Raw genomic sequence first — 57,671 nt, forward strand, 5'->3', positions numbered from 1 at the left:
ATTTCACGCCGGCTTCATACTGTTTACCGCGCGACGGATCGAACGGCTTGCCGGTGCTATTGGAACCCGATACCGGTTCGAACGATTCGCTGTAGCTGAAGTACGGGGAGATACCGTTATCGAACAGATAGTTGATCCCGCCGCGCCAGCTGAACTGCTGGTCGTGATTTTCCGCCATGCTGCTGGTGGAACGGGTGAAGGTAGACGTGGTGGCGTAATCGTAGCGACCGCCTAAGGTCATCACCCATTTGTCCCACTCCATCTGATCCTGCGCGTACAGGCCCGTCTGCTCCATACGGTTAAGGACCGCGTACGGGAAGTTGACGTTCACGTTCGGATTACCATACTGCGGATTGGTCATGCTAATGGCATCGGCCGTACCGTAGTCCGCATCAACGTCGTTACGCATCCGCGAGTAGTCCACGCCGGTCAGCAGCGTGTGGTTCACCGCGCCGGTAGCAAAATCAGACTGCAGTTGCGTATCAACGGTAAAGGTATTCAGGTGCTCATCGGAACGCACGTAGGCACGATTGATTTTCCCCGGCTCCTGGTAACCATTGCCGTAGACCGAACGATACAGCGTGTGCACATCGGCATAGCGCAGGTTCTGACGCACGGTAAAGGTGTCATCGAACTGATGGGAGAAGCTATAGCCAACCATCTGCTGGCGACGCGACATCTTGTTATCGGACTCGCCTTCGTTGAAGTCAGTTGGCAGCTTGTGGGCCTTACCGTTGGCATCGTAATACGGCACCACGGTGCCTTCGCGCGGCAGCCAGCCGTAGTAACCCGCATCCGGGTCATTCTGGAAGTTGCTCAGGAAGGTGAAATCGGTTTTATCATCCGGACGCCAACTGAAGGACGGAGCGACGGCGTAACGGGTCGATTTCGCCATCTGCTGCTGCGCATCCTGGCTGCGGCCTAAACCGGTCAGACGGTATGACCACACGCCGTCATCATCAATGGCGTCGCTGAAGTCAAAACCGGTTTGCCACAGGTTATCGGTGCCCATTTTAAACTGTACTTCTTTCAGCGGCTCGGTGGTCGGACGCTTGCTGACCATGCTGACGATACCGCCCGGGTTGCTGTTGCCGTACAGCACCGAGGTTGGCCCGCGCATCACTTCCACGCGTTCCAGGAAATACGGGTCCATCGAGACTTCAGAGTAGTTGTTACCCTGCAGCTTCATGCCATCCAGATACTGGTTGGTGTTCACCGTGCTGGAGGTGGTGAATCCACGAATGGTGACCACATCATAGGTGGTCGAGCTACCGCGAGTGGAGAAAACGCTCGGCGTGTAAGAGAGCGCTTCTTTGACCGTTGTCGGCTGCTTCATGTCCATCTCTTCGCGGGTCACCACGGAGATAGACTGCGGCGTTTTTTCAATGGGAGTATCGGTTTTGGTGGCCGTGGCGGAACGCTTCGCGGCGATAGTCGGTGCCGGTCCCCAGGCGCTCTCCTGGCTGGCTGGCGCCGCGGTAACGACGAGGGTTTCTTCTTTCGGTTGTTCCGCAGCCTGTGCATAAACAGACATGCCGCTAACCGCCGTGGCTACTACGACTGCGATTTTACGCAGCGAGTGATTTGGCTGAGCAGTTTTAAGACGCGCCATTGGTATATCTCTGATGAAAGTGAATGATAACGTAAACGAGAATTATTATTATGACGGGTGACATAATAGGCGAAACGCGGAATCCAAGGCAAGCGCTATGCCGAACAGGAAGCGCCAAGGGATTAATAAATAACCAGACGGTTATTAAGGAGTTATCACCGTGTTACGCAGATCCCCTAAATAAAAAAGCCCCCTAATACCTTCGTATTAAGGGGCTGTTCAGACGTTCAGCTTAAACGGTTTTAGTTGCCGCCAAACATATCTTTAATCCAGCCGGCTACGCCATCGCTCTTTTCCTGCTTCGCAGGCTGCTGCTGTTGCTGCTGCGGTTGGTTAGCAGGCTGCTGCTGCCCGGACTGATTGAACGGGTTATTGGCTTCCTGCTGCTGTTGCTGCTGTTGCTGCAGGGCTTCGCCCTGGCGGCACAGCGCATCCGGCGAGGTAGTCCACACCGGCAGCGTACGCATACCGCCGCTGCACTGGAAGTAACCGTTGCTGTCCACGCCCATGTCCACGACATCTTCCGGCGGCGTCAGCGCCAGCGGCGTCGGGGTCTGGTTAGCCAGGTAGCGCTGATAAATTGACATCGCGCCGCTGGCCCCGTACAGCTTGGTCGGCTGGTTGTTATCACGGCCAACCCAGGTAATCGTCACCTGGCTGCCATCGATACCGGCAAACCAGGTATCCACATTGTTGTTGGTGGTCCCGGTTTTACCCGCCAGATGCAGGCCAGGATATTTGGCGCCAAGCTGACGGCCGGTACCGCGCTGCACCACCTGCTGCATGGTCCACAGGGTCATATAGGCCGCCTGCGCCGGAACGGCGCGTTCCGCCTGCGGGTAGCTCTGGTACAGCACCGTACCATCTTCAGCAATAACGGAACGCAGCGCCGACAGCGTTGCGCGGTTACCGCCGCTGGCGATGGTCTGGAATGCCTGCGCGACTTCAATTGGCGTCAGGTTAAGGGCGCCAAGGATCATCGCAGGAACCGCATTCAACTGGTCTTTCGGCACGCCCAGCTTCTGCCAGGTATCGGTGATCGCCGGCAGACCCAGCGACATCCCGAGGTTAACCGTCGGCACGTTCATCGAACGGGTCAGGGCATCCACCAGCATCACCTGACCGCTAAAGCGACGATCGTCGTTCTGCGGCGACCAGGTCTGGCCGTTCGACAAGCGAATCGTCACCGGCGCATCGGCAATCCACGTATTCAACCGATACTGATTCGGCTGGCTCAGCGCGGTCAGATAAGTGGCCGGTTTTGCCAACGAACCAATCGAACGACGCGCCTGCATCGCGCGGTTGTAGCCGGCAAACTGCGGCTCCGCGCCGCCGACCATCGCCCGGACTTCGCCGGTGAAGCGATCGACCACCACCATGGCGGTTTCCAGATCCGGCAGCTTACGCTGTTTCTTCAGTGCCGGGATACCTTCGATGGCCGCTTTTTCCGCCGCATCCTGAGCCACCGGGTCAAAGGTGGTGAAGATCTTCACGCCAGAGAGATCTTTTACTTTATCGCCCAGTTTCGCCTGCAGCTCCTGGCGCACCATCTGCATGAACGCCGGCTGCGGAGAAATCACCCCGCCGCGCGGCTGCACGCCCAGCGGACGGGCGCTCAGCATATCGTACAGCTCCTGGTCGATAATGTTCTGCTGCTGCAGCAGACGCAGCACCAGGTTACGCCGCTCCAGCGCCAGTTTCGGGTTACGCCACGGGTTATAGATTGACGCCCCTTTGACCATCCCGACCAGCAGCGCCTGCTGATCGAGGCTCAGCTCTTCTACCGGGCGGCCAAAGTAGTACAGGCTCGCCAGCGGGAAGCCGCGGATTTCGTTGTCGCCGCTCTGGCCGAGATACACTTCGTTCATGTACAGCTCAAGGATACGATCCTTGCTGTAACGGGCGTCAACGATCAGCGCCATATAGGCTTCGTTGGCCTTACGCCAGTAGGAACGCTCGCTGGACAGGAACAGGTTCTTCACCAGCTGCTGGGTCAGGGTACTTGCCCCCTGCACCGTACGCCCCGCCGTCAGGTTCGCCAGCACCGCACGGCCCATTGAGTACAGGCTGATACCGTCATGCTCATAGAAGTGGCGGTCTTCGGTCGCCAGCAGCGTATCCACCAGCAGATCCGGGAAACCGCTACGCTTAACGAACAGGCGCTGCTCGCCGTTCGCCGACTGCAGCATGGTGATCAGGCGCGGATCGAGACGGAAGAAACCGAACTGACGGTTGTTATCCATATTCTCGATGGTATCCAGATGATCGCCATCGAAGGTCAGACGCGCGCGCACCTGCCCCTCTTTACTATCCGGGAAATCGAACGGACGACGGATCATCTCGATGCTATTAGCCTGTACGGTGTATTCGCCAGGACGCGTCATTGCGCTGACCTGACGGTACTGGGTCGCATTAAGCAGGCGCACCATCTCGTTTTTGCTGATCTGCATATCCGGCTCAAGGTTGACCATCCGGCCATACACTGCCGCCGGCAGTTCCCAGACTTTACCGTCAATGCGGCTGCGAATTTTCTGGTCGAGGTAGACGCCATAGGCGGCGATAATTACCGCAAAGACAATCCCCAGCTTAACCAGCAGCCACAGCCAGCTGCGCTTACGACGAGGCTTATTGCCTTTGCCCTTTCCTTTCTTCGGCATCGGTCGTTCATCCTCATAATCGTCATCGTAATCATCGTCGTAGTCCTCTTCCCGGACCCGGCGACGGGTGACTTTTTGTTTTGCCGGGCGTGAAGGTCTCCCTTTACGTCCGATAGGCTCGCGGTCATCTCCCGCCATGCTTTTTCTCCGCAACTTTCAGGCGTAAAGGCCTGATTCTCAATACTTCCTCTTGAAGGAGGAAGAAGATATCTCTCAATTTAACACCCGCCGCGCTGCCGCGGCCGACGTCTTTCATATCATCTTCGAAGAATAATTCATTAAACAAATCATATAATTATCTGTTTAAGCTGAAGAATATCTCCGGACATAGCACGAATTGTCCAGGCCACAGAGAATAGCACTAATCCGCGACATTCTTAACCAGCATTTTACAACCGCAAAACGCGATAAACGGTAAAATATGATGTTTTTTAATAACATAAATATTGCGCCGTGTGACTCAGGCCGCCGATTTTCAGAACTGCCTCGGCCGGCGCTGCATCTCAGGAATATTTTTTCGTCCGCCGGGTCGGCGCGGTATTCGCCGGGTCATCCGGCCAGACATGTTTCGGGTAGCGCCCCTTCATCTCTTTTTGCACCTCGCGGTACGCCCCTTGCCAGAAGGCGCTCAAATCGCGGGTAATTTGTAACGGCCGCTGCGCCGGCGAAAGTAATTCCAGCACCAGGGGAACCCGCCCTTCGGCAATGCGCGGCGTCGTCGCCTCGCCAAACATCTCCTGCATCCGTACCGCCAGCGCCGGCGGGTTATCTTCATGATAGCGAATAGCGATACGGCTGCCGGTCGGCACCGTGTAATGGGTCGGCAGCTCGCTATCCAGCTTCTGGCGTAACGTCCACGGCAGCCAGTTTTGCAACGCCTGTCGCAGGTCTACCGCCTTGAGCGCCCGAAGCGAATGCACCCCGGTCATCTGCGGCAACAGCCACGCCTCCAGCGAAGCTAACAGCGATGCGTCATCAACGGCGGGCCAGTCCGCTTCCGGCAGCCACTGCGCGGCGCAGTGCAGCCGCAGGCGCAGTTGTTCAGCCTCCGGCGTCCAGTTCAATACCCCGAGCCCCTTATCGCGGATACCGTTGAGCATCGCCTGGTGCAGCTCCGCCTCCGACGGTTTCGCCAACGGCTGAGTTTTTATCACCAGCTGGCCAATGCAGCTACGCCGCCAGGCTTTTAGCGTCCCCTGCGCTTCATCCCACTCCACGGTATCGGAGCGTTGTATCAGCTCAGGACGCTGCGCCACCAGTTGGTCAATATCCAGCGGCAGCGCCAGCAAAATTCGCGCATCGGGCGCCGAACTGCCCTGCAGCAGCAGCGGCGCAATTAGCCATTCGTGACGGCCGAGCGCGTCTTCGGCATCCAGCATCGCCCCCATGCCGTTAGCCAACTGATAGCGCCCTTCCTGGCCGCGTCGACGGGCGATCCGGTCGGCAAACGCTGGGGCCAGCAACGCCGCCATCCGCTCAGCATCAGGCTGACCGCCGCGGCTGGCCAGCCGCTTCAATAACTGCTGCGCCCGCTGCTGCCAGTTGCCCTGCTGGCGCGCAAACGCGGCGCCTAAGTCACTATTGCCGCCGCGCGGCGGCTCCTCAAGAATAGCCGCCAGTTTCGCCGCCGTCGCCGCGTCATCCGCGGAATCGGCCGCCGTCAGCATGGCCGCCAGACGCGGGTCGTTACCCAGCGCCGCCATTTGGCGCCCGTGAGCCGAAAGGCGTTCACCCTCCAGCGCCGATAGCGCCGTCAACAGACGCCGCGCCGCCGCCAGATTGATCGCCGGCGGTAGGTCCAGCCAGCGAAGCTCGGCCGGATCGCGGCAGCCCCACTGCAGCAACTCCAGCAGCAGAGCCGATAGATCGCTTTGCAGAATTTCCGGATCGCTCTGCGCCGCCGCGCGCTCCGCCTGCTCTTTCGCCAGCAGATGCAGGCAGATCCCCGGCTCCAGACGCCCGGCACGACCGGCGCGCTGGGTCATTGACGCCTGGCTTATCCGCTGGGTGATTAGCCGGGTCAGGCCGGTGCGCGGATCGAAGCGCGCGACCCGCTCCTGAGCGCTGTCGACCACCAGGCGAATGCCTTCGATCGTCAAACTGGCTTCAGCGATATTGGTCGCCAGCACCACTTTGCGCATCCCGGCGGGCGCCGGGAGAATCGCTTTGCGCTGTTCGCTCAGCGGCAGCGCGCCGTACAGCGGGCATAACAGCACATCGCTGGCTACGCGCTCGCTCAATTGTTCCTGTACGCGCTGAATTTCGCCAACGCCCGGCAGGAATAACAGCATCGATCCCTGCTCCTCACGCAGCAGATCCGCGGCGGCGATCGCTACCGCTTCGGCAAAACGCTGATGGGTCGCCAGCGGCGTAAAGCGACGTTCAACCGGGAATGCACGCCCTTCGGAAACTACCACCGGCGCTTCCGGCAACAGGCGCTGCAGACGCTCGTTATCCAACGTCGCCGACATGATCAATAACTTGAGATCGTCACGCAGCCCCTGCTGAACGTCCAGCAACAACGCCAGCGCCAGGTCGGCCTGCAGGCTACGTTCATGAAATTCATCGAGGATCACCAGTCCCACGTCGGAAAGTTCCGGATCGTGCTGCAAAGTACGGGTTAAGATCCCTTCGGTGACCACTTCCAGACGGGTATTTGGCCCAACGCAGCTTTCGGCGCGCATCCGGTAGCCTACCGTTTCTCCCGGTTTTTCTCCCAGCAGCTCCGCCAGACGCTGAGCGACGTTACGCGCCGCCAGCCGCCGCGGCTCCAGCAGAATAATCCGGCCATCAATGTTGCCATCGGCGAGGATCTGTAGCGGCAGCCAGGTTGATTTACCCGCGCCGGTAGGCGCGTTAAGCAGCACCTGCGGCGCCTGCTGCAGGGCGGAAAGAAGTTCGGGAAGAATTGCGGCAACCGGCAATGAGGACACGAAAGGCTCCGGAGGTTAACATTCGAGGGCAAGCATTGTAGCATCCCCGTAATTCATTACCGAGTCTCTATCATGTCCGAGCCGAAACGGCTGTTTTTCGCTCTTGAACTGCCGAAAGCGATACAGAAACAGATTATTCACTGGCGCACCGCCCATTTTGCCGACGATGCCGGAAGGCCGGTCGCCGCCGATAACCTACATCTGACGCTGGCGTTTCTCGGCGACGTCAGCGCTGAAAAACAGCGCGCGCTGTCGGCAATGGCCGGACGCATTCAACAACCGCCATTTACCCTGACGCTCGACGACGCCGGCCAGTGGCTGCGTTCGCGCGTAGTGTGGCTCGGTACCCGCCAGCCGCCGCGCGGCATGCTGCAGCTGGCAAATATGCTGCGCGCTCAGGCAGCGCGCAGCGGCTGCTATCAAAGCCCGCAGCCGTTTCATCCGCATATCACCCTCCTGCGCGACGCCCGCCACGCGGTGCCAATCCCGCCGCCGGGTTTTTGCTGGCAGGTGCCGATCAACGAATTTGTGCTTTATGAGTCCAGCTTTCTCCGCGGACGCACCCGCTACAACGTGCTGGAACGTTATCCATTTACCAGGGAACTCTGATGCTGTTCACTCCGCCTTTGCAGTCCGCCACTTTAATTAAACGTTACAAACGGTTTCTGGCCGATGTGGTCACGCCGGAGGGCCAGGAGCTGACGCTGCACTGCCCGAATACTGGCGCCATGACCGGCTGCGCCGCGCCGGGCGATACCGTCTGGTATTCCACTTCCGATAATCCTAAACGTAAATATGCGCATACCTGGGAATTAACTGAAACCCAACAGGGCGCGGTCATCTGCGTCAACACGCTGCGGGCCAATACCCTCGCGAAAGAGGCGGTACTCGCCGGAAATATCCCTGAGCTTGCCGGGTATAACATTCTGAAAAGCGAAGTAAAATATGGCGAAGAAAATAGCCGAATCGACCTTATGTTACAGGCAGAAGGCCGCCGTAACTGCTATATTGAAGTGAAATCGGTTACGTTGGCGGAAAAAGAGTACGGTTATTTTCCCGATGCCGTTACCGCACGCGGTCAGAAGCACCTGCGGGAACTCATGAGCGTCGCGGCCGCGGGCCATCGGGCCGTGATTTTATTCGCCGTGCTGCATTCGGCGATAGACCGTTTCTCACCCGCGCATCATATTGATGCCAAATACGCACAGCTGTTGATAGAGGCGCAGGAAAAGGGGGTAGAAATTCTCGCCTGGAAAGCGGAACTTTCTACCAAAATGATGACTCTGAATAAGCCGATTGCCGTGGCGTTAACCCCCGGTAATTAAAAGGCTAAATTGTGTCCGGTTCGCGAGCGCAAATACGCTTTTCTTCACAGCGTTGTCAAGTGTAACGTTTAGATAATTGCTATCCGGAAAAGCATCTGCTATTTATAGCGGCCTGATTTTTCCCCCACATGGGGATCGATAGTGCGTGTTAAGGAGAAGCAACATGCAAGAAGGGCAAAACCGTAAAACATCGTCCCTGAGTATTCTCGCCATCGCTGGGGTGGAGCCGTACCAAGAGAAGCCGGGCGAAGAGTATATGAACGAAGCCCAGCTGGCGCACTTCAAGCGCATTCTTGAAGCATGGCGTAATCAACTCAGGGATGAAGTGGATCGCACCGTAACGCATATGCAGGATGAAGCAGCTAACTTCCCGGACCCGGTCGACCGTGCCGCGCAGGAAGAAGAGTTCAGCCTGGAGCTGCGTAACCGCGACCGCGAACGTAAACTCATCAAGAAGATTGAGAAAACACTGAAAAAAGTCGAAGACGAAGACTTCGGCTTCTGCGAATCCTGTGGCGTGGAGATTGGCATTCGCCGTCTGGAAGCGCGTCCAACAGCTGACCTGTGCATCGACTGCAAGACGCTGGCGGAAATTCGCGAAAAACAGATGGCGGGTTAATTCCCTGCTACCTCACTCTCTGGCGGGAGTTTCTCCCGCCTGATTCCCCTTGTGTTTAACATGACCGACTCAGACTATATCGGGCGCTTTGCTCCCTCACCTTCCGGCGAACTCCACTTCGGCTCATTAATCGCCGCCCTCGGCAGCTATCTACAGGCGCGGGCGAAAGGCGGTATCTGGCGCGTACGCATTGAAGATATCGACCCGCCGCGGGAAGTTCCCGGCGCCGCCGACACTATTTTGCGACAGCTCGATCGCTACGGTCTGCACTGGGACGGCGAGGTACTGTGGCAATCCCAGCGGCACGAAGCCTATCGCGAGCGCCTCGCCTGGCTGCGCGATCGGGATCTCTGCTACTACTGCACCTGCACCCGCGCGCGAATTCATAGCGTCGGCGGGATCTACGACGGCCACTGTCGCGATTTGCGCCTTGGCGGCGAAAACGCCGCGCTGCGCCTGCGTCAGACCCGTCCGGTACTGGAATTTTATGACCAGTTGCGCGGAACCATCGTCGCCGACGAACCGCTGGCGCGGGAAGATTTCATCATCCATCGTCGCGACGGGCTGTTCGCCTATAACCTGGCGGTAGTGGTTGACGACCATTTTCAGGGGGTCAGCGAAATCGTCCGCGGCGCCGATCTCATCGAGCCAACGGTACGACAAATTTCATTGTATCAGCACTTTGGCTGGCCTGTGCCAGACTACGTGCACCTGCCGCTGGCGCTGAACGCCGAAGGTAATAAGCTCTCAAAACAAAACCACGCCCCGTCCCTGCCGGAGGGCGATCCGCGCCCGGAAATTGTGCGGGCATTAACATTTTTGAATCAGGATGTCATCGAGGATTGGCAAGCGCTGAGTATTGAAGATTTACTCAAACAAGCGGTAGCCAACTGGCAACCTGCAAAAATCCAGCATTCTCAAATGGCTCCCGCTGAGCTATGATTAGCCGCTATTTTTGCTCGTCGCCCTTCAGGTTGCCCCTGAATTTGCCGTTTAAATGCAACCTGAAGCCCATAGAGTAATGTTTTATCCGAAGTTCGTCTGACACTACGAGGTGCACCATTTTTACCCGAGTCGCTAATTTTTGCCGCAAGGTGCTAAGCCGTGAAGAGCGCGAGGCAGAGGCTGCCGCCGTCGAACAAACGCATATGACGGTGATCCCGCGTGAACAGCATGCAATTTCCCGCAAAGATATCAGTGAAAACGCGCTCAAGGTGCTCTATCGACTGAACAAGGCGGGCTACGAAGCTTACCTGGTCGGCGGCGGCGTTCGCGACCTGCTGCTGGGCAAGAAACCAAAAGATTTTGACGTCACCACCAGCGCGACCCCGGACCAGGTACGTAAACTGTTCCGCAACTGCCGCCTGGTTGGCCGTCGTTTCCGCCTGGCGCACGTGATGTTCGGGCCGGAAATCATTGAGGTCGCCACCTTCCGCGGCCATCACGAAGGCCACACTAACGACCGTGTCACCTCCCAGCGCGGCCAGAACGGCATGCTGCTGCGCGATAACATCTTCGGTTCTATCGAAGAGGATGCCCAGCGCCGCGACTTCACCATCAACAGCCTTTATTACAGCGTGGCGGACTTCACCGTACGCGACTACGTTGGTGGAATGCGCGATCTGCAGGAAGGGGTGATTCGCCTGATTGGCGACCCGGAAACCCGTTACCGTGAAGATCCGGTGCGCATGCTGCGCGCGGTACGTTTCGCCGCCAAACTCCATATGCGCATCAGCGCCGAAAGCGCCGAGCCAATTCCGCGTCTGGCCACCCTTCTTCACGACGTCCCCCCGGCGCGTCTGTTTGAAGAAGTGCTGAAACTACTGCAGGCGGGTTATGGTTATGAAACCTACCAGCTGCTGCGCGAATACAGCCTGTTCCAGCCGCTGTTCCCGACGATCACCCGCTACTTTACCGAGCGCGGCGATAGCCCGATGGAACGCATCATCATTCAGGTGCTGAAGAATACCGATAACCGCCTGCATAACGACATGCGCGTTAACCCGGCATTCCTGTTCGCGGTCATGTTCTGGTATCCGCTGCTGGAAATGGCGCAGAAAATCGCGCAGGAGAGCGGGCTGGCCTATTACGACGCCTTCGCGCTGGCAATGAATGACGTGCTGGATGAAGCCTGCCGAACGCTGGCGATTCCTAAACGCATCACCACCCTGGTGCGCGATATCTGGCAGCTGCAGCTTCGTATGTCCCGCCGTCAGGGCAAACGCGCGTGGAAACTCATGGAGCATCCGAAGTTCCGCGCCGCCTATGATCTGCTTGAACTGCGCGCAGGCGCCGAGAACAACCACGAACTGCAGCGCCTGACCAAATGGTGGGGCGAGTTCCAGGTAGCCGCGCCGCCGGAACAGAAAGATATGCTCAACGACCTCGGCGACGATCCGGCTCCGCGCCGCCGCCATCGCCGCCCGCGGAAACGCGCGCCGCGTCAGGGTAACGCATGACCTTGGTCTATATCGCCATTGGCAGTAATCTCGCCTCGCCGCTCGAGCAGGTGAATGCCGCTATCCGCGCGCTGGCCGACATTCCGGACAGCCGCGTGGCGAGCGTGTCTTCGCTGTACCGTACGCCGCCGCTGGGGCCGCAGGATCAGCCCGACTATCTCAATGCCGCCGTCGCGCTTGAAACCGCGCTCGCGCCGGAAGCGCTGCTCGATCACACTCAGCGCATCGAACTGCAGCAGGGACGGGAGCGGAAAGCCGAACGCTGGGGACCGCGAACGCTGGACCTCGACATTATGCTATTCGGCGATGCGGTCATTAACAGCGAGCGTCTGACGGTGCCGCACTACGATATGAAAAATCGCGGTTTTATGCTCTGGCCGCTGTTTGAAATCGCCCCACAGCTCCACTTCCCCGATGGCCTCGCCCTTCGCGCCGCGCTGGAAAATCTGGGCGCCGAAAAACCCGCTCTCTGGTAACCCCTACTCCCTTTTTTAGCATTTCCGGCGATAGTGGTAATCGGTTGCCCAAAATCATTGCCCCCCTGAATGCTGCTGTTAGAATGCCGGTTAATATGACTTTCATCATCAGGAAACGTTATGAAACCGACCACCATTGCCCTGCTGCAGAAATGCAAACAGGAGAAAAAGCGCTTCGCCACTATCACCGCCTACGACTACAGCTTCGCTAAGCTTTTTGCCGATGAAGGCATTAACGTCCTGCTGGTGGGCGATTCGCTAGGGATGACGGTACAGGGCCACGACTCCACGCTGCCGGTGACCGTTGACGATATCGCTTACCACACCCGCGCGGTGCGCCGCGGCGCGCCGAACAGCCTGCTGCTCGCCGACCTGCCGTTCATGGCCTACGCCACGCCGGAACAAACCTTTGAAAATGCCGCCGTCGTGATGCGCGCCGGCGCCAATATGGTCAAGCTCGAAGGCGGCGCCTGGCTGGCTGATACCGTCAGGATGCTGGCGGAGCGCGCGGTACCGGTTTGCGGTCACCTCGGTCTGACGCCGCAATCGGTGAACGTGTTCGGCGGCTATAAAGTACAAGGTCGCGGCGATGCAGCGCAGGCGCTGTTTGATGACGCATTAGCCCTGGAAGCCGCCGGCGCCCAGCTGCTGGTGCTGGAGTGCGTGCCGGTAGAGCTGGCAAAACGCATTACCGAAGCGCTGACGATCCCGGTTATCGGCATCGGCGCAGGCAACGTAACCGACGGGCAAATCCTGGTGATGCATGACGCTTTCGGGATCACCGGCGGCCACATTCCTAAATTCGCGAAAAATTTCCTCGCAGAAGCGGGCGACATCCGCGCCGCGGTACGGCAGTATATTGCCGAAGTCGAATCCGGGACCTATCCGGGCGAAGAACATAGTTTCCATTAAGGAGTCTTGTTGTGCTGATAATTGAAACCCTGCCGCTGCTGCGCCAGCATATCCGTCGTTTACGCCAGGAAGGCAAGCGCATTGCGCTGGTTCCCACCATGGGCAACCTGCACGATGGTCATATGAAGCTGGTTGATGAAGCCAAAGCCTGCGCGGATGTCGTGGTGGTCAGTATCTTCGTGAATCCCATGCAATTTGACCGCCCGGACGATCTGGCGCGCTATCCGCGTACCCTGCAGGAAGATTGCGAAAAGCTGAACAAGCGCAAGGTCGATTTTGTCTTTGCTCCGGCGCCGGCGGAAATTTATCCGCAGGGTACCGAAGGGCAAACCTTCGTTGATGTCCCGGGCCTGTCGACCATGCTGGAAGGCGCCAGCCGCCCTGGCCACTTCCGCGGCGTCTCGACCATTGTCAGCAAGCTGTTCAACCTGGTGCAGCCGGATGTCGCCTGCTTCGGCGAGAAAGATTTCCAGCAGTTGGCGCTGATCCGCAAAATGGTCGCCGATATGGGTTATGACATCGAGATCGTCGGCGTGCCGATTATCCGCGCGAAAGACGGCCTGGCGCTGAGCTCGCGTAATGGTTATCTGACCGCCGAGCAGCGTAAAATCGCCCCAGGTCTGTATAAAGTGCTGAGCTCGGTGGCGGAAAAACTTGCCGCGGGCGAACGTCATCTTGAGGAAATCATCGCCATCGCCGAGCAGGAGCTCAACGAATCAGGTTTTCGCGCCGACGATATCCAGATCCGCGATGCCGACACCCTGCTGGAGCTCACGGATGCCAGCAAACGCGCGGTGATCCTGATGGCGGCATGGCTGGGCCAGGCGCGTCTGATTGATAACAAAATCGTCGAGCTGGGCCAGTAGTCCGGAACGAAAAATCGGGTTATTTTCTCAAAGCGGATGCCGTGTCCGCTTTGCTACTTAAAGGTTGGAAGGTAGAAGTTATGATGCGTAATATGCTGCAGGGCAAGCTCCACCGCGTTAAAGTCACGCAGGCTGACCTGCATTACGAAGGTTCCTGCGCCATTGACCAGGATTTCCTCGAAGCGGCCGGTATTCTGGAAAATGAAGCCATTCATCTGTGGAACGTGACCAACGGAAACCGTTTCTCGACTTATGCGATCGCCGCCGAGCGCGGTTCGAAGATTATCTCCGTCAACGGCGCTGCGGCACACTGCGCAAGCGTCGGCGATATCCTCATTATCGCCAGCTTCGTGACCATGTCTGACGAAGAAGCCCGCACCTGGCAGCCGAAAGTGGCCTATTTCGAAGGCGATAACGAAATGAAGCGCCAGGCGAAAGCCATCCCGGTGCAGGTCGCCTGATTCTTACGGCGCTGCGCTCAGCCGCAGCGCCGGTTTATCCCTGCGGCTGGTTGCTGATAAGCCGCGACATCGTCTCCAGCGAATCGGTGCGTAAGATATACAACCGCTTCAGCAAGAACGGATTATCCCCCGGTTTCACCTTCCCTCTCACCGTCGTTACCGCCAGATGAAAACCGGCATCGTTCGCCGCTTTGACCGCCGTGGCGTTATAGCCGCCGAATGGATACGAAAGATACAGCACATGTGGATTAAACTGGCTCAGCGCCCGCCGTGAACGCTCGAAATCAAAGAGAATATTGTGGTAATTACGGCTAAGTAATATCGGGTGACGGGCGGCATCGACCCGGTGCAGAAAATGGGTATGCGACTGCACATCAAACACGTCCTGAATCTGTCTGAGCTCAGAGATACTCATAAACTGCAGCGATTTCGGATCCCACTTTTGCGGATGACGTTTGATCCGCGATGAGATAATAAATGCCGTAGCGTGGAATCCGTACTGCTTGAGGATCGGATAAGCGTAGCGATTCACCGACTTGAGGCCGTCATCAAAGGTAATCACCACCGAGCGCGCAGGCAGATTAACCTTGTTACGTAAATACCCTTCCAGTTGATACATCGTCAGCGTGGTATAGCCCTGGTCACGCAGCCAGGTCATCTGGTTACTGAAAGCGCGCACCGAGGTGGTGGTCGAGGTATGGCGGAAACGGCTATTTTCTTCATCACGCAGAATATGGTGATAAGTCAGTACCGGAATGCCGTTATCTTCCTGCGCGTCCAGGCTGCTTACCCACGCCAGCCGGTTGCCGATACGAATTTGATACCAGGTCTGATTAAGGCGGTCTTTCAGCTTGCTGATAATGGGATAGCGCAGGTTATTGGCTAATGTGCCAAACGGCGGGCTGCCCGCTGACGGCGCATCGTAAACCGGCGTATCTTTCCAGGTCAGCAGGTTCTGGTTGCTCAATGGCTGGTGTAAATCGCCCAGGTTATCCTCAACCCGCTTTGCGCCCTGCACCGGCCCCAGGTGCCCTTTATCAATAAAGCCGGTACCGAAACCAAAATTGAATTCGTAATAGTCTGCGGTAGTCGGTACCACGGCAAGGATTTGCCCGGCGCGAACGTTGCCGACGCTCACTACATGGTTGCCGACCTGCGCCCAGATATCGGCATCTTCCGTGATTTGCATATAGCGTGCGGGGACGCCCTGTTGGCTGAGCAGGCTGGCGGAAACGCTGACTGACGTCAGCAAAAGGAATAGTGTTATGACTCGGGCAAACATGCGCATCGAACCGGTAAACCTGAATGCCGCCATTGTAACAAAAGCGGCATCAATGCTAATGCCTAATTTCCGAACGTGTCATGCAGGAGACGAAAAGGCGGATTTTTTTGCTGCTGATGCCACAGGCTGCTCACCGTGGGGCCTCCAGCGCTAACAATAGCATTACGGAAGGCGTCGCTGCTGAGGGTATAGCGCTGTAAATACATTTCTTCCAGCAATGGATAGCGAATGCCGGAAATGACTTCACAGTGAGTATGCTTGTGGCTCATCAGCGCGGCGGCGCGATACGGCGCGGCACCGGTTTTATCGGTGAGAAAAATCACCCCATCGCCGCAGTCTGTGGCATGCAGCGCGTCGCACATCATGCGGCTCAGCATATTGACGCTCAGATTACGCCAGTAATTCACCGCCCGGCATTGCGCCAGCGGGCCAAACTTTTTCTCCAGACGATCCAGCATCTCCTGCGCCAGCTCATCATGGCAGGTAATTACCCAACCTAACATCGCCTACCTCCTTAGCAGGCAAACAATTTAGCAGGGCAAGCGTTGAGGTAGGGTGATGGGTATCAAAAATTACCGCATAGCGCCCCGGCAAAGTGAAATTAGCGGGGGCGCTTGTAGAGAGGTTAGCTACGCAGGCCGCGCCCGCGCTGGATCAGGTACCAGCACAGAATATAGAAGACCACGATGAACACCACCAGTACGCCAAAGGTGGTCGCCAGCGGGACGTCATGAATGCCGAGAAAACCAAAACGGAAGCCGCTAATCATGTAGACGATGGGGTTGAGATGCGACAGCGCTTGCCAGAACGGCGGCAGCAGCGTCAACGAATAGAACACCCCGCCAAGGTAAGTCAACGGCGTCAGCACGAAAGTCGGGATCAGGCTGATATCGTCGAAGGTTTTCGCAAACACCGCATTGAGCAGGCCCGCCAGCGAGAACAGAATTGCCGTCAAAATCAGCGTCAGGGCGACAAACAGCCAGGAATGAACCTGGAACGGGACGAAGAACAGCGAGATAGCCGTCACCAGAATGCCGACACACAGCCCGCGCGCCACCCCGCCGCCGACGTAACCGGCGATCACCACGTGGGTTGGCACCGGCGCCACCAGCAGTTCCTCAATATTGCGCTGGAACTTGGCGCTAAAGAACGACGAGGCGACGTTGGCGTAGGCGTTGGTGATCACCGCCATCATAATCAGCCCCGGCACGATAAACTGCATATAGGTAAAACCGTGCATCTCGCCGATCCGCGAGCCGATCAGGTTGCCAAAGATGACGAAATAGAGGGTCATGGTGATCACCGGCGGCACCAGCGTCTGAACCCAGATACGCATAAACCGGTGGATCTCTTTGGTCCAGATGCTTTTCAGCGCGACCCAGTAAAGCTGCATCATGCTGATTCTCCTTTTTTGTCGTGCACCAGCGTGACAAACAACTCTTCCAGACGGTTGGCCTTGTTACGCATACTTAATACCTGCACGCCCTGGGCGCTTAGCTGGGCGAAAACGCTGTTAATCCCCTGCTCGCGCAACACTTCAACTTCCAGCGTCGAGGTATCAACCAGCCGGTACTGATACCCGTCGAGGGTTGGCAGCGGGCTTTTCGGCGCCAGATCGAGGATAAAGGTTTCCGATTTCAGCTTAGCCAGCAGCGCCTTCATTGAGGTGTTTTCCACCAGCTCGCCGCTCTGGATAATGCCGATATTACGACACAGCATTTCCGCCTCTTCCAGATAGTGGGTCGTGAGGATAATGGTGGTGCCTTTATCGTTAAGATCTTTGAGGAAACCCCACATCGAGCGACGTAGTTCGATATCAACGCCAGCGGTGGGCTCATCAAGAATGAGCAGCTTCGGCTCATGCATCAGCGCGCGGGCAATCATCAGGCGGCGCTTCATCCCGCCGGAGAGCATACGCGCGCGTTCATTGCGCTTTTCCCACAGATCGAGCTGTTTCAGATACTTTTCGCTACGCAAAATTGCTTCTTTACGCTCAACGCCATAGTAACCCGCCTGGTTAACCACGATCTGCTGTACGGTTTCGAATGGGTTGAAGTTGAACTCCTGCGGCACCAGCCCTAACTGGCGCTTGGCGTTCACCACATCTTTTTCCAGGTCGTAGCCAAATACGTTAACCTGGCCGGAGGTTTTATTAACCAGCGAACTAATGATGCCGATAGTCGTGGATTTCCCCGCGCCGTTAGGGCCCAGCAGCGCATAAAAGTCGCCGGCTTCAACCTGCAGGTCGATGCCTTTCAGCGCCTGAACCCCGCCGGGATAGGTTTTCTTGAGCTGTTTTAATTCCAGAGCAATGGTCATTAAATATCTCTTCTCGTGTTATCACACGTGATGTAATGTTTTCAAAAAGGTGAGCTTACCCTATATTAGCGCAACGCACTTACTTGGTTACAGGCCGTAAACGTCCATGAATGATATAGATACACTCATCAGCAATAATGCACTATGGTCAAAAATGCTGGTGGAAGAGGACCCCGGCTTCTTTGCGAAATTGTCGCAGGCGCAGAAACCGCGCTTTCTGTGGATTGGCTGCTCCGATAGCCGCGTCCCCGCGGAGCGCTTAACCGGCCTGGAACCCGGTGAGTTATTCGTACACCGTAACGTCGCCAATCTGGTGATCCATACCGACCTGAACTGCCTGTCGGTGGTGCAATACGCCGTTGACGTGCTGGAAGTCGAACACATTATTATCTGCGGCCACTACGGCTGTGGCGGCGTACAGGCGGCGGTCGAGAACCCGGAGCTGGGGCTCATTGATAACTGGCTGCTGCACATTCGCGATATCTGGTTTAAACACAGCTCGCTGCTCGGTGAGATGCCGGAAGATCGGCGTCTGGATACGCTTTGCGAACTGAACGTGATGGAGCAGGTATACAACCTGGGACACTCGACGATCATGCAGTCGGCGTGGAAACGTGGCCAAAAGGTGACGATCCACGGCTGGGCTTATGGTATTCACGACGGACTGCTGCGCGATCTTGATGTCACCGCCGTCAGCCGGGAAACCCTCGAGCAGCGCTATCGCCACGGGATTTCCAATCTCAAGAGCAAGCACGCCAACCATAAATAGCCGCCGCGCTCACCGCCCCGGATAAGGCGTTCACCCTATCCGGGACCGCAACAATAATTACTCGTCCAGCAGGATCACTTTACCGACGTACGGCAGGTGGCGATAGCGCTGAGCATAGTCGATGCCGTAGCCCACCACGAACTCATCCGGAATGGCAAAACCGACAAACTCAACCGGGACGTTCACTTCACGACGGCTTGGTTTATCCAGCAGCGTACAGATAGCCAGCGATTTCGGCTCGCGCAGGCTGAGGATTTCGCGCACTTTAGACAGGGTGTTGCCGGAATCGATGATGTCTTCGACGATCAGTACGTCCTTACCGCGAATGTCTTCATCCAGGTCTTTAAGGATTTTGACATCACGGGTGGTGGACATGCCGCTGCCATAGCTGGAGGCGGTCATAAAGTCGACTTCATGCGGCACCTGAACCTCACGGCACAGGTCAGCCATAAACATAAATGAACCGCGCAACAGACCCACCAGCACCATTTCGCTGCCGCTGTCTTTGTAGCGTTCATTAATTTGACGACCCAGTTCGGCGATACGCGCTTTGATCTCGGCTTCCGGGATCATCACTTCTACAGTATGTTTCATTAAACTAACCATTTGATTCTTAGGATAAATCTTCAAAGCCGCTGCTTTCACACCGACGTTGACCGGCAAGCGATACAGTATACCAGCAAAACGAAATCTTCGGTGCAGTGAATAATAAAGCCATATTTGTGATTCCGATCACAGTTGTTAAATCCTATAATTAATTGCAGTTAAAAAATTAACAACTGAAGAGTGTCTTTCTATGGCAGAAACAAAATCTCAACAATCACGGTTACTTGTCACGCTGACGGCGCTGTTTGCCGCCTTCTGTGGCCTGTATCTGTTAATCGGTGGGGTATGGCTGGCCGCTATCGGCGGTTCCTGGTACTACCCTATCGCAGGCCTGGTGATGCTGGCCGTCACCGTCATGCTGTTCCGCGGCAAGCGCGCAGCGCTGTGGCTGTATGCCGCCCTGTTGCTGGCAACCATGATTTGGGGGGTATGGGAAGTCGGCTTCGACTTCTGGGCGCTGACGCCGCGCAGCGACATCCTGGTCTTCTTCGGCATTTGGCTGATTCTGCCATTTGTCTGGCGTCGCCTGCCGGTACCCTCCGCTGGCGCCGTGGGCGGTCTGGTTATCGCCCTGTTGATTAGCGGCGGGATCCTGACCTGGGCCGGTTTCAACGATCCGCAGGAAGTGAACGGTACGTTGAGCGCTGACGCGACGCCGGCCGCGCCGATTTCTACCGTCGCCGATAGCGACTGGCCGGCCTATGGCCGTAACCAGGAAGGCCAGCGTTATTCGCCGCTGAAACAGATTAACGCCGACAACGTGAAGAACCTGAAGGAAGCCTGGGTATTCCGCACCGGCGACCTGAAGCAGCCGAACGATCCGGGTGAAATCACTAATGAAGTGACGCCGATTAAAGTTGGCGACACGCTGTATCTGTGTACCGCGCACCAGCGTCTGTTCGCGCTCGACGCGGCCACCGGTAAAGAGAAGTGGCATTTTGACCCGCAGCTGAACGCCGATCCGTCGTTCCAGCACGTGACCTGCCGTGGCGTCTCCTATCATGAAGCAAAAGCGGATAACGCCCCTGCCGACGTCGTCGCCGACTGCCCGCGCCGTATTATTCTGCCGGTCAACGATGGCCGTCTGTTCGCGGTGAACGCCGACAACGGTAAGCTGTGCGAAACCTTTGCTAATAAAGGCATTCTCAACCTGCAGACCAACATGCCGGTGACCACGCCGGGCATGTATGAACCGACGTCGCCGCCGATTATCACCGACAAGACTATCGTCATTGCCGGCGCGGTAACCGATAACTTCTCAACCCGCGAGCCATCAGGCGTGATCCGCGGCTTTGATGTGAATACCGGTAAACTGCTGTGGGCCTTCGACCCGGGCGCGAAAGACCCTAATGCGATCCCGAGCGATGAGCATCACTTCACACTCAATTCACCTAACTCCTGGGCGCCTGCCGCCTATGACGCGAAGCTAGATTTAGTCTATCTGCCGATGGGCGTTACCACGCCGGATATCTGGGGCGGCAACCGCACGCCGGAACAGGAACGTTACGCCAGCTCTATCGTGGCGCTAAACGCAACCACCGGTAAACTGGCGTGGAGCTACCAAACCGTACACCACGATCTGTGGGATATGGATATGCCGTCGCAGCCGACATTGGCCGACATTGATGTGAACGGTAAAACCGTACCGGTGATTTACGCTCCGGCCAAAACCGGCAACATCTTCGTGCTGGATCGTCGTAATGGCGAACTGGTGGTCCCGGCGCCGGAAAAACCGGTTCCGCAGGGTGCGGCGAAGGGCGACTATGTTGCCAAAACCCAGCCGTTCTCCGAGCTGAGCTTCCGTCCGAAGAAAGACCTGACCGGCGCGGATATGTGGGGCGCCACCATGTTTGACCAGCTGGTGTGCCGCGTTATCTTCCATCAGATGCGCTATGAAGGTATCTTCACGCCGCCGTCCGAACAGGGCACGCTGGTATTCCCGGGTAACCTGGGGATGTTTGAGTGGGGCGGCATCTCCGTCGATCCTAACCGTCAGGTGGCTATCGCCAACCCGATGGCGCTACCGTTCGTCTCTAAACTGATCCCACGCGGCCCGGGCAACCCGATGGAACCGCCAAAAGACGCGAAAGGCTCCGGTACCGAGTCTGGCGTTCAGCCGCAGTATGGCGTGCCGTTCGGCGTTACGCTGAACCCGTTCCTGTCGCCGTTTGGCCTGCCGTGTAAACAACCGGCATGGGGTTATATCTCGGCGCTGGATCTGAAGACCAACGAAGTGGTGTGGAAAAAACGCATCGGTACGCCGCAGGATAGTCTGCCGTTCCCGCTGCCTGTCCCGCTGCCGTTCAATATGGGTATGCCGATGCTGGGCGGTCCGATCTCAACCGCCGGTAACGTGCTGTTTATCGCCGCCACCGCCGATAACTATCTGCGCGCTTACAACATGAGCAATGGCGAAAAACTGTGGCAGGCGCGTCTGCCGGCAGGTGGCCAGGCGACGCCGATGACCTATGAAGTGAATGGCAAGCAGTACGTTGTCATCTCTGCCGGCGGTCATGGCTCGTTCGGTACGAAAATGGGCGACTACATCGTTGCCTACGCGTTACCGGATGACGCGAAGTAAAACGCAAAACGGCAACGAAAGTTGCCGTTTTTTTTGCCCCTCTCCCCATGGGAGTGGGCGGCAGGCTGTACAGTCCTACACGGTGAACCCCAACATCATCCCGGTATCTTCATGCTCCAGCAGATGACAGTGTGCCATATAGGCGAACTCCTTTGGCGCCTGATGATCGAACTTCACCAGCACTTCGCTCACCCCGCCCTCCACTCTTACCGTATCCTTCCAGCCGCGCCGATGCGCCGCCGGCGCCTGGCCATTTTCACTCAGAATACGGAATTGCGTGCCATGAATATGGAAAGGATGCAGCATCATGTCGCCCTTACCGGAGATCAGCCAGCGCTCGTACTGCCCCCTGGCCGCGGCAAACATCGGCACATTCATATCAAAGGCCTTGCCGTTGATGCGGTTGGCGTTATGGAAATCAAAACCCTTGTCTGATGAAGCGCCATGCCCCATGCCGCCGCCATGGTTCATATTCTTCATTTCACCATGATTCATATTTCCCATATTGTTCATGTCGCCATGCTCCATCATTCCATGATTCATACCGGACATCGCCTGGTCGCCATATTTCTTCATTAGCGCCTGCATACCCATCATGTCGAGCATAGGATCCATCGACAGCTGCAGCGTGCGCTGCGTCAGCCCCTCCAGTGACGGCAGCGCGGGTATCGCGGCCAAAGTATCGGGTAACTTACCGGAGGCCGGGATCAATAGCGGCTGTATACGGAGCACCGGCTGCGGCTTATCAAATGGCGCAATCGCCATCCCCATTTGGCTCACCGGCATCGTCAGGAGATCAAATGCCTTCCCGTCGCGGGTATCAATTAAAACCTCAAAGCGCTCGCCCATCAGCACCGGCAGTTCGCTCACTTTGACCGGTTCCGCCAACAGGCCGCCGTCGCTTGCTATTACGTACATTGGGCGGCGATCGCTGGTAGCGAAATTCAACGAGCGGGCATTACAGCCATTAAGTAGACGCAGGCGTAACCAACCGCGCGGCGGAGCGTGTTCGGGATACAGCGCGCCGTTCGTCAACAGGGTATCGCCAAACCAGCCAACGGCGGCGCTCATGATATCGAGCTGATAATCTATTTCGCCATTGGCATTGAATCTTTTGTCCTGCACGATCACCGGAACATCATCGATTCCCCACTGCTTCGGAAGCAGTAATTGCCCGCTTTCGACATCTTCAATCAGCACCAAACCCGCCAGCCCCATGGCAACCTGACGGCCGGTTTTACCATGCTGATGAGGATGGAACCAGCAGGTCGCCGCTCGCTGCGTCGGCGTAAAACTCACCGTCCTTGAGGCTCCTGCGGCGATGACGCCCTGCGGACCGCCATCGACTTCGCCTGGCACTTCCAGCCCGTGCCAGTGGACCGTGGTCTCCTCCGCCAGGCGGTTGTGAATATCTACCGTCACCGCTTCACCTTGCTTCAGCTTCAACGCGGGCCCGAGGAGGTTGCCGTTATAGCCCCAGGTCGTCGCAAGATGCGGGCCAAACTGCGTCTTTCCGGCTTGAATCGTCAGCTTAATGCGATTGCGCGCGTCAGCGGTCAATAAATCCGGAACCGGCAAAGCCGGACGGCCGGCAGCGAATACCGCACGGCTCCAGAGCGGTAAGGCGCTGACCGCGCCAAGCGCGGCGCCTAATTTGATAAACTCACGACGTTGCATTTTCACATCCTTTTATTCTGCTGGTGAATATTTAAGCTTAAACCCTCCCGCAACGGGAAGGTCAAGCAGAAGCTTGTGAATAAAGCTCTGCGTGGTGTAAAGAAGTATGCTAACTTTGATTGTCCGTGTTTCAATGGTAGAAAAAATGAAGACGTTTTTCAGAACAATGCTGTTTGGCAGCCTGCTCGCCCTCTCCGCCAATAGCTATGCATTAAGCGAGTCCGAAGCGGAAGATATGGCTGATTTAACGGCGGTATTTGTATTCCTGAAAAATGATTGCGGCTATCAAAATTTGCCAAATACGCAAATTCGCCGCGCGCTGGTCTTTTTTGCCCAGCAAAACCAATGGGACCTCAGCAACTACGATAGCTTTAATATGAAAGCATTAGGTGAGGACAGCTATCGCGATCTCAGCGGCATCAAAATCCCAACCGCCAAAAAGTGCAAAGCTCTGGCGCGTGACTCCCTTAGCCTGCTGGCCTATGTGAAGTAAACGTATCTGCAGCCGCCGCGATGCGGTTGCAGAATGCTATATTATTCTTTTCCCCTGTGATTCATTTACTATGAATTCATTGCGCGATACTTTTATTTCACATGCAGCTAATATGCTTTATATTCATTAATTAGACGACGGCTTAATTTATCAAAAAAAATCACATTCAGGAGAGAATAATTCAACTCATCGTTTATTGCAAAGACCTGCTGGCTAATTAAAATCGCCTGCAACCTCTCTTATTGCAATGGAATGACATTTTGAATATCTCACCTGTTTTTCGCTTACTTCCGTTCGCTGTTATCATGTTAGCTGGCTGCCAGGCGCATCGTCAGGCTAACGCTCCCATAACGCCACCAATCGCCATTGCCACCGACGCGCAACAGAATGAAAAGCTGCGACTAGCCGCTGAGCAGGAGCGACTTAATGCCTGTCGCCAGGCGTTGGATTCGTTAAAAGAAGTCAATCCGAAAGAAGCCTCAAGACTGGGTAGTGAATTCACCGCTCTGATAGGCGCGGCGTCGCAATATAACTCAGTGCGTACGAAAGTCGCCGATCCCACCCGTCAGGGCATAGATTCTATGTATCAATTTAAATCTATTAAGCTTTGCGCCGATATTGAAAAGTCGCTGATCGATAGCCTGGTCATGCGCGGCGATAATGCGGTGAAGTGACAGGCGCCATGATAAATCGCCTTAATATATTGACGCTGGCCTTCATTTTGCTGGCGTCCCTTTTTATTGCTTATGCGCAAGCGGATGACGATGCGCCTGCATTTCTCAACTATGTCCAGCAGCAGGAGAAAAAAGAGAAGAAAGAGATACCTCCGGCGCCGGAGGTCAGTAAACCAACCAGAGCCCGCGAGAACAACACTGCAGCGCTGCACAAAAAGCTGGCCGCGCAAAAAAGTCTCATCGCCGACAAAGATAAGATCATCCGCCAACTGCAGGAACAGCTGAAATCGCCACCTCCCGCCGCGATGCCAGCGCCGGTAGATAATGCAGCATTAAATAAAACCATCGCACAACTCCAGAGCCGGATCGCTGCTTTGGACACGGAAAACAAGCGGCTTGTGCAGCAAGTCGGTACCGTTCAGCAGGAAAAAGCCGACGGCGCGGATAATCTCAAACGCTCTGTCGCCGCTTTGCAGGAGCAAACGGTAAAGCTCAACGCGCTGGAGAGAGACAAGCAGGCCCTGAGCGATAAGCTGGCTGCGGCAATGGCGGAGCAGCAGAAACTGAGCACCGAACTCGCCGGCGTAAAAACCACCGCCGCCACGACAGCCAAATCACCCACGCTAAACCTCAGCAGCGCTCCACAGCAGCAGGCATATTCGGTTGGCGTGTCGATAGGGCAAGATGCGGTTAAAACGCTGTCCAGTCAGGCAGCGAAAGGGTTAAACCTGCAACAGGAAACCGTTCTTAAGGGGATTAACGATGTTTTTGCCGGTAAGCCGGCGCTGGATGACAAAGCACGCAATAAGGCGCTTTTCGACGTCTCACAGCGGTTATACAAAAACATTGATAAGCTTGAGCAGCAAACTCTCCGTGAAGGTAAAAAGTATCAGCAGCAATTTGCCGCGCAGAAAGGCGCAGTGCTTAAAGAAGGTATTTACAGCCGTATAGACTACCCCGGTAAAGGTAAGGTCGCTGATAACGATATCGTCACCGTCGTTATCAAAGAAAGCTTGATCGACGGTACCGTGATAAACGATATGGAAGCCGAAGATAAGGTCTGGACCCAGGCGCTAAGTCAATATCCCGAAACCTTCCGTGAACCGCTTAAACGTCTTAGTAACCATGGCGCCATCACTATTGTTGTTCCGCCGGAGCGGGCCTACGGCAGCAAAGGAATCCCCGGAAAAATTCCGCCTGGCGCGACGATGGTGTATAGCGTGCGAATTGTTGACGCCAGACCCAACAGCGACCAACAATCCAGAGCATCTGCGCCGAAAACCTCACGCTAAGCGAGAGTTCATCTAAACAATAGAAGGTTTACTATTCGCCATATCAATCTCTATCTATAGTTGGCTATGATGTGGTGCCCGCGTTGCGGGCGCGACAGAAGTTAACAAAGGAGGAGTAAGCCATGGCCGAGAGTAATCACTGGCATGAGACGCTGCACGACCATTTTGGTCAATATTTTACCGTTGATAACGTGCTGTACCATGAGAAGACCGATCATCAGGATTTAATCATCTTCGAAAATGCGGCATTTGGCCGCGTGATGGCGCTTGATGGCGTGGTGCAAACCACCGAGCGCGATGAGTTTATTTATCATGAAATGATGACCCACGTTCCGCTGCTGGCGCATGGTCACGCAAAGCACGTGCTGATCATCGGCGGCGGCGATGGCGCGATGCTGCGTGAAGTCTCCCGCCACCAACATATCGAAACCATTACCATGGTGGAAATCGACGCCGGGGTGGTCTCGTTCTGCCGTCAGTATCTACCAAACCATAATGCCGGCGCCTATGACGACCCGCGCTTTACGCTGGTGATTGATGACGGCGTGAACTTCGTCAACCAAACGTCACAAACCTTTGATGTCATTATCTCCGACTGTACCGACCCGATCGGCCCCGGTGAGAGCCTCTTTACTTCGGCATTTTATGCCGGTTGTAAACGTTGCCTGAATCCCGGCGGAATTTTCGTTGCCCAGAACGGCGTAAGCTTCCTGCAGCAGGATGAAGCGGTCGGCAGCCATCGCAAGCTCAGCCACTATTTCACCGATGTCAGCTTCTACCAGGCGGCGATCCCGACCTACTATGGCGGCATCATGACCTTTGCCTGGGCGACCGATAATGAAGCACTGCGTCATTTGTCGACGGAAATTATTCAGGCCCGCTTCCATAGCGCCGGGCTGAAATGCCGTTATTACAATCCGGCAATTCATACCGCGGCTTTCGCGCTACCGCAGTACCTGCTGGATGCGCTGACCGCCAGCTAACCTGAAACGAGGAGGTGAACCAAATTGAAAAAGCTTAAGCTGCACGGCTTCAACAACCTGACTAAAAGCCTGAGTTTTTGTATTTACGATATCTGCTACGCTAAAACCGCCGAAGAGCGCGATGGCTATATCGCCTATATTGATGAACTCTATAATGCCAATCGCCTGACGGAAATCCTCTCCGAGACCTGTTCAATCATTGGCGCTAATATACTCAACATCGCACGCCAGGATTATGAACCGCAGGGCGCAAGCGTCACCATTTTGGTTAGCGAAGAGCCTATCGACCCGCAGCTTATCGATCAGAGCGAGCATCCGGGTCCGCTGCCTGAGACCGTGGTCGCACATCTCGATAAAAGCCACATCTGCGTACATACCTATCCGGAAAGCCATCCGGAAGGCGGCCTGTGCACCTTCCGCGCCGATATTGAAGTCTCCACCTGTGGGGTGATTTCACCGCTGAAAGCGCTGAACTACCTGATTCACCAACTGGAATCCGATATCGTAACCATTGATTATCGCGTGCGTGGGTTCACTCGTGATATCAACGGCATGAAGCATTTTATCGATCATGAAATCAACTCAATTCAGAACTTCATGTCAGAAGATATGAAGTCGCTCTATGACATGGTGGACGTGAACGTCTATCAGGAAAATATGTTCCATACCAAAATGATGCTGAAAGAGTTCGATCTGAAGCACTACATGTTCCATACCAAACCGGAAGAGTTAAGCGAACAAGAGCGCAAGGTGATTACCGACCTGTTGTGGAAAGAGATGCGGGAAATTTATTACGCCCGCAATATACCTGCGGTGTAACATCTGAAATACCCGGCGGCGCTTTTGCCTGCCGGGCCTACGGTTCCGCGCCGCCCGGCACAAAACGAATCATTAACGCTGCTGCATAAATTCACGGTATGCGGCAACCACCTGCAGGAAATCCTCCACGCCGCAAAGAGAGAGGCTCTCTTCGTCGTAGTAGTTCATCCCCTCTTCCATTTCATCGCCGGAAAATTCCAGTTGGTTGGCGCGGATCATCACTTCTTCGCCATCCAGCCACAACGTATATTCATGGCCGGCCCGCTGCCAGGAACGTTCACTGCCTTTCACGGTGCGCGCTGCCTGTTCCACTTCATCCAGAAGAGCCAGGTTATCTTTCACCTCTTCGTTGAACCAGTGACCAATCGCCTCGTGGTCCATCGACATTCGCACCTTTACCACACCGGTAATATCGCGCAGAAATTCGTAATCCATAATCTTTTCCTCTGCAAGGGCAATGCGTCACCGCTGCACTGTACCCATAACCTAATTATCGCAGCAGACAGGAAGAAAAAAAGCGCAACGGGTGGGAGGTTTAAAAATAAAAATGCCCGCTGATGCAATGTTCAGCGGGCATTGGAGAGTTTGTAGCCAAACGGTCAGCCAGGCTGACCGAACGGATTACACAGCGGTCTGGAAAATCACGCCGTCAGCTTTTTCAGTGTACTGATCCAGCTGGTTGAAGTTGAGGTAGCGATAGGTATCTTCCGCGGTCTTATCAACCTGCGCCACGAAGGTCTGGTACTCTTCCGGCGTCGGCAGTTTGCCCAGCAGAGAAGCAACCGCAGCCAGCTCAGCAGAGGCCAGATAAACGTTGGCGCCGGTACCTAAACGGTTCGGGAAGTTACGGGTAGAGGTCGACACGACCGTCGCGCCGTCAGCCACGCGCGCCTGGTTGCCCATACACAGGGAACAGCCAGGGATTTCGATACGCGCGCCGCTCTTACCAAACACGCTGTAGTAGCCTTCTTCAGTCAACTGCGCGGCATCCATACGGGTTGGCGGCGCCACCCACAGGCGAGTCGGCAGTTGGCCTTTGTGGCTGTCCAGCAGTTTACCGGCAGCACGGAAGTGGCCAATGTTGGTCATGCAGGAACCGATAAACACTTCGTCGATCTTCTCACCCTGCACGTCCGACAGCAGACGCGCATCGTCCGGATCGTTCGGCGCGCACAGAATAGGCTCTTTGATATCCGCCAGATCGATGTCGATCACTGCCGCGTATTCCGCATCAGCGTCGGCTTCCAGCAGCTGCGGATCCGCCAGCCATTTTTCCATGCCCTGGATACGGCGCTCCAGCGTACGGCGATCGCCGTAACCTTCCGCGATCATCCACTTCAGCAGGACGATGTTGGAGTTCAGATACTCAACGATCGGCTCTTTGTTCAGCTTGATGGTACAACCAGCAGCAGAACGCTCAGCGGAAGCATCGGTCAGTTCAAATGCCTGCTCGACTTTCAGATCCGGCAGACCTTCGATTTCAAGGATGCGGCCAGAGAAGATGTTTTTCTTACCTTTCTTCTCAACGGTCAGCAGGCCCTGCTTAATGGCATACAGCGGGATGGCGTGAACCAGGTCGCGCAGGGTAATACCCGGCTGCATTTTACCTTTGAAGCGCACCAGTACTGATTCCGGCATATCCAGCGGCATCACGCCGGTCGCGGCGGCGAAGGCCACCAGACCAGAACCCGCCGGGAAGGAGATACCGATTGGGAAACGGGTATGGGAGTCGCCGCCGGTACCTACGGTATCAGGCAGCAGCATACGGTTCAGCCAGGAGTGGATAACGCCATCGCCCGGACGCAGTGAAACACCGCCGCGGTTCATGATGAAGTCCGGCAGAGTGTGGTGCGTGGTGACGTCAACCGGCTTCGGATAAGCCGCAGTGTGGCAGAAGGACTGCATCACCAGGTCCGCGGAGAAGCCCAGGCACGCCAGGTCTTTCAGCTCATCGCGGGTCATTGGACCGGTGGTGTCCTGAGAACCGACGGAGGTCATTTTCGGCTCGCAATAAGCGCCCGGACGGATACCGGCAACGCCGCAGGCGCGGCCAACCATTTTCTGCGCCAGAGAGAAGCCGCGGTTGCTTTCCGCCACATCTTTCGCATGACGGAAAACGTCGCTGTGCGGCAGCCCCAGCGCTTCGCGCGCTTTGGTCGTCAGGCCGCGACCGATGATCAGCGGAATACGGCCGCCGGCGCGCACTTCGTCGATCAGTACATCGGTTTTCAGTTCAAAGCTTGCCAACAGCTCGTTGGTTTCGTGGTTACGCACTTCACCTTTGAACGGGTAAACGTCAATGACGTCGCCCATGTTGAGGTTGCTCACGTCCACTTCAATAGGCAGCGCGCCCGCATCTTCCATGGTATTGAAGAAGATAGGCGCAATTTTGCCGCCCAGGCACAGGCCGCCGCCGCGCTTGTTCGGTACGTTCGGGATATCGTCGCCCATGAACCACAGCACCGAGTTGGTGGCGGATTTACGCGAAGAACCGGTACCAACAACGTCGCCAACGTAGGCCAGCGGGAAGCCTTTCTGCTGCAGCGCTTCAATTTGTTTAATCGGGCCGACCGCGCCCGGCTGATCCGGCTCAATTCCTTCGCGAGCGTTTTTCAGCATCGCCAGAGCGTGCAGTGGGATATCCGGACGGGACCAGGCATCAGGTGCCGGAGACAAGTCATCGGTATTGGTTTCGCCGGTAACTTTGAAGACGGTAACGGTGATTTTTTCCGCCAGTTGCGGACGGTTCAGGAACCACTCGGCATCAGCCCAGGATTGCATAACCTGTTTAGCGTACTCATTACCCGCTTTGGCTTTCTCTTCTACGTCATAGAAGTTATCGAACATCAGCAGGGTATGGGACAGCGCTTTCGCGGCAATCGGCGCCAGTTTGGCATCGTCCAGCGCTTCAATCAGGGGGTGAATATTGTAACCGCCCTGCATGGTGCCCAGCAGTTCAACGGCTTTTTCAGGGGTAACCAGTGGGGAGGTCGCTTCGCCTTTGGCGATAGCGGCAAGGAATCCGGCTTTAACATAGGCGGCTTCATCGACGCCCGGCGGTACACGGTTGGTAAGCAGATCTAACAGGAATTCATCTTCACCCGCTGGCGGGTTTTTCAGCAGTTCTACCAGCGCGGCCATTTGGGTTGCGTCTAAGGGTTTGGCAACAATCCCCATGGCGGCACGCTCAGCTACGTGCTTACGGTATTCTTCTAGCACGACGGTTCTCCTCGCTCTCATTGTAAAATGCGGTCGGCGATTTTCTTCACGCTCCTGTGAGACAGCAGTTTGTAGGGTAAATGCCCGATACCGCGAGGGCAGCATAGCAGGATTTTTGAAGGGTGTTAATCTGTTTACAAAAAAGCAACATTAAAATTTAGCTGAATCGTTAAGGGCAGGATATTGCAGGCTTTCTGTTCAAATGCTGGTAGATAAATTTATTTCTGTTACAGATTTAATGTCAGGATCCCAACAAAAATCAAAAAAAACAATATCGTCTTCATATACTCCCCTAACGTACCGTTTTCGCCGATACTTTAGCGAGATGGGTAACATTTCTGTGTCAGGAGCTTCCATGTCACTACCGTTCAAACCCCATATTATCGCCCTGCTCTGCAGCGCAGGCTTACTCGCAGCGGCAGGAACGCTCTATGTTAAAAGTCGTACCCCAGAGACTATCGCGGAAGCGCCGGTGACGGCACAGCCCACAACGGTACCCGCGCCGGCGTCCCCGACTGCGCCGGCGGCGGGACAAGCGGTCACAGCCACCTACACACAGGCTCAAATCGACCAATGGGTCGCGCCAATCGCGCTCTATCCGGACAGTTTACTCTCGCAGGTACTGATGGCCTCCACCTATCCGGACAACGTTATGCAGGCGGTACAGTGGTCGCAGGATAACCCGTCGATGAAAGGCGACGCGGCCGTTCAGGCCGTTGCCAGCCAGCCGTGGGATCCGAGCGTCAAATCCCTCGTCGCCTTTCCCGCCCTGCTGGCAATGATGGGCGAAAACCCGCCGTGGGTGGAAAACCTTGGCGACGCATTTTTAGCCCAACCCCACGACGTCATGGACTCCGTACAGCGCCTGCGCGCCATTGCCCAGCAAACCGGGACATTAAAATCCACGCCGCAACAGAAAGTAACCGTCATGGCCGCGGCGCCAGCCTCTTCGAGGTCATCGAATAGCAGCGCGGTATCAACCTCGACAACCTCAACGGCTTCGCCTGCGCCTTCGCAGATCATCAAAATTGAACCGACCAACCCGCAAGTGGTATACGTTCCAAGCTATAACCCTTCGACCGTCTACGGCAGTTGGCCGAATAGCGCCTATCCCCCGGTCTATCTGCCGCCGCCTCCCGGAGAGCAGTTCACCGATAGCTTTGTCAAAGGTTTTGGCTACAGTCTTGGCGTCGCCACCACCTGGGCGCTCTTCAGCAGCATCGACTGGGATGATGATGACCATCATCATGATGACGATTACCATCACGGCGGTTACCAGCACAATGGCGATAACATCAATATTAATGTGAATAATTTCAACCACATTACCGGGCAGAACCTACCGGGTAACCGCGTTAACTGGCAGCACAACCCCGCCTATCGCGGCAACGTGCCTTATCCGAATAATAATGTCGCCCAGCGCTATCATCAGACCAATGTGCCCGGCGGACTCAGCGCGACCCAACACGCGCCGGTCGATCGCAACGCTCAACGGCAAGCGGCGATGACGCAGCTTCAGCATCCCAACGCGCCAGCAGCCAGCGCAGGCAAGCTGGCTCCCACTAGCGCCTCGCGCGATGCGCAGCGTCAGGCGGCCTCTCAACAATTGAAGCAGGCCACCCAGCGCAGCAGCTACCGTGGCTACGACAGCACCCCGACGCCTGCCAAACAGCAGCGTCGCGAAGCGGCGAAAACGCAGTTGCAACACCCAACGCCGCAGCAGCAACAGCATCGCGAGGCCGTGAAGAGCCACGTGCAAAATCCTACGCCTCAGCAACAACAGCGCCGTCAGCAGATTCACTCCGCGACGCCGGCCCAGCGTCAGCAAGCGGTAAGCACGGCCCGCGCCAATGCCTTAAGCGGCAACGAAAGTCGCTCCCCCTCCTGGCAATCGCAGCAGGCGCGCGGGCTGCAAAGCCGTAATATTTCCGGCTTGAGTAGCGAACAGCGCGGCGCCGCCAGAGAGCGCCTTTCCGAACACCATGAATTGCGTCGTCGCTGAGGATGAGCAGATGAGAAAACCATTACAGATCGCCCTATTAACGCTAATGCTGTCGCCGCTCGCCGCCTTCGCCCAGCAACAGTTTCCCACGCCGGAGAAAGCCGCAAGCGCGCTGGCCGATGCGCTCAATCATCGTGATAAAGTCGCGCTCAATAATCTGCTCGGCGATAACTGGCAGCAGTTTTTACCCACCGATGGTATTGATCCCAATGCCGTCGACCGCTTTCAGCGCGACTGGCAGGTGAAACACGTCATTGTGCAGCAGGGTAATAACGCCTGGCTTGATGTCGGCAGTGAAGCGTGGCGATTGCCAATTCCGATTGTCAAAGATGAACAGGGCTGGCGATTTGATATGGCGGCCGGGGAAGATGAAATTCTCACACGCGCCATCGGCCGCAACGAACTGTCGGCAATTGCCGCCATGCACGCCTACGTTGATGCCCAGCAGGATTACTATCAAATGAATCATCGCTGGGCGCAAAAAATCATCAGCAGCGAAGGCAAAAAAGATGGTCTGTACTGGCCAACCTCACCGGGCGAAACGCCAAGCCCGCTGGGGCCGGCCTTTAGCCCGACGGAGCCCGGCGCCGGTTATCATGGCTACCGTTTCCGCATTATCGCCGATAACGATAGCCAAGGCGTCGCCTTACTGGCATGGCCGGTAGAGTGGGGAGAAACCGGGGTGATGAGCTTTATGATCGATCAGAACGATAAGGTCTGGCAGGCGAACCTGGGCGAAGAGAGCGCGACGAAAGCGCAGGCAATTACGCATTTTGCCCCCGATTCAGCGGCGGGATGGCAGCCGGTCAATCAATAAAAAAATGCCCGGTTGCGCAATAGCAACCGGGCACTCTCTGGTGCTTAGCCCTGGTGCGGCATCAGCTCCGGATAACCGGCAAAAGCAGGTTTCTGACTGGTCAGCGCCGCTTCATCCGAGCTGATGCTCCCGGAATTCGCCGCCCACACCCCTTCATTCGTCTTCGTCACCAACTGATGCTGCGCATTCAGATCCTGACCCATCGCCGCAATATGGGTACTTTCGGTACCGCCGCTGTTCGCCGCCCATGGAATTGTCGCATCAGTCGCGCAGGCCATACCGGATACTAACGTCGTGGCTAACAGCGCCGTGGTCAATAAGCGTTTCATCTCACACCTCAGATACATAATTAACTGCCTATTAGTTTACTGAGTGACTATTTTCAAAGTATGTATGAGGTGTAGCGGTTTGTGAACAGGGACATAGTTCTAAACATTAGCGATAAAAAAAGCGGCTCTTAGAGCCGCTTACGCATTTTTAGCTGAAAGAAAAAGTTACTTTTTCTTCGCTTTCGCGTTTGGCAGGTCGGTAATGCTACCTTCGAAGACTTCTGCCGCCAGGCCAACGGACTCGTGCAGAGTCGGGTGAGCGTGGATAGTCAGCGCGATGTCTTCCGCGTCGCAGCCCATTTCGATAGCCAGACCGATTTCACCCAGCAGCTCGCCGCCGTTGGTGCCGACAATCGCGCCGCCGATAACACGGTGGGTCTCTTTGTCGAAGATCAGTTTGGTCATACCGTCTGCGCAGTCGGAAGCGATAGCACGGCCGGAAGCAGCCCACGGGAAGGTGGCGGTTTCGTAGCTGATGCCTTTCTCTTTCGCTTCTTTCTCAGTCAGGCCAACCCATGCCACTTCTGGCTCGGTGTAGGCGATAGACGGGATCACTTTCGGATCGAAGTAGTGTTTCAGGCCGGAGATAACTTCTGCGGCAACGTGACCTTCGTGTACACCTTTGTGCGCCAGCATCGGCTGACCGACGATATCGCCGATAGCAAAGATGTGCGGCACGTTGGTGCGCATTTGTTTGTCAACGCGAATGAAGCCGCGATCGTCAACTTCCACGCCGGCTTTGCCTGCGTCGAGGTTTTTACCGTTCGGCACGCGGCCGATAGCTACCAGCACCGCGTCGTAACGCTGCGCTTCCGCCGGGGCTTTTTTGCCTTCCATGGAAACGTAAATACCGTCTTCTTTTGCTTCAACGGCAGTCACTTTGGTTTCCAGCATCAGGTTGAATTTCTTGCTGATACGCTTGGTGAAGACTTTAACCACGTCTTTGTCGGCAGCCGGGATAACCTGGTCGAACATTTCAACCACGTCAATCTCTGAACCCAGCGCATGGTATACGGTACCCATTTCCAGACCGATGATACCGCCGCCCATAACCAGCATGCGTTTCGGTACAGATTTCAGTTCCAGAGCGTCGGTGGAATCCCAAACGCGCGGATCTTCATGCGGGATAAACGGCAGCTGAATCGGACGGGAGCCCGCCGCGATGATCGCGTTGTCGAAGTTAATCACGGTTTTGCCGTTTTCGCCTTCAACTTCCAGGGTGTTAGCGCCGGTGAATTTACCCAGACCGTTAACCACCTTCACTTTACGACCTTTGGCCATGCCAGCCAGACCACCGGTCAGCTGAGTGATGACTTTTTCTTTCCAGGTGCGGATCTTGTCAATGTCGGTTTTCGGTTCGCCGAAAACGATGCCGTGTTCGGCCAGCGCTTTCGCTTCTTCGATAACTTTTGCAACGTGCAGCAGTGCTTTAGAAGGGATACAACCCACGTTCAGGCAAACGCCGCCCAGCGAGCTGTAACGTTCTACGATGACGGTTTCCAGACCTAAATCAGCGCAACGGAAGGCTGCAGAGTAGCCTGCAGGACCTGCCCCAAGTACCACGACCTGAGTTTTGATTTCAGTACTCATCATGACCTCTGTAATTTATATCCGGCGGGTCTGACGCTTTTATTATTACGCCCAAGTCCACCGGGACGTTCTATCCGCGTGTATTTTACAAAATTGTTAACAATTTTTAAACAACAAACGGCAAACGATTTTGTCCTTTGTTGCTGATAATCCCCAACAGCCTGAGGTTATCAGAAAAAAGCCGGCCGTCAGGCCGGCTTTTTCGCTTACATCACCAGGCGGCGAATGTCGCTCAAGGTGTTGTTAATGATGGTAATGAAGCGGGCACCATCAGCACCGTCGATGACGCGGTGGTCGAAGGACAGAGAGATCGGCATCATCAGACGCGGAACGAACTCTTTACCATTCCATACCGGCTCCATCGCGGACTTAGACACGCCCAGGATGGCCACTTCCGGCGCGTTAACAATCGGCGCGAAGTGGGTAGTACCCAGGCCGCCGATGCTGGAGATGGTGAAGCAACCGCCCTGCATTTCGCCAGCAGTCAGCTTGCCATCGCGCGCTTTCTTCGAGATGGTGGTCAGCTCGCGAGACAGCTCGGTGATGCTCTTCTTGTTCACGTCTTTAAAGACCGGAACCACCAGACCGTTCGGAGTATCTACCGCCACACCGATGTTGATGTATTTCTTCAGCGTCAGGCGCTGACCGTCTTCGGACAGCGAGCTGTTGAAGCGCGGCATCTGCTCAAGCGCAGCGGCAACGGCTTTCATGATGAAGACCACTGGGGTGAATTTCACGTCCAGTTTGCGCTTCTCAGCTTCGGCATTCTGCTGCTTACGGAACGCTTCCAGATCGGTGATATCGGTTTTGTCGAAGTGCGTAACGTGCGGGATCATCACCCAGTTACGGCTCAGGTTAGCACCAGAGATTTTCTGGATACGACCCAGTTCCACTTCTTCGATTTCGCCAAACTTGCTGAAGTCAACTTTCGGCCATGGCAGCATGCCCGGCAGACCGCCGCCTGCGGCAGCAGCCGGTGCGGATTCAGCGCGTTTAACCGCTTCTTTCACGTAAGCCTGAACGTCTTCGCGCAGGATACGACCTTTACGGCCAGTCCCTTTCACTTTCGCCAGGTTTACGCCGAACTCGCGCGCCAGGCGGCGAATCAGCGGAGTCGCGTGAACGTAAGCTTCGTTTTCAGCGAATTCGGTTTTACCTTCTGCTTTCGCAGCCGGCGCGGCAGCTTTCTGAGCCGGTGCAGGTGCAGCAGCCGGTGCCGGTGCCGCAGCCTGAGCCGGAGCAGCAGCAGGCGCAGCGCCTTCCACTTCGAAGACCATGATCAGAGAGCCGGTAGACACTTTATCGCCGGTGCTGATTTTGATCTCTTTAACGGTACCCGCGAACGGCGCCGGAACTTCCATAGAAGCTTTGTCGCCTTCGACGGTGATCAGTGACTGCTCAGCAGCAACTTTATCGCCGACTTTTACCATCACTTCGGTGACTTCAACTTCGTCGCCGCCGATATCCGGTACGTTAACATCTTTCACGCCAGCCGCAGCAGCCGGTGCCGCTGCAGCCGGAGCGGCAGCCTGTGCCGGAGCGGCTGCAGGCGCAGCGCCCGCCACTTCGAAGATCATGATCAAGGAGCCGGTGGACACTTTGTCGCCGGTGTTGATTTTGATCTCTTTAACGGTACCCGCGAACGGCGCCGGAACTTCCATAGAAGCTTTGTCGCCTTCGACGGTGATCAGGGATTGCTCAGCGGCGATGGTGTCGCCCACTTTAACCATGATCTCGGTGACTTCAACTTCATCGCCGCCGATATCCGGTACGTGAACTTCTTTCGCTGCGCTTGCCGCCGGCGCTGCTGCCGGTGCCGGAGCAGCTGCTTTCTCTTCCTGCGCAGGTGCAGCGGCTGCTGCACCCTCGGCGGAATCGAAAATCATGATCAGTTTGCCAGTCTCGGTTTTGTCGCCGACAGAGACTTTAATCTCTTTCACGACGCCAGCCTGCGGAGACGGAACTTCCATAGAGGCCTTGTCGCCTTCTACGGTGATCAGCGACTGTTCAGCTTCCACTTTGTCGCCAACTTTGACCAGGATCTCGGTGATTTCAACTTCATCAGCCCCGATGTCCGGTACTTTGATTTCGATAGCCATTATTCTCTTACCTCTTACGCCAGACGCGGGTTAACTTTTTCTGCATCGATGTCGAATTTAGCAATGGCGTCAGCCACAACTTTCTTATCGATTTCACCACGTTTAGCCAGTTCGCCCAGCGCCGCAACGACCACGTAGGAAGCATCGACTTCGAAGTGGTGACGCAGGTTTTCACGGCTGTCGGAACGACCGAAGCCATCGGTACCCAGTACGCGGTAGTCATCAGCCGGTACGTAAGTACGAACCTGCTCGGCGAACAGTTTCATATAGTCAGTGGATGCCACAGCCGGAGCGTCGTTCATCACCTGAGCGATGTACGGTACGCGCGGAGTTTCCAGCGGGTGCAGCATGTTCCAGCGTTCGCAATCCTGGCCATCACGCGCCAGTTCGGTGAAGGAAGTGACGCTATACACGTCAGAACCCACGCCGTAGTCTTTCGCCAGGATCTGCGCTGCTTCACGAACGTGACGCAGGATAGAACCGGAGCCCAGCAGCTGAACTTTACCTTTGCTACCTTCGAGGGTTTCGAGTTTGTAGATACCTTTACGGATACCTTCCTCGGCGCCTTCCGGCATGGCCGGCATGTGGTAGTTTTCGTTCAGCGTAGTGATGTAGTAGTAAACGTTCTCTTGCGCTTCGCCGTACATACGAACCAGACCGTCATGCATGATGACAGCGACTTCGTACGCGTAAGACGGGTCGTAGGAGATGCAGTTCGGGATAGTCAGCGACTGAATGTGGCTGTGACCATCTTCGTGCTGCAGACCTTCGCCGTTAAGCGTAGTACGACCGGAAGTCCCGCCGATCAGGAAGCCGCGAGCCTGCTGATCGCCAGCCGCCCAGCACAGATCGCCGATACGCTGGAAGCCGAACATCGAGTAGTAGATGTAGAACGGAATCATCGGCAGGTCGTTGGTGCTGTAGGAGGTCGCAGCAGCCAGCCAGGATGCGCCTGCGCCCAGCTCGTTAATACCTTCCTGCAGAATCTGGCCTTTCTCGTCTTCTTTGTAGTATGCAACCTGCTCACGGTCCTGCGGGGTGTACTGCTGGCCGTTCGGGCTGTAGATACCGATTTGACGGAACAGACCTTCCATACCGAAAGTACGCGCTTCATCGGCGATGATCGGCACCAGACGATCTTTGATCGACTTGTTCTTCAGCATCACGTTCAGGGCGCGAACGAAAGCGATAGTGGTAGAGATTTCTTTGTTTTGCTCTTCCAGCAGCGCGCTGAAGTCGGCCAGGGTCGGCAGCTCCAGTTTCTCAGTGAATTTCGGCTGACGAGTCGGCAGGTAGCCGTTCAGCTTTTCACGTTGAGCATGCAGGTAAGTGTGCTCTTCGGAACCTTCCGGGAAGGTCACGTACGGCAGTTTTTCGATATCGGCATCAGCCACCGGCACGTTGAAACGATCGCGGACGTAGCGAACGCCGTCCATGTTCATTTTCTTAACCTGGTGCGCGATGTTTTTACCTTCCGCGGTGTCGCCCATACCATAACCTTTAATGGTATGCGCCAGAATCACGGTCGGCTGGCCTTTGGTTTCCTGCGCTTTTTTCAGTGCAGCGTAGACTTTCTTCGGATCGTGACCGCCACGGTTCAGGGCCCAGATCTGCTCGTCAGTCCAGTCGGCAACCAGCGCGGCGGTTTCCGGATATTTACCGAAGAAGTGCTCACGAACGTAGGCGCCGTCTTTGGATTTGAAGGTCTGGTAGTCGCCGTCAACGGTTTCGTTCATCAGCTGAATCAGCTTACCGCTGGTGTCTTTACGCAGCAGCTCATCCCAACGACCGCCCCAGATAACCTTGATAACGTTCCAGCCAGCACCACCGAAGATGCCTTCCAGTTCGTTAATGATTTTACCGTTACCGGTGACCGGGCCGTCCAGACGCTGCAGGTTGCAGTTGATGACGAAGACCAGGTTATCCAGTTTTTCACGGGTCGCGATGGTGATAGCGCCTTTAGATTCCGGCTCATCCATCTCGCCATCGCCCAGGAAGGCGTAAACAGTTTGCGCAGAGGTGTCTTTCAGACCACGGTGTTCCAGATATTTCAGGAATTTAGCCTGATAGATAGCGCCCAACGGCCCCAGACCCATCGATACGGTCGGGAACTGCCAGAATTCCGGCATCAGTTTCGGGTGCGGATAAGAGGACAGACCATTACCGTGAACTTCCTGACGGAAGTTGTTCATCTGCTCTTCAGTCAGACGACCTTCCAGGAAGGCACGTGCATAGACGCCCGGAGAGATGTGGCCCTGGAAGTAAACCAGGTCGCCGCCGTCTTTCTCAGTGCGCGCACGGAAGAAGTGGTTGAAGCAGACTTCGTAGAAGGTAGCGGAAGACTGGTAGGATGCCATGTGGCCACCCAGTTCCAGATCTTTCTTCGATGCGCGCAGAACGGTCATGATGGCGTTCCAACGGATCGCTGAACGAATACGGCGTTCCAGCTCCAGATTGCCCGGGTATTCCGGTTCATCTTCAACGGCAATAGTGTTGACGTAATTATGCGCTGCCGCACCGGCCGCTACTTTCACGCCGCCTTTGCGGGCCTCAGAAAGAAGCTGGTCGATCAGATACTGAGCACGCTCAACACCTTCTTCACGGATGACCGATTCGATCGCCTGTTGCCAGTCGCGAGTTTCGATCGGATCCACGTCATTCTGGAAACGTTCTGACATGGGGGTATTCCTTATCTATCTAATCGTTGATTTAACTGGAACCTGTCCCATTGAACTCTTTAGTGTTTCACTCTGATGAACAACCAAAAATTCAATAAGACAGGTTCTGCGTTTAGTTGCCGCGCTCTAAAAAATGGCGCTTAAGAACCGGAGTTCTCGTCCTTTCGTTGCTGTAAACGACGCAATGAACGTTCTCTACGACTCTGTTCACGGCTACGATCCAGCAAAATTTCCTCAATGAACGCCAGGTGACGGTGCGACGCCTCACGCGCCTGCTCCGGCTCCCCGGCCATTATCGCCTCGAAAATGCGAGTACGATGGTTGCTGACCAACGGGAGCATTTCCCGGCGGGCATACAGCAATTCAAAGTTCTGACGAACGTTCTGTGCCAGCATCGGCTCCATACACCTTAGCAGATGGAGCAACACCACATTGTGCGCCGCTTCGGTGACGGCGATTTGGTACTGGACGACAGCGCCGGATTCGGCGTCGAGGTCGCCGGACTGTTGGGCCCGCTCAATGGCTTGATGCAGTTCGCGAATACGGTCACGATCTTCATCATTGCTGCGCAGCGCCGCGTAATAAGCCGCGATGCCTTCCAGCGCGTGACGGGTTTCCAGCAAATCGAATTGGGATTCAGGGTGGTCGGACAGGAGCTCGACCAACGGGTCGCTAAAGCTCTGCCACAGGCTGCTTTGTACAAAGGTTCCACCGCCCTGGCGACGAAGCAACAGGCCCTTGGCTTCGAGGCGTTGAATCGCCTCACGGAGCGAGGGACGGGAAACGTCGAACTGTTTTGCCAGTTCGCGTTCAGGCGGGAGTTTTTCACCGGGGCGCAACGTCCCCTCAAGAATCAGAAACTCCAGCTGCTGCTCTATCACATCAGAAAGTTTTGGTTGGCGGATCTTGCTGTAGGCCATATTCCCTGTCTCTGCCATTCGCCCGGAGTCAATTGGTCTTACCAATTTAAAGTTCGTAGCGCTAAAGTAACAAAGTATTCACCTCCTGTCCATACAGGTTTTGATTGAAATCAGTAAACCTGGCCTTTTTTAACAACCTTACAGAAATAACGTTTCAGAAATGTAACCTTGCACAAAACTTACATTTACCCAGCAAGGGGTAGCATTAACTTTATATAAACGAAAAATTACGCTTTCTGAACCGATTCAAGAAGCAAAAAAGTGCATTTATAAACCAATAAAGTGAATAGATAACCAATTAAGGGTAGCGGCGGCGGTGGTAAGAAAAAATGACAAACGGTGTCTTTTTGTTCGTTCCGTCATCATCCCTTCATAAAGCAGGTGCATTCGCACGCCCTTACCATTATTCTTCATCAGGCGAAAGATCTTTGAGGGAATTTCCGCTTTGCTTTCCGTAAAGAAATCAATACAAAAATGGAATTTCATAATTACACAAACACAACAATGTGTGCGTTGCGTCACTCGGGTAAAAACTGGCCTCAAACGCCTTGAAATTAGCTAACTATGCTATTTGGCAGAGACGGACAGCAAAGCAGCAACCTGAAGGATGAAGCGTATAAACATAATAACCACACACGAGGTTTCATGATGGAAGGTCAACAGCATGGCGATCGACTCAAGCGCGGCTTGAAGAACCGCCATATACAGCTCATTGCGCTAGGAGGCGCTATCGGTACGGGCTTATTCCTGGGTAGTGCGTCAGTGATTCAATCTGCAGGTCCTGGTATTATTCTCGGCTATGCTATCGCCGGGTTTATCGCCTTCCTGATCATGCGTCAACTCGGCGAAATGGTCGTCGAAGAACCGGTAGCCGGTTCATTCAGCCATTTTGCGTATAAGTACTGGGGCGGCTTTGCAGGCTTTGCCTCCGGCTGGAACTATTGGGTGCTGTATGTGCTTGTCGCCATGGCGGAGCTGACTGCCGTCGGCAAATATATCCAGTTCTGGTGGCCGGAAATCCCTACCTGGGCTTCGGCAGCAGTCTTCTTCATCGCCATTAACGCCATTAACCTGACCAACGTAAAAGTGTTCGGCGAAATGGAATTCTGGTTCGCGATTATTAAAGTCGTCGCGGTAGTGGCCATGATTCTGTTCGGCGCCTGGCTGCTGTTCAGCGGCAACGGCGGCCCGCAGGCGACGGTCAGTAACCTGTGGGATCAGGGCGGTTTCCTGCCGCACGGCTTCACCGGGCTGGTAATGATGATGGCGATCATTATGTTTTCCTTCGGCGGCCTGGAACTGGTGGGTATCACCGCGGCGGAAGCGGACAACCCGGAAAAGAGCATCCCGAAAGCCACCAACCAGGTTATCTACCGTATCCTTATTTTCTATGTAGGCTCCCTGGCCGTGCTGCTCTCACTGCTGCCGTGGACGCGCGTCACCGCCGATACCAGCCCGTTCGTCCTGATCTTCCACGAACTCGGCGACACGCTGGTGGCAAACGCCCTCAACATCGTAGTGCTGACCGCCGCGCTCTCGGTTTACAACAGCTGCGTATACTGTAACAGCCGTATGCTGTTCGGCCTGGCGCAGCAGGGTAATGCGCCGAAAGCGCTGCTGACCCTCGATAAACGCGGCGTACCGGTCAACACCATTATGGTATCCGCCGTAGTCACCGCGCTGTGCGTGCTGATCAACTACCTGGCGCCGGAATCGGCGTTCGGACTGCTGATGGCGCTGGTTGTCTCCGCGCTAGTGATTAACTGGGCGATGATTAGCCTCGCGCACATCAAATTCCGTCGCGCCAAGCAGCAGGAAGGCGTGAAAACACGTTTCCCGGCGCTGTTCTACCCGTTGGGTAACTGGGTATGCCTGCTGTTTATGGTCGCGGTACTGGCCATCATGCTGATGACCCCGGGGATGGCGATTTCGGTGTGGCTGATACCGGTATGGATTGCTGTTCTCGGCGTTGGCTATCTGTTTAAACAGAAAAGCGCCGGCGTCGTAAAAGCACAATAATACATCTCGTCACGCCGTGTCCGTCCTTTAGCGACGGGCACGGCGCATTGTTATCTGCTTCACACTTTCCTTCCTGTAACAGTTTTATCCATATCGATGACGGATTACTGCAACGTAATTCCCGACGCTAAGACCAATAATTCTCTCCAGACTGCAATGGAGAGTTCCAGGATGACAGGCAATAAACTTTCGCTGAAAGAAAAGATTGGCTACGGGATGGGCGATGCCGGATGTAACATTATCTTTGGCGCCATCATGTTGTTCGTTAACTATTTTTATACGGATATTTTTGGTCTTGCCCCGGCGCTGGTTGGGGTGTTGCTGCTTTCGGTGCGCGTCATCGACGCCGTCACCGACCCGATCATGGGGGCGATGGCCGACCGCACTCGCAGTAAATATGGCCGCTTTCGCCCATGGCTGCTGTGGATGGCCTTCCCCTACGCCCTGTTCAGCGTGCTGATGTTCACCACCCCGGAATGGACCTACAACAGCAAGGTTATCTATGCCTTCGTCACCTACTTCCTGCTGTCGATAACCTATACCGCGATTAACATCCCCTACTGCTCTTTGGGGACGGTGATGACATCCGACCCGCAAGAACGTGTCGCCTGCCAGTCATACCGCTTTGTGCTGGTCGGTATCGCGACGCTTCTGCTCTCGCTGACTCTGCTGCCTATGGCGGAGTGGTTCGGCGGCGCTGATAAAGCCAAAGGTTATCAAATGGCGATGACCGTATTGGCGTTCATCGGCATGTGTATGTTTTTGTTCTGCTTCGCCACCGTACGCGAGCGCATCCGCCCGGCGGTCCAAACCAACGACGAGCTGAAAAAAGATCTCAAGGACGTGTGGAAAAACGACCAGTGGGTTCGCATTTTGCTCTTAACCCTGTGCAACGTTTGCCCCGGCTTTATCCGCATGGCCGCCACCATGTACTACGTCACCTGGGTGATGGGGCAAACTACCCACTTCGCCACCCTGTTTATCAGCCTTGGCGTCGTCGGCATGATGATCGGCAGCATGCTGGCGAAAGTGCTGACTGACCGCTGGTGTAAACTGCAGGTCTTTTTCTGGACCAACATTGTACTGGCGGTCTTCTCCTGCGCATTCTACTTCTTTAATCCGCATGCCACGACGCTGATTCTGGCACTCTACTTCCTGCTCAATATCCTGCATCAAATCCCGTCGCCGCTGCACTGGTCGCTGATGTCCGACGTTGATGACTACGGCGAGTGGAAAACCGGTAAACGGATCACCGGCATCAGCTTCTCCGGCAATCTGTTCTTCCTGAAAGTGGGGCTGGCGGTCGCCGGGGCCATGGTGGGTTTCCTGCTGTCGTGGTACGGCTACGATGCCGGCGCGAAGCAGCAAAGCGCCTCGGCGCTAAACGGTATCGTGCTGCTGTTCTCTGTGATCCCCGGCGTTGGCTACCTGATTACCGCAGGCGTCGTACGCCTGCTGAAAGTTGACCGCAATCTGATGCGCCAAATCCAGAGCGATCTGGAAAAACGCCGCAGTAACTACAGCGAACTGAATGAACTCCAGGAATTGAAAACCAGTGAACACGTAAGGAAAGCCTGATGAACAACTGGCCTAACCCCTTTATTGAACAACGCGCGGACCCTTTTATCCTGCGCCATAAAGACCACTACTATTTTATTGCCTCCGTACCGGAATACGATCGGCTGGAGATCCGCCGCGCCGCCACGCTGGAAGGCCTGCGTGAAGCCGAGCCGGTGACCGTCTGGCGCAAGCCGCAAAGCGGGCCCATGAGCCAGCTGATCTGGGCGCCGGAGCTCCACCACATCGACGGCAAGTGGTATATCTATTTCGCCGCCGCCCCGACCCATGACCTCGACGCCGAGGGGATGTTCCAGCACCGGATGTTCGCCCTTGAGTGTACCGACAGCGATCCGCTCAGCGGCCGCTGGCAGGAAAAAGGACAAATCGTCACCCCGTTCGATACCTTCGCCCTCGACGCCACCACTTTCTGCCATCAAGGGAAACGCTGGTATTTATGGGCGCAGAAAGACCCGCAGATCGCCGGCAATACCAATCTCTATCTGGCGGAGCTGGAAAACCCGTGGACGCTAAAAGGCGCGCCGCTCATGCTGAGCAAGCCGGAGTTCGCCTGGGAATGCCGGGGATTTATGGTCAATGAGGGACCTGCGGTGCTGGTACACGGCGATAAGCTGTTTATCAGCTATTCCGCCAGCGCGACCGATGAAAACTACTGCATGGGATTATTATGGATCGACCGTGAAGCCGACCCGCTGGTGGCTGAAAACTGGCATAAATCCCCACAGCCGGTATTTCGTACCAGCTATGAAAACCGCCAGTATGGTCCCGGCCATAATAGCTTTACGCAAACGCCGGAGGGGGAAGATGTGCTGGTATACCACGCGCGCAACTACACCGAAATCGAAGGCGACCCGCTGTACGATCCTAACCGTCACACCCGGCTAAAGCTGGTACGCTGGCAAGAAAACGGGATGCCCGATTTCGGCATCCCGCCTGCTGACACGCTGTAGAGAATGAACAGCAAGCCGTCCGGGATCCAACGCCAGCGCTGGGATTTTCCCTGCTTGCGCTGCGCTTAGCAGGGCTACCGCTTCTGGCTTACCGGGCCGCGGACCGTAGGCCGGATAAGCGCAGCGTCATCCGGCGATATGAGTGCGCCAAGCCCGGCAGCGCCTGGCTTCGGGCTGTTAAATCAAAGTCCCGTAGATGGTCAGCAGCGCCATAATCACCACCACCACCAGCGAAGTTTTCTTCGCCATGGAAACCGCCGCTTTTGGCGTCTCAACCGCATCGACGTGCGGCTCGCGGGCCAGCGAGAACTGGGCCAGACGAGTTAATACCTGATACTGTGAAGAGTGACGGTCGCCTAACGAGGCAAACCACGCCGGCAGCGCTTTTTCGCCGTGACCCAGCAGCGCGTATACCACGCCAACCAGGCGCACCGGCACCCAATCGACAATATGCAGAATACCGTCAATGCCGGACTGTAAACGATGGCGCGGCGTCTGATAGCGCGCAAGCCAGGTCTGCCAGGCGCGCAGGACGCTATAGGCCGTCAGCGTCAATAACCCCCACGGGCCGCCGACCACCAGCCAGAACAGCGGCGCGAGATAGTAGCGATAGTTGATCCATAGCAGCGCGTTCTGCAGTTCACGCAGATACTCCTGGCGATCGCAGCCCGGCGGCACGCCGTGAATAAGCGTTAGCTCGCTGGCCATCGAATCGCAGGCGTGGCTATCGTTGTTCGCCGCCGCCTTCAGATAGGCATGATAATGCAGGCGCACCTTACCCGCGCCAATACACAGCAGGCCAAGCAAAATCCAGAACACCAGCAGCGGTACGTTAAATAGCTGCCCTTGTAGCAGGCGTTGAATAACATATACCACCGCCACCGCGACGACGGTCATCAGCACGGTGCCGAACAGCGAGAAATGCTTCACGCGGCGGAACAGTACCTCCAGGCGATGATCGAGCTGCCAGTGCTCGCCAAGCTTGAACAGACGCTCGGCGATGAGAACCAGCAGCGTAGTAAACAACGTCATGGTATCTCCTTATGTGACGATGCGGCCAACATACCGCGGTATTTTGCCCAATCAAAGGCCGGGCCGGGATCCGTTTTGCGTACCGGCGCGATATCGCAATGGCCGGTAATATTATCAGCAATACCAGGATAACGCTGGATAAGCGCCCGGGTAATCGCCGCTAGCTGCTGGTACTGCGCCTCGGTGTAAGCCTGAGTATCCGTCCCTTCCAGCTCAATGCCTATCGAAAAATCATTGCAGCGCTCGCGGCCGTGATAGCTTGAGACGCCCGCATGCCATGCGCGCTTATCAAAGGGCACATATTGGACTATTTCGCCATCGCGGCGAATCAGACAATGCGCCGAAACGCGCAGATGAGCAATCCCGGCGAAGTAAGGATGCGCGTCGGCATCCAACGTACCGGTAAATAGCGCGTCAATCCACGGGCCGCCAAACTCCCCCGGCGGCAGGCTGATATTGTGTACCACCAGTAAAGAAGGGTTTTCATCGTCCGGACGGCAATCGTGATGCGGCGAAGGCACCCGACGCGCGCCCACCAGCCATCCGCCATTCAACTGCATGGGGAATCTCCTTTCGCAAACGTGGATCCCGGCGGCCCCACAGGCGACGCGAAATCCATTGGGTATGTGTGGTACAGAAACGTGGTTCAGGTTAGCATGTTTCCCACTTCTGAATCTTATCTATCTGGAGCTTTATCATGACGCCTCGTCGCTACAGCCCCGACCGCCGCCGTGACGCGCTGCTGGAACGTATTAATCTCGATATTACCGACGCCGTCGCGCAATCACTACGCGAAGATCTGGGCGGCGAAGTTGACGCTAACAACGATATTAGCGCGCAATTATTGCCGTCGGACGCGCGCTCTCAGGCCGTCGTCATCACCCGCGAAGATGGGGTATTCTGCGGTAAGCGTTGGGTAGAAGAAGTTTTCATTCAGCTTGCCGGCGACGATGTCAGCATCACCTGGCACGTGGCTGACGGCGATACGGTTAAAGCCGATCAGCCGCTGTTCGAACTGGACGGCCCGTCGCGGGTGCTGCTGACCGGCGAGCGCACCGCGCTAAATTTCGTGCAGACCCTCTCTGGGGTAGCAAGCGAAGTGCGCCGCTACGTCGACCTGCTCAAAGGCACCAAAACGCAGCTACTTGATACGCGTAAAACGTTACCAGGCCTGCGTACCGCGCTGAAGTATGCGGTGCTGTGCGGCGGCGGCGCGAACCACCGTCTGGGCCTCTTTGACGCCTTCCTGATCAAAGAAAACCACATCATCGCCTCCGGTTCGGTACGCCAGGCGGTGGAAAAAGCCTTCTGGCTGCACCCGGACGTACCGGTGGAAGTCGAAGTCGAAACGCTGGATGAGCTGGACGAAGCGTTAAAAGCCGGCGCTGATATCATCATGCTCGACAATTTCACCACCGACCTGATGCGCGAGGCGGTGAAACGTACCAACGGCCAGGCGGCGCTGGAAGTCTCCGGCAACGTCACCTTCGATACCATTCGAGAATTCGCGGAAACCGGCGTTGACTATATTTCCGTCGGCGCACTCACTAAGCACGTGCGGGCGCTCGACCTGTCCATGCGTTTTCGTTAATTCTCTCCCCGATATCCACCGGGTATCGGGGCTATTTTTGCGAGACGCCTCGCACGCTTCGCATGCATCTTTGAAAGCACTACCGAAAAGCTGGATGCCTGCATCCTAAGCGTATTTTTCCTCCTCGCCGCCGCAACGTAATCGCGCCAAAGTCACCCCACAACCAACAAGGAGTGACTTATGGATAAGCAACGTGGTTTTACCCTGATCGAATTAATGGTGGTTATCGGCATTATCGCCATCCTCAGCGCCATCGGCATTCCCGCCTACCAGAACTACCTACGCAAAGCCGCCCTCACCGATATGCTGCAAACCTTTGTGCCCTACCGTACGGCAATAGAACTGTGCGCGTTGGACCACGGCGGACTAACCAGCTGCGATGGCGGCAGCAACGGTATTCCCTCGCCGTCGACTACCCGCTATGTATCGGCGATGAGCGTCGCCCAGGGCGTGGTCACCCTGACCGGGCAGGAGAGTCTGAACGGACTGGCCGTCACCCTGACCCCTTCCTGGGATAATGCCAACGGCATCACCGGCTGGCAGCGCGTCTGCGCCATCGGCGATGACAGCGCGCTAAAGCAGGCCTGCGAAGATGTCTTCCGCTTTAACTGAGGTGACAGCCATGAAAAGCGAACAGCTACTCTCACTCTGTCAGCGCCATCACGCCATTTTGTTGAAAAGCGATGAGCAGACCATCGTTATCGCCGTCGTGGATACGCCGGCGCCAGAACTGATGGAAGCGCTGCGCTTCGCTACCCAAAAGCGTATCGATATTGAATGCTGGAGCCAGGATCGAATGGATAAGCATCAGCACGAGGCGCAACAGTCAGCATCAGAGTCCGCCACGGGTAACACCCGGGGCGTAACCGATCTGCTGAATCAAATTCTGGAGCAGGCGCTGCGCCAGCGAGCCTCTGATATTCATATTGAGCCGGCGGAAAATCAGCTGCGGATACGCCTGCGTGTCGATGGCGTGTTGCATGCCCTACCGTTACTTGAGGCCGCGCTGGCTGCGCCAATGGCCGCACGGCTTAAGGTGCTGGGCAATCTCGATATTGCCGAGCATCGTCTACCGCAGGATGGACAGTTCACTCTGACGCTGGCCGGGCGCACGGTCTCCTTTCGCATTGCAACCCTCCCCTGCCGCGGCGGGGAGAAAATCGTCCTGCGTTTATTACACCAGGTGGAGCAGGCGCTGGATCTGGAAGCTCTGGGGCTCTCCTCTCGTCAGCTGGCTTTTTTCCGCGCCGCATTGAACCAGCCGCAGGGGTTGCTACTGGTTACCGGGCCGACAGGTAGCGGCAAAACCGTCACCCTGTATAGCGCGCTGCAGGCGCGGAATCGCGAAGAGGTTAATATCTGCAGCGTGGAAGATCCGCTGGAGATCCCGCTAATCGGGCTCAACCAAACGCAGATCAATCCGCGATCCGGCCTCACCTTCCAGAGCGTCCTGCGGGCGCTACTGCGTCAGGATCCGGACATCGTCATGGTCGGAGAAATTCGCGATGCCGAGACCGCGGAAATCGCCATTAAGGCCGCACAAACCGGGCATCTGGTGCTCTCTACATTACATACTAACTCCACCAGCGAAACGTTGATTCGCTTGCAACAAATGGGCGTGGCGCGCTGGATGATCTCCTCAGCGCTTTCGCTGGTGGTCGCCCAGCGGCTGGTGCGAAAGCTGTGTCCCCACTGCCGGCGCGATGGCGGCCGCCCTACCGAAGTGCCGCACAGTCTTTGGCCACGCCCATTGCCCGGCTGGTTGGCGGTTGGCTGTCCGCAGTGCTACCACGGTTACTACGGCCGCCTGGCCTTATTCGAACTGCTGCCGGTGGATAGCGTGCTACGCGAGGCCATTAATCGCGATCTCAGCGCGGCGGAAATCGAAACGCTGGCCCGCGAAGCTGGCATGATGACGCTGTTTGAAAGCGGCTGTGAAGCGGTGGAGCGCGGGTTGACCAGCCTGGAAGAAGTCGTGCGCGTTCTGGGGATCCCACATGGCGACTAAGCAGCTTTGGCAGTGGCGCGGGATGGATAAGCAAGGAATGCCGTGCGAAGGGGCACTCTGGCAAGAGACGCGCGCGCAGGCGCTGGCATCACTGGAACAGCAGCGGATACTGCTGCTGGCGCTACGGCGTCAAACGGTACAGGGTTCACTGTGGCGTCCGCGCTATAGCTGCGAGATTATCCGCCAGCTTGCCACGCTGCTGCAGGCTGGCTTACCGCTGGCCGAAGGGCTGGAGCTGCTGGCCCAACAACAGCCGCACAAACAGTGGCAGGCGCTGCTGCGAATGCTGGCGCAGGAACTGGCGCAGGGTGTTTCTCTCTCCAGCGCCCTGACGCAATGGCCGCGGGTCTTTCCGCCGCTCTATCTGGCGATGATCCGCACCGGCGAGCTCACCGGTAAGCTGGAACGCTGCTGCTTTCAGCTCGCGCTACAGCAGCAGGAACAGCAGCGTCTGACAAAAAAGGTAAAGAAGGCGCTGCGCTACCCAATGGTGATTCTGACTTTGGCGCTGGCGGTGGTCATGGCAATGTTGTTTTTCGTGCTGCCGGAATTCACCGCTATCTATCGGACCTTCAATACACCGCTCCCCTTGCTGACGCAAATGGTCATTCACATCGGCGATGCGTTGGCCCGCTACTGGCCGTTGCTGCCGCCGCTTTTTGCTATTCCGCTATTTCTCAACCGACTGGCCCGGCATCGGCCACGCTGGCTGCTGTTAAGGCAAAAGTTACTACACGCGATTCCGATTGCCGGTCGGCTAATCAACGGCCAACAGCTGAGCCAGATATTTACCATTCTTTCACTGACCCAAAGCGCGGGCATCAGCTTTGTACAAGGGCTGGAGAGCGTGGAGGAAACCATGGGGTGCCCGCTGTGGCGGCAGCGGATTGCACAGGCGCGCGCAGATATCATCCACGGCCAACCAATCTGGCAGGCGCTAACGAATTGCGGCGGATTCACCTTACTGTGTCTGCAGCTCATTCGTACCGGCGAGGCATCGGGAGCGCTGGATACGATGCTCGATAACCTGGCGCGCCATCATAGCGAGCAAACTCATCAACAGGCGGATAATCTGGCGACGCTGCTGGAGCCATTACTGCTGGCGGTGACCGGAACGATCGTTGGCGTGCTGGTGGTGGCAATGTATCTCCCCATTTTTCATTTGGGAGACGCGCTCGGGGGGATGGGAAGTTAATGGCTGGCGCTAAAGCGCCAGCCATCGTCATTACAGGCTGTTGAACACGCGGTTCTCTTGTTCCTGGACGCGGATAAAGGTTGTGCGTTTGGTCAGCTCTTTCAGGCGGGAAGCGCCGACATAGGTGCATGCTGAACGCAGGCCACCGAGGATGTCGCGCGCGGTATTATCAACCGGGCCGCGCAGCGGCAGCTTAACGGTTTTGCCTTCCGCCGCGCGGTACTTCGCGACGCCGCCGACGTGGCGAGTCATCGCCGATTCAGAGCTCATACCGTAAAACAGCATGAATTTTTCGCCGTTCTCTTCAACCACGGTACCGCCGCTCTCTTCGTGGCCCGCCAGCATCCCGCCGAGCATCACGAAATCGGCGCCGCCGCCAAAAGCTTTCGCGACATCGCCCGGCATAGTGCAGCCGCCATCGCTGATGATCTGGCCGCCGAGACCGTGCGCGGCATCGGCGCATTCAATCACCGCAGACAGCTGCGGGTAGCCAACGCCGGTTTTCACGCGGGTAGTACAGACGGAGCCAGGGCCGATGCCGACTTTAACGATATCAGCGCCGGAAAGAATCAGTTCTTCACACATCTCACCGGTCACTACGTTGCCGGCAATAATGGTTTTTTGCGGCCAGGCGGCGCGGGCTTTCGCCACGAACTGAACAAAGTGCTCAGAGTAGCCGTTAGCCACGTCGATGCACACAAAGTTCAGTTGCGGATTCTGCGCCAGGATCTGCTGAGTTTTTTCAAAGTCCGCATCAGAGGTGCCGGTGGAAACCATCACATGCTGCAGCACTTCTGCAGATTCGCTCTGCACAAACGCCTGCCATTCTTCAACGCTGTAGTGCTTGTGCACGGCGGTCAGAATGCCAAAAGCGGACAGGGCTTTCGCCATGCTGAAGGTGCCGACGGTATCCATGTTAGCAGCGATAATCGGTACGCCGGACCAGGTCTGGCCTGAATGCTTAAAGGTGAATTCACGTTCCAGCTGAACATCAGAACGGCTTTTGAGGGTAGAGCGCTTCGGGCGGATAAGAACGTCTTTAAAACCTAGCTTCAGATCTTCTTCAATACGCATGTGCGAATTCCTGGGGTTAATTGCATTAATGTGAGAGCACAACTCCAGTGACGCTATCATACGCACGAATCATAGCCGCGCAAGACTGCGATTTTCACTTTTTTTACGCTACAATCGTTTAAATTTACCTGGTGAATAGCGAAAAACACGCTCGTGTGCTTTCCTTACCAGTGCATCATTTTTAACCAATTGATTTTCATATATAAAGAAAGTAACGATTCACATTATGGATACTTTTTCGATTTAGCAAAATCTCGATTAAGCTATCCCCGGCGCCTGACGGGCGTGGTGAATCGCCAGGGTTTTGAACAATAATGTGACATCGGGATTGAAGTGTATGGGGTATACGGTAGCGTTAACAGGCGGCATCGGTAGCGGTAAAAGTACCGTTGCCGACGAATTTGCTCACCTGGGCGTAACCGTTATCGACGCCGATATTATTGCGCGCCAGGTTGTAGAACCCGGTACACCTGCCCTGCTCGCCATCGCCGAAAGATTTGGTCCACAGATGATCAACGACGATGGCTGCCTGAATCGCCGCCGCTTGCGCGAGCGTATTTTTGCTCATAGCGAGGACAAGGCCTGGCTTAACGCGCTGCTGCATCCGCTGATTCAGCAAGAAACGCGCCGTCAGATGCAGGCCTCAACCTCGCCTTATCTCCTCTGGGTCGTACCCTTGCTGGTCGAAAACCGCCTGACCGATAAAGCCGATCGCGTGCTGGTTGTCGATGTGCCGAAAGAGACGCAAATCGAGCGCACCATGCGCCGCGATGGGGTCAGTCGCGAACACGCTGAACATATTCTTGCCGCCCAGGCGACGCGCGAACAGCGTCTTGCCGCAGCGGATGATGTTATTGAAAACATGGGCTCCGCGGATGCCGTCGCATCCCACGTCGCCCGCCTGCACGAAAAGTATTTAATGCTGGCATCGCAGGCCGCCTCACAGGAAAAATCGTAATGCATACCCCTGTTCTCTTCGAACATCCGCTCAATGAGAAAATGCGCACCTGGCTGCGCATTGAATTTTTATTTCAGCAGCTCTCTTCTCGCCCCACCATCGCCAGTTACGCGGACGCCCTCCATTTTTTCCGCAATACCGGCGATCTCCTGGACGTGCTGGAACGCGGTGAAGTGCGTACCGATCTGCTGAAAGAGCTGGAGCGACAACAGCGGAAATTACAAACCTGGGCCGAAGTGCCCGGTGTCGACCAGCAGCGTATTGATGCTCTGCGTCAGCAGCTTAAACAGTCCGGCAGCACCTTGATTTCCGCTCCGCGCATTGGCCAGTTTCTTCGTGAAGATCGACTGATTGGCCTGGTGCGCCAGCGTCTGAGCATCCCCGGCGGCTGTTGCGGCTTTGATTTACCAACGCTACATATCTGGCTGCATATGCCGCAGGAATATCGTGATGAGCAGGTGGCGAGATGGTTAGCGAGCCTGACGCCGCTGATGCAGTCGCTGGAGTTGATTCTTGATTTGATTCGTAACTCTGCGCCTTTCCGTAAGCAAACCAGCCTCAATGGCTTTTATCAGGATAACGGCGACGATGCCGATCTGCTGCGCCTGCGCCTGGATCTCGCAAGCCAGCTGTATCCGCAAATTTCCGGCCATAAAAGCCGCTTCGCTATCCGTTTCCTGCCGCTGGACAGCGAGCATGGCATCGTGCCGGAACGCTTTGATTTTGAACTGGCTTGTTGCTAAGGAGATACTATGTCAGAAGAGACTATCGTTAACTGCCCAACCTGCGGTAAAAACGTCGTCTGGAGCGAACAAAGCCCGTTTCGCCCGTTTTGCTCGAAGCGTTGCCAGCTTATCGATCTTGGCGAGTGGGCGGCGGAAGAGAAACGTATACCCAGTTCCGGCGACTTGTCTGATAGCGATGACTGGAGCGAGCCGCAGCAGTAACCTTCCCTATCGCTAATCCGGGACGATCCGGATTAGCATTTCAGGCCGGCGCCGGGTTGCACGGCGCTCAGGCAAGCGTAATAAGTTTATTGATAATCGGCTCGTTCGCCGGCGGAAATGCCTGCGGATCCAGCGCCTGCTGCGCCATCCACTGCCCCGGTTGCCCTTCTTTGCCCCACGGCTCGCCTTGCCAGTTTTCCACCAGGAAGAACCATAGCGTGATATGACGGTCAGGGAACTGATAATCCAGTTTGTCGAACAACGTGGACGTCATCACCGTAATCCCGACCTCTTCCTGCAGTTCACGTACCAGCGCCTGTTCCGGCGTCTCACCTGATTCTATTTTGCCGCCGGGGAATTCCAGTTTATTAGCCATATGCGCGTCTGCGGCACGCTGGGTAATAAAAATTTCGCCTTGCGGATTGCGAATTATCCCGACGGCGATTTGCAGTTTTTTCATTAAATCAGCTCCATAAAAAAGGCGCAGAAATCTGCGCCCTGGTTTGCTTTTTATCAGCCCTTAGCTCAGACGGCCGTGGCACTGTTTATATTTTTTACCGGAACCGCACGGGCACGGATCGTTACGCCCAACTTTACGGTCGCCGGTCTGTTCCGCCAGCGAAGCGGCAGCCAGAGTATCGTCATCCTGGTGGCTCAGCTGCTGCATCTGCGCGAGACGCTCTGCCTCTTCGCGACGTTGCTGTTCCATCTCTTCGACTTCTTCCGGCATCCGCACCTGTACCTTGCTCAGGGTGCTGATGACTTCATACTTCAGCGATTCGAGCATGGCTGCGAACATTGAGAAGGATTCGCGCTTGTACTCCTGCTTCGGATCTTTCTGCGCATAGCCGCGCAGATGAATACCCTGGCGCAGGTAGTCCATCGCCGCCAGGTGCTCTTTCCACAGGGAATCCAGCGTTTGCAGCATGACGCCTTTCTCGAAGTGACGCATCATTTCGGCGCCAACCACTTCTTCTTTACGCTGGTAGGTTTCTACCGCGCTCTGCAGAATACGTTCGCGCAGGGTCTCTTCGTGCAGCTCCGGCTCTTTATCCAGCCACTCTTTGATTGGCAGATCAAGGTCGAAGTCGTTTTTCAGACGTTCCTGCAGGCCTTCGATATCCCACATCTCTTCCAGCGACTGCGGCGGAATGTGCGCATCGATAGTGGCTTTGAAGACATCTTCGCGGATGCTGTTGATGGTTTCGCTCACGTCGGAGATATCCAGCAGCTCGTTACGCTGGGTGTAAATAGCGCGACGCTGATCGTTGGCGACGTCATCATATTCCAGCAGCTGTTTACGGATATCGAAGTTGCGGCTTTCCACTTTACGCTGAGCGTTAGCAATCGCTTTGGTCACCCACGGGTGCTCGATAGCTTCGCCCGGCTTCATCCCCAGTTTACGCATCATGCCGGATACGCGATCGGAGGCGAAGATACGCATCAGGGCATCTTCCATCGACAGGTAGAAGCGGGAAGAACCGGCATCACCCTGACGGCCAGCACGGCCACGCAGCTGGTTATCGATACGGCGGGATTCATGACGCTCGGTACCAATGATGTGCAGACCGCCTGCGGCCAGTACCGCATCGTGGCGCACCTGCCAGTCAGCTTTGATTTTTTCAATCTGCTCAGGCGTTGGATTTTCCAGCGCGGCGACTTCTGCCTGCCAGCTACCGCCGAGCATAATATCGGTACCACGACCCGCCATGTTGGTAGCGATGGTGACCGCAGCCGGATAACCCGCCTGGGCGACGATATCCGCTTCGCTGGCGTGGAACTTGGCGTTCAGGACGTTGTGCTTGATGCCGGCTTTCGTCAGTTCGCGGGAAACCACTTCAGATTTTTCGATTGAGATAGTACCGACCAGCACCGGCTGACCGGCGGCGGTACGATCTTTAATATCTTCGATAATCGCCTGAATTTTTTCCGCTTCGGTCATATAGACCAGATCGGCCATATCCTTACGGATCATCGGACGGTTAGTCGGGACGACAACGGTATCCAGTTTATAGATGGAGCTGAATTCAAAGGCTTCGGTATCCGCGGTACCGGTCATCCCCGCCAGCTTCTCGTACAGACGGAAGTAGTTCTGGAAGGTGATGGATGCCAGAGTCTGGTTCTCGTTCTGGATCTCCACGCCTTCTTTGGCTTCTACCGCCTGGTGCAGGCCATCGGACCAGCGACGCCCCTGCATCGTACGGCCGGTGTGTTCATCGACGATGATGACTTCGCCATCTTTCACGATGTAGTCAACGTCGCGGGTAAACAGCGCGTGGGCGCGCAGCGCGGCGGTAACATGGTGCATCAGCATGATGTTGGTCGGAGAATACAGCGATTCGCCTTCCTCCATGATGCCTTCCTGCACCAGCAGCTCTTCGATCAATACCAGACCGCGTTCGGTCAGGTTAACCTGGCGAGCTTTCTCATCCACGGAGAAGTGGCCTTCACCGGTAAAGGTGTCGGAGTCTTCCTTTTCCTGACGGATCAGGTGCGGAATAATTTTGTTCACCTTGCGATACATTTCGGAGCTGTCTTCAGCCGGGCCGGAAATGATAAGCGGGGTACGCGCTTCGTCGATCAGGATGGAGTCCACCTCATCCACCAGCGCATAGTGCAGCTTACGCTGTACGCGCTCTTCCGGACTGAACGCCATGTTATCGCGCAGATAATCGAAGCCGTATTCGTTGTTGGTACCGTAGGTGATGTCGGCCGCGTAGGCTTCACGCTTCGCCGGCGCAGGCAGGCCGGACATATTGATGCCCACGCTCATACCGAGGAATTCGAACAGCGGACGGTTGTTTTCGGCGTCACGCTGCGCCAGATAGTCGTTGACGGTAACGACGTGAA

General features: G+C 56.0%; 50 protein-coding genes (2 of these 50 cut by a window edge). 28 read left to right on the plus strand and 22 right to left on the minus strand.

Annotated elements, in window-relative coordinates; genetic code table 11:
- From fhuA to hrpB, 3 genes are all read right to left on the minus strand, one after another.
- Window positions 1–1,612, minus strand: partial view of a ferrichrome porin FhuA gene (fhuA, locus tag PGR09_RS20435; protein ID WP_045390109.1) — the 5' portion only. It extends 599 nt beyond the left edge of the window; the window shows 1,612 of its 2,211 coding nt (coding positions 1–1,612); it begins with the start codon at window positions 1,610–1,612; its stop codon lies off the left edge, out of view.
- Between the two features lie 242 nt (window positions 1,613–1,854).
- Window positions 1,855–4,407, minus strand: coding sequence for a bifunctional glycosyl transferase/transpeptidase (mrcB, locus tag PGR09_RS20440; RefSeq protein WP_045390106.1), 2,553 nt, complete (start codon window positions 4,405–4,407; stop codon window positions 1,855–1,857).
- A 365-nt stretch (window positions 4,408–4,772) separates the two neighbouring features.
- Entirely contained in the window at window positions 4,773–7,202 is a 2,430-nt protein-coding gene (gene hrpB / locus PGR09_RS20445) for an ATP-dependent helicase HrpB (protein WP_430916469.1), read from the minus strand.
- A gap of 72 nt (window positions 7,203–7,274) precedes the next feature.
- On the opposite strand from hrpB, the gene thpR reads away from it, so the two are divergent.
- The 9 genes from thpR (at window position 7,275) to panD (ending at window position 14,320) form a co-directional block, all read left to right on the plus strand.
- Entirely contained in the window at window positions 7,275–7,811 is a 537-nt protein-coding gene (gene thpR / locus PGR09_RS20450; protein WP_320482650.1) for an RNA 2',3'-cyclic phosphodiesterase, read from the plus strand.
- Complete coding sequence (gene sfsA / locus PGR09_RS20455; RefSeq protein ID WP_045390098.1) at window positions 7,811–8,527, plus strand: DNA/RNA nuclease SfsA; 717 nt, start codon at window positions 7,811–7,813, stop codon at window positions 8,525–8,527. The genes thpR and sfsA overlap by 1 nt, the downstream gene beginning before the upstream one ends.
- A 163-nt stretch (window positions 8,528–8,690) precedes the next feature.
- Window positions 8,691–9,146 (plus strand): RNA polymerase-binding protein DksA, encoded by a 456-nt coding sequence (gene dksA, locus PGR09_RS20460; protein WP_007373199.1) that lies wholly within the window; start codon window positions 8,691–8,693, stop codon window positions 9,144–9,146.
- Window positions 9,147–9,206: 60 nt separating this feature from the next.
- Complete coding sequence (gluQRS, locus tag PGR09_RS20465) at window positions 9,207–10,088, plus strand: tRNA glutamyl-Q(34) synthetase GluQRS (protein WP_320482651.1); 882 nt, start codon at window positions 9,207–9,209, stop codon at window positions 10,086–10,088.
- A gap of 119 nt (window positions 10,089–10,207) precedes the next feature.
- Entirely contained in the window at window positions 10,208–11,605 is a 1,398-nt protein-coding gene (pcnB, locus tag PGR09_RS20470) for a polynucleotide adenylyltransferase PcnB (protein ID WP_072056452.1), read from the plus strand.
- On the plus strand, window positions 11,602–12,081 hold the full coding sequence (folK, locus tag PGR09_RS20475) for a 2-amino-4-hydroxy-6-hydroxymethyldihydropteridine diphosphokinase (protein ID WP_045390092.1): 480 nt from the start codon (window positions 11,602–11,604) through the stop codon (window positions 12,079–12,081). The genes pcnB and folK overlap by 4 nt, the downstream gene beginning before the upstream one ends.
- A gap of 120 nt (window positions 12,082–12,201) precedes the next feature.
- A complete protein-coding gene (gene panB, locus PGR09_RS20480; protein ID WP_047042642.1) occupies window positions 12,202–12,993 on the plus strand; it encodes a 3-methyl-2-oxobutanoate hydroxymethyltransferase in 792 nt (263 codons plus the stop codon).
- Between the two features lie 11 nt (window positions 12,994–13,004).
- Entirely contained in the window at window positions 13,005–13,859 is an 855-nt protein-coding gene (gene panC / locus PGR09_RS20485) for a pantoate--beta-alanine ligase (protein WP_045390090.1), read from the plus strand.
- 80 nt (window positions 13,860–13,939) lie between these two features.
- Complete coding sequence (gene panD, locus PGR09_RS20490; protein WP_015368200.1) at window positions 13,940–14,320, plus strand: aspartate 1-decarboxylase; 381 nt, start codon at window positions 13,940–13,942, stop codon at window positions 14,318–14,320.
- Window positions 14,321–14,354: 34 nt separating this feature from the next.
- On the opposite strand, the gene PGR09_RS20495 is transcribed toward panD, so the two are convergent.
- The 4 genes from PGR09_RS20495 to PGR09_RS20510 form a co-directional block, all read right to left on the minus strand.
- A complete protein-coding gene (locus tag PGR09_RS20495; protein ID WP_045390088.1) occupies window positions 14,355–15,608 on the minus strand; it encodes a polysaccharide deacetylase family protein in 1,254 nt (417 codons plus the stop codon).
- A gap of 56 nt (window positions 15,609–15,664) precedes the next feature.
- A complete protein-coding gene (locus PGR09_RS20500) occupies window positions 15,665–16,105 on the minus strand; it encodes a PTS sugar transporter subunit IIA (protein WP_015368202.1) in 441 nt (146 codons plus the stop codon).
- Window positions 16,106–16,227: 122 nt separating this feature from the next.
- Window positions 16,228–16,998 carry an ABC transporter permease gene (locus tag PGR09_RS20505; protein WP_045390083.1) on the minus strand — a complete coding sequence of 257 codons (771 nt, stop codon included), beginning with the start codon at window positions 16,996–16,998 and terminating at the stop codon, window positions 16,228–16,230.
- Window positions 16,995–17,921: an ABC transporter ATP-binding protein gene (locus tag PGR09_RS20510; RefSeq protein WP_015368204.1), complete on the minus strand. Its 927-nt coding sequence runs from the start codon at window positions 17,919–17,921 to the stop codon at window positions 16,995–16,997. Before PGR09_RS20510 ends, PGR09_RS20505 begins: the two co-directional genes overlap by 4 nt.
- Window positions 17,922–18,027: 106 nt before the next feature.
- Between PGR09_RS20510 and can the strand changes: the two genes are divergently transcribed.
- The gene (can, locus tag PGR09_RS20515; RefSeq protein ID WP_045390077.1) at window positions 18,028–18,690 is read left to right on the plus strand and encodes a carbonate dehydratase; all 663 of its coding nucleotides are present in this window, start codon (window positions 18,028–18,030) and stop codon (window positions 18,688–18,690) included.
- 57 nt (window positions 18,691–18,747) lie between these two features.
- Here the strand turns inward: can and hpt are convergent, their stop codons facing one another.
- Together hpt and PGR09_RS20525 are read right to left on the minus strand one after the other, a co-directional pair.
- Window positions 18,748–19,284, minus strand: coding sequence for a hypoxanthine phosphoribosyltransferase (gene hpt, locus PGR09_RS20520; protein ID WP_015368206.1), 537 nt, complete (start codon window positions 19,282–19,284; stop codon window positions 18,748–18,750).
- 19 nt (window positions 19,285–19,303) lie between these two features.
- The gene (locus PGR09_RS20525; protein ID WP_161801955.1) at window positions 19,304–19,408 is read right to left on the minus strand and encodes a hypothetical protein; all 105 of its coding nucleotides are present in this window, start codon (window positions 19,406–19,408) and stop codon (window positions 19,304–19,306) included.
- Window positions 19,409–19,486: 78 nt separating this feature from the next.
- On the opposite strand from PGR09_RS20525, the gene PGR09_RS20530 reads away from it, so the two are divergent.
- On the plus strand, window positions 19,487–21,877 hold the full coding sequence (locus tag PGR09_RS20530; protein WP_045390074.1) for a glucose/quinate/shikimate family membrane-bound PQQ-dependent dehydrogenase: 2,391 nt from the start codon (window positions 19,487–19,489) through the stop codon (window positions 21,875–21,877).
- 75 nt (window positions 21,878–21,952) lie between these two features.
- Here PGR09_RS20530 and cueO read toward each other — a convergent pair whose 3' ends face one another.
- Window positions 21,953–23,554: a multicopper oxidase CueO gene (gene cueO / locus PGR09_RS20535; RefSeq protein ID WP_430916470.1), complete on the minus strand. Its 1,602-nt coding sequence runs from the start codon at window positions 23,552–23,554 to the stop codon at window positions 21,953–21,955.
- Window positions 23,555–23,699: 145 nt separating this feature from the next.
- Between cueO and PGR09_RS20540 the strand changes: the two genes are divergently transcribed.
- The 5 genes from PGR09_RS20540 (at window position 23,700) to speD (ending at window position 27,815) form a co-directional block, all read left to right on the plus strand.
- On the plus strand, window positions 23,700–24,047 hold the full coding sequence (locus tag PGR09_RS20540; protein ID WP_015704423.1) for a YacC family pilotin-like protein: 348 nt from the start codon (window positions 23,700–23,702) through the stop codon (window positions 24,045–24,047).
- Between the two features lie 260 nt (window positions 24,048–24,307).
- Window positions 24,308–24,721 (plus strand): hypothetical protein, encoded by a 414-nt coding sequence (locus PGR09_RS20545; protein ID WP_047078130.1) that lies wholly within the window; start codon window positions 24,308–24,310, stop codon window positions 24,719–24,721.
- An 8-nt stretch (window positions 24,722–24,729) separates the two neighbouring features.
- Window positions 24,730–26,013, plus strand: a complete 1,284-nt coding sequence (locus PGR09_RS20550) for an FKBP-type peptidyl-prolyl cis-trans isomerase (protein WP_430916471.1) — start codon at window positions 24,730–24,732, stop codon at window positions 26,011–26,013.
- A gap of 122 nt (window positions 26,014–26,135) precedes the next feature.
- Complete coding sequence (gene speE, locus PGR09_RS20555; RefSeq protein WP_045390062.1) at window positions 26,136–26,996, plus strand: polyamine aminopropyltransferase; 861 nt, start codon at window positions 26,136–26,138, stop codon at window positions 26,994–26,996.
- Window positions 26,997–27,020: 24 nt separating this feature from the next.
- The gene (gene speD / locus PGR09_RS20560; protein WP_015368213.1) at window positions 27,021–27,815 is read left to right on the plus strand and encodes an adenosylmethionine decarboxylase; all 795 of its coding nucleotides are present in this window, start codon (window positions 27,021–27,023) and stop codon (window positions 27,813–27,815) included.
- Between the two features lie 72 nt (window positions 27,816–27,887).
- Here speD and yacL read toward each other — a convergent pair whose 3' ends face one another.
- Together yacL and acnB are read right to left on the minus strand one after the other, a co-directional pair.
- Window positions 27,888–28,250 (minus strand): protein YacL, encoded by a 363-nt coding sequence (yacL, locus tag PGR09_RS20565; RefSeq protein WP_015368214.1) that lies wholly within the window; start codon window positions 28,248–28,250, stop codon window positions 27,888–27,890.
- A 186-nt stretch (window positions 28,251–28,436) separates the two neighbouring features.
- On the minus strand, window positions 28,437–31,034 hold the full coding sequence (acnB, locus tag PGR09_RS20570) for a bifunctional aconitate hydratase 2/2-methylisocitrate dehydratase (RefSeq protein WP_072201386.1): 2,598 nt from the start codon (window positions 31,032–31,034) through the stop codon (window positions 28,437–28,439).
- Between the two features lie 355 nt (window positions 31,035–31,389).
- Between acnB and PGR09_RS20575 the strand changes: the two genes are divergently transcribed.
- On the plus strand, window positions 31,390–33,036 hold the full coding sequence (locus tag PGR09_RS20575) for a DUF3300 domain-containing protein (RefSeq protein WP_430916472.1): 1,647 nt from the start codon (window positions 31,390–31,392) through the stop codon (window positions 33,034–33,036).
- Between the two features lie 10 nt (window positions 33,037–33,046).
- Entirely contained in the window at window positions 33,047–33,853 is an 807-nt protein-coding gene (locus PGR09_RS20580; protein ID WP_430916473.1) for a DUF2950 family protein, read from the plus strand.
- 44 nt (window positions 33,854–33,897) lie between these two features.
- Here PGR09_RS20580 and PGR09_RS20585 read toward each other — a convergent pair whose 3' ends face one another.
- From PGR09_RS20585 to pdhR, 5 genes are all read right to left on the minus strand, one after another.
- The gene (locus PGR09_RS20585) at window positions 33,898–34,182 is read right to left on the minus strand and encodes a hypothetical protein (protein ID WP_430916474.1); all 285 of its coding nucleotides are present in this window, start codon (window positions 34,180–34,182) and stop codon (window positions 33,898–33,900) included.
- Window positions 34,183–34,347: 165 nt separating this feature from the next.
- Window positions 34,348–35,772 carry a dihydrolipoyl dehydrogenase gene (gene lpdA / locus PGR09_RS20590; protein WP_015368220.1) on the minus strand — a complete coding sequence of 475 codons (1,425 nt, stop codon included), beginning with the start codon at window positions 35,770–35,772 and terminating at the stop codon, window positions 34,348–34,350.
- A 206-nt stretch (window positions 35,773–35,978) separates the two neighbouring features.
- The gene (gene aceF / locus PGR09_RS20595) at window positions 35,979–37,871 is read right to left on the minus strand and encodes a pyruvate dehydrogenase complex dihydrolipoyllysine-residue acetyltransferase (protein WP_045376505.1); all 1,893 of its coding nucleotides are present in this window, start codon (window positions 37,869–37,871) and stop codon (window positions 35,979–35,981) included.
- A gap of 14 nt (window positions 37,872–37,885) precedes the next feature.
- The gene (gene aceE / locus PGR09_RS20600; RefSeq protein WP_015368222.1) at window positions 37,886–40,549 is read right to left on the minus strand and encodes a pyruvate dehydrogenase (acetyl-transferring), homodimeric type; all 2,664 of its coding nucleotides are present in this window, start codon (window positions 40,547–40,549) and stop codon (window positions 37,886–37,888) included.
- Window positions 40,550–40,689: 140 nt separating this feature from the next.
- Complete coding sequence (pdhR, locus tag PGR09_RS20605; RefSeq protein WP_015368223.1) at window positions 40,690–41,469, minus strand: pyruvate dehydrogenase complex transcriptional repressor PdhR; 780 nt, start codon at window positions 41,467–41,469, stop codon at window positions 40,690–40,692.
- Window positions 41,470–42,114: 645 nt separating this feature from the next.
- Here pdhR and aroP point away from each other — a divergent pair.
- The 3 genes from aroP (at window position 42,115) to PGR09_RS20620 (ending at window position 46,016) form a co-directional block, all read left to right on the plus strand.
- A complete protein-coding gene (aroP, locus tag PGR09_RS20610) occupies window positions 42,115–43,488 on the plus strand; it encodes an aromatic amino acid transporter AroP (protein WP_161801884.1) in 1,374 nt (457 codons plus the stop codon).
- 171 nt (window positions 43,489–43,659) lie between these two features.
- Window positions 43,660–45,066 carry a glycoside-pentoside-hexuronide (GPH):cation symporter gene (locus PGR09_RS20615; protein ID WP_015704413.1) on the plus strand — a complete coding sequence of 469 codons (1,407 nt, stop codon included), beginning with the start codon at window positions 43,660–43,662 and terminating at the stop codon, window positions 45,064–45,066.
- Entirely contained in the window at window positions 45,066–46,016 is a 951-nt protein-coding gene (locus PGR09_RS20620) for a glycoside hydrolase family 43 protein (protein ID WP_047042665.1), read from the plus strand. The genes PGR09_RS20615 and PGR09_RS20620 overlap by 1 nt, the downstream gene beginning before the upstream one ends.
- A gap of 177 nt (window positions 46,017–46,193) precedes the next feature.
- On the opposite strand, the gene ampE is transcribed toward PGR09_RS20620, so the two are convergent.
- Together ampE and ampD are read right to left on the minus strand one after the other, a co-directional pair.
- Window positions 46,194–47,048: a beta-lactamase regulator AmpE gene (gene ampE / locus PGR09_RS20625; protein WP_015368228.1), complete on the minus strand. Its 855-nt coding sequence runs from the start codon at window positions 47,046–47,048 to the stop codon at window positions 46,194–46,196.
- A complete protein-coding gene (ampD, locus tag PGR09_RS20630; protein ID WP_047042669.1) occupies window positions 47,045–47,608 on the minus strand; it encodes a 1,6-anhydro-N-acetylmuramyl-L-alanine amidase AmpD in 564 nt (187 codons plus the stop codon). Before ampD ends, ampE begins: the two co-directional genes overlap by 4 nt.
- A 137-nt stretch (window positions 47,609–47,745) precedes the next feature.
- Between ampD and nadC the strand changes: the two genes are divergently transcribed.
- From nadC to hofC, 4 genes are all read left to right on the plus strand, one after another.
- Window positions 47,746–48,639, plus strand: coding sequence for a carboxylating nicotinate-nucleotide diphosphorylase (gene nadC / locus PGR09_RS20635; protein ID WP_430916475.1), 894 nt, complete (start codon window positions 47,746–47,748; stop codon window positions 48,637–48,639).
- Window positions 48,640–48,819: 180 nt separating this feature from the next.
- Window positions 48,820–49,251: a prepilin peptidase-dependent pilin gene (gene ppdD, locus PGR09_RS20640; protein WP_020079603.1), complete on the plus strand. Its 432-nt coding sequence runs from the start codon at window positions 48,820–48,822 to the stop codon at window positions 49,249–49,251.
- A gap of 10 nt (window positions 49,252–49,261) precedes the next feature.
- A complete protein-coding gene (gene gspE / locus PGR09_RS20645; RefSeq protein ID WP_430916476.1) occupies window positions 49,262–50,647 on the plus strand; it encodes a type II secretion system protein GspE in 1,386 nt (461 codons plus the stop codon).
- Window positions 50,637–51,842: a protein transport protein HofC gene (hofC, locus tag PGR09_RS20650; RefSeq protein WP_430916477.1), complete on the plus strand. Its 1,206-nt coding sequence runs from the start codon at window positions 50,637–50,639 to the stop codon at window positions 51,840–51,842. The genes gspE and hofC overlap by 11 nt, the downstream gene beginning before the upstream one ends.
- A gap of 30 nt (window positions 51,843–51,872) precedes the next feature.
- Here the strand turns inward: hofC and PGR09_RS20655 are convergent, their stop codons facing one another.
- Window positions 51,873–52,916 (minus strand): GMP reductase, encoded by a 1,044-nt coding sequence (locus tag PGR09_RS20655; protein ID WP_047042678.1) that lies wholly within the window; start codon window positions 52,914–52,916, stop codon window positions 51,873–51,875.
- Window positions 52,917–53,253: 337 nt separating this feature from the next.
- Here PGR09_RS20655 and coaE point away from each other — a divergent pair, with 337 nt between their 5' ends.
- From coaE to yacG, 3 genes are read left to right on the plus strand one after another with little or no spacing between them, the layout of a single operon-like run.
- On the plus strand, window positions 53,254–53,874 hold the full coding sequence (gene coaE, locus PGR09_RS20660) for a dephospho-CoA kinase (protein ID WP_045390022.1): 621 nt from the start codon (window positions 53,254–53,256) through the stop codon (window positions 53,872–53,874).
- Window positions 53,874–54,617 (plus strand): cell division protein ZapD, encoded by a 744-nt coding sequence (zapD, locus tag PGR09_RS20665; RefSeq protein WP_032709885.1) that lies wholly within the window; start codon window positions 53,874–53,876, stop codon window positions 54,615–54,617. The genes coaE and zapD overlap by 1 nt, the downstream gene beginning before the upstream one ends.
- A 9-nt stretch (window positions 54,618–54,626) precedes the next feature.
- The gene (yacG, locus tag PGR09_RS20670) at window positions 54,627–54,821 is read left to right on the plus strand and encodes a DNA gyrase inhibitor YacG (protein WP_015368237.1); all 195 of its coding nucleotides are present in this window, start codon (window positions 54,627–54,629) and stop codon (window positions 54,819–54,821) included.
- 67 nt (window positions 54,822–54,888) lie between these two features.
- On the opposite strand, the gene mutT is transcribed toward yacG, so the two are convergent.
- Window positions 54,889–55,281: an 8-oxo-dGTP diphosphatase MutT gene (gene mutT / locus PGR09_RS20675; protein WP_430916478.1), complete on the minus strand. Its 393-nt coding sequence runs from the start codon at window positions 55,279–55,281 to the stop codon at window positions 54,889–54,891.
- A 60-nt stretch (window positions 55,282–55,341) separates the two neighbouring features.
- On the minus strand, window positions 55,342–57,671 hold the 3' portion of the coding sequence (gene secA / locus PGR09_RS20680; protein ID WP_032709883.1) for a preprotein translocase subunit SecA. It continues 376 nt past the right edge of the window; 2,330 of the gene's 2,706 nt are visible here — the last part of the coding sequence; its start codon lies off the right edge, out of view; the stop codon is at window positions 55,342–55,344.

This window comes from Klebsiella sp. 141251, from assembly GCF_050600725.1.
GTDB lineage: Bacteria > Pseudomonadota > Gammaproteobacteria > Enterobacterales > Enterobacteriaceae > Klebsiella > Klebsiella aerogenes.

What these genes read in the sequence shown, in the direction of transcription:
- mrcB (WP_045390106.1), bottom strand. Translation starts at nt 4,407, where the DNA reads ATGGCGGGAGATGACCGCGAGCCTATCGGACGTAAAGGGAGACCTTCA.
- thpR (WP_320482650.1), top strand. Translation starts at nt 7,275, where the DNA reads ATGTCCGAGCCGAAACGGCTGTTTTTCGCTCTTGAACTGCCGAAAGCG.
- sfsA (WP_045390098.1), top strand. Translation starts at nt 7,811, where the DNA reads ATGCTGTTCACTCCGCCTTTGCAGTCCGCCACTTTAATTAAACGTTAC.
- dksA (WP_007373199.1), top strand. Translation starts at nt 8,691, where the DNA reads ATGCAAGAAGGGCAAAACCGTAAAACATCGTCCCTGAGTATTCTCGCC.
- gluQRS (WP_320482651.1), top strand. Translation starts at nt 9,207, where the DNA reads ATGACCGACTCAGACTATATCGGGCGCTTTGCTCCCTCACCTTCCGGC.
- folK (WP_045390092.1), top strand. Translation starts at nt 11,602, where the DNA reads ATGACCTTGGTCTATATCGCCATTGGCAGTAATCTCGCCTCGCCGCTC.
- panB (WP_047042642.1), top strand. Translation starts at nt 12,202, where the DNA reads ATGAAACCGACCACCATTGCCCTGCTGCAGAAATGCAAACAGGAGAAA.
- panD (WP_015368200.1), top strand. Translation starts at nt 13,940, where the DNA reads ATGATGCGTAATATGCTGCAGGGCAAGCTCCACCGCGTTAAAGTCACG.
- PGR09_RS20495 (WP_045390088.1), bottom strand. Translation starts at nt 15,608, where the DNA reads ATGCGCATGTTTGCCCGAGTCATAACACTATTCCTTTTGCTGACGTCA.
- PGR09_RS20500 (WP_015368202.1), bottom strand. Translation starts at nt 16,105, where the DNA reads ATGTTAGGTTGGGTAATTACCTGCCATGATGAGCTGGCGCAGGAGATG.
- PGR09_RS20505 (WP_045390083.1), bottom strand. Translation starts at nt 16,998, where the DNA reads ATGATGCAGCTTTACTGGGTCGCGCTGAAAAGCATCTGGACCAAAGAG.
- PGR09_RS20510 (WP_015368204.1), bottom strand. Translation starts at nt 17,921, where the DNA reads ATGACCATTGCTCTGGAATTAAAACAGCTCAAGAAAACCTATCCCGGC.
- can (WP_045390077.1), top strand. Translation starts at nt 18,028, where the DNA reads ATGAATGATATAGATACACTCATCAGCAATAATGCACTATGGTCAAAA.
- hpt (WP_015368206.1), bottom strand. Translation starts at nt 19,284, where the DNA reads ATGAAACATACTGTAGAAGTGATGATCCCGGAAGCCGAGATCAAAGCG.
- PGR09_RS20525 (WP_161801955.1), bottom strand. Translation starts at nt 19,408, where the DNA reads ATGGCTTTATTATTCACTGCACCGAAGATTTCGTTTTGCTGGTATACT.
- PGR09_RS20530 (WP_045390074.1), top strand. Translation starts at nt 19,487, where the DNA reads ATGGCAGAAACAAAATCTCAACAATCACGGTTACTTGTCACGCTGACG.
- cueO (WP_430916470.1), bottom strand. Translation starts at nt 23,554, where the DNA reads ATGCAACGTCGTGAGTTTATCAAATTAGGCGCCGCGCTTGGCGCGGTC.
- PGR09_RS20540 (WP_015704423.1), top strand. Translation starts at nt 23,700, where the DNA reads ATGAAGACGTTTTTCAGAACAATGCTGTTTGGCAGCCTGCTCGCCCTC.
- PGR09_RS20550 (WP_430916471.1), top strand. Translation starts at nt 24,730, where the DNA reads ATGATAAATCGCCTTAATATATTGACGCTGGCCTTCATTTTGCTGGCG.
- speE (WP_045390062.1), top strand. Translation starts at nt 26,136, where the DNA reads ATGGCCGAGAGTAATCACTGGCATGAGACGCTGCACGACCATTTTGGT.
- yacL (WP_015368214.1), bottom strand. Translation starts at nt 28,250, where the DNA reads ATGGATTACGAATTTCTGCGCGATATTACCGGTGTGGTAAAGGTGCGA.
- PGR09_RS20575 (WP_430916472.1), top strand. Translation starts at nt 31,390, where the DNA reads ATGTCACTACCGTTCAAACCCCATATTATCGCCCTGCTCTGCAGCGCA.
- PGR09_RS20580 (WP_430916473.1), top strand. Translation starts at nt 33,047, where the DNA reads ATGAGAAAACCATTACAGATCGCCCTATTAACGCTAATGCTGTCGCCG.
- PGR09_RS20585 (WP_430916474.1), bottom strand. Translation starts at nt 34,182, where the DNA reads ATGAAACGCTTATTGACCACGGCGCTGTTAGCCACGACGTTAGTATCC.
- lpdA (WP_015368220.1), bottom strand. Translation starts at nt 35,772, where the DNA reads ATGAGTACTGAAATCAAAACTCAGGTCGTGGTACTTGGGGCAGGTCCT.
- aceF (WP_045376505.1), bottom strand. Translation starts at nt 37,871, where the DNA reads ATGGCTATCGAAATCAAAGTACCGGACATCGGGGCTGATGAAGTTGAA.
- aceE (WP_015368222.1), bottom strand. Translation starts at nt 40,549, where the DNA reads ATGTCAGAACGTTTCCAGAATGACGTGGATCCGATCGAAACTCGCGAC.
- pdhR (WP_015368223.1), bottom strand. Translation starts at nt 41,469, where the DNA reads ATGGCCTACAGCAAGATCCGCCAACCAAAACTTTCTGATGTGATAGAG.
- aroP (WP_161801884.1), top strand. Translation starts at nt 42,115, where the DNA reads ATGATGGAAGGTCAACAGCATGGCGATCGACTCAAGCGCGGCTTGAAG.
- PGR09_RS20615 (WP_015704413.1), top strand. Translation starts at nt 43,660, where the DNA reads ATGACAGGCAATAAACTTTCGCTGAAAGAAAAGATTGGCTACGGGATG.
- PGR09_RS20620 (WP_047042665.1), top strand. Translation starts at nt 45,066, where the DNA reads ATGAACAACTGGCCTAACCCCTTTATTGAACAACGCGCGGACCCTTTT.
- ampE (WP_015368228.1), bottom strand. Translation starts at nt 47,048, where the DNA reads ATGACGTTGTTTACTACGCTGCTGGTTCTCATCGCCGAGCGTCTGTTC.
- ampD (WP_047042669.1), bottom strand. Translation starts at nt 47,608, where the DNA reads ATGCAGTTGAATGGCGGATGGCTGGTGGGCGCGCGTCGGGTGCCTTCG.
- nadC (WP_430916475.1), top strand. Translation starts at nt 47,746, where the DNA reads ATGACGCCTCGTCGCTACAGCCCCGACCGCCGCCGTGACGCGCTGCTG.
- ppdD (WP_020079603.1), top strand. Translation starts at nt 48,820, where the DNA reads ATGGATAAGCAACGTGGTTTTACCCTGATCGAATTAATGGTGGTTATC.
- gspE (WP_430916476.1), top strand. Translation starts at nt 49,262, where the DNA reads ATGAAAAGCGAACAGCTACTCTCACTCTGTCAGCGCCATCACGCCATT.
- hofC (WP_430916477.1), top strand. Translation starts at nt 50,637, where the DNA reads ATGGCGACTAAGCAGCTTTGGCAGTGGCGCGGGATGGATAAGCAAGGA.
- PGR09_RS20655 (WP_047042678.1), bottom strand. Translation starts at nt 52,916, where the DNA reads ATGCGTATTGAAGAAGATCTGAAGCTAGGTTTTAAAGACGTTCTTATC.
- coaE (WP_045390022.1), top strand. Translation starts at nt 53,254, where the DNA reads ATGGGGTATACGGTAGCGTTAACAGGCGGCATCGGTAGCGGTAAAAGT.
- zapD (WP_032709885.1), top strand. Translation starts at nt 53,874, where the DNA reads ATGCATACCCCTGTTCTCTTCGAACATCCGCTCAATGAGAAAATGCGC.
- yacG (WP_015368237.1), top strand. Translation starts at nt 54,627, where the DNA reads ATGTCAGAAGAGACTATCGTTAACTGCCCAACCTGCGGTAAAAACGTC.
- mutT (WP_430916478.1), bottom strand. Translation starts at nt 55,281, where the DNA reads ATGAAAAAACTGCAAATCGCCGTCGGGATAATTCGCAATCCGCAAGGC.